The sequence below is a fragment of the Corynebacterium sp. genome (genome assembly GCF_030532325.1).
Classification (GTDB): domain Bacteria; phylum Actinomycetota; class Actinomycetes; order Mycobacteriales; family Mycobacteriaceae; genus Corynebacterium.
This window is the reverse complement of record NZ_JAUNLS010000008.1, coordinates 1-55,681: the sequence shown is the minus strand read 5'-3', so window position 1 is coordinate 55,681 and position 55,681 is coordinate 1. Positions and strand designations below refer to the sequence as shown.

Below are 55,681 nucleotides of genomic sequence, written 5' to 3'. Positions count from 1 at the left end.
CTGGGAGCACGAGCTGGCCAACGGCTGGGTCATGGGCAACTGGGAGAACCTCGTGGGCGAGCGGGTGGCCGCGCACGCCACGCCGCGCACGATCAAGGATGGCGTGGTCTACGTGGACTGCGATTCCTCCAGTTGGACCACGCAGCTGCGCTACCTGCAACGATCCATCCTGCAGAAGATTGCTGAGCGCCTCGGTCCAGACGTGATCGTGAAGTTGCACATCCAGGGACCCACGCAGCGCCGCAATTACGACGGCCGCCAGTGGGTCAAGCCGCAGGGTTCTCAAGACACCTACGGATAGCCAGACCCCGGAAATCGGGCAAATTCCGGGCTCTCACGGGTGTGCGGTGCTCTCAGGTAGGGGGACACCGTGTAAAATGGCTAAAGTCTTAGATTTAGCTCTAGCCAAAAGGAGTACAAGAATCCGTGGCTGAACAACACGCATATGATGCCGGGTCAATCACTATCCTGGAGGGCCTCGAGGCCGTCCGTAAGCGCCCGGGCATGTACATCGGTTCCACCGGTGCGCGCGGCCTCCACCACCTGATTTGGGAGATCGTCGATAACTCTGTCGATGAGGCCATGGCGGGTTACGCCGACAAGGTCATCGTCACGCTGCGCGAGGACGGCGGCGTGGAGGTCATCGATAACGGCCGTGGCATCCCCGTGGAGATGCACGCCAGCGGCGCGCCGACCGTCCAGGTGGTCATGACCCAGCTGCACGCCGGCGGCAAGTTCGACTCCGAGTCCTACGCGGTTTCCGGTGGTCTGCACGGCGTGGGTATCTCCGTGGTCAACGCGCTGTCTACCCGCGTCGAGGCGGACATCAAGCGCGACGGCAAGCACTGGTACCAGAACTTTACCAACGCGGTGCCGGACACGCTGGTGGAGGGCGATAACGCTCGCGGCACCGGCACCACCATCCGCTTCTGGCCGGATCCGGAGATCTTCGAGACGGTGGAGTTTAATTACGACACCATCGCTCGACGCCTGCAGGAGATGGCCTTCCTCAACAAGGGCCTGACCATCATCCTGCGCGACGAGCGCACGATGTCCGCCGAGCAGGCGGAGCTGGAGGCCATCGCCGAGGCCGGCGACGCCCCCGTGAGCCTGGCCAAGCTCGACGAGGACGGCGCCGAGGAGGGCCAGGAGGGCAAAAAGAAAAAGAAGGAAGTCACCTACCACTACCCGAATGGCCTGCAGGATTACGTCGAGTTCCTCAACAAGAACAAGACGGCCATCCACCCCTCGATCGTCGCTTTCGACGTCAAGGGCGAGGAACACGAGGTAGAGATCGCGCTGCAGTGGAACCAGGGCTACAAGGAGTCCGTCCACACCTTTGCTAACACGATCAACACCCACGAGGGCGGCACCCACGAGGAGGGCTTCCGCGCCGCTCTGACCACCCTGATGAACCGCTACGCCAAGGAGCACAAGCTGCTCAAGGAGAAGGACGGCAACCTCTCCGGCGATGACTGCCGCGAGGGCCTCGCGGCGGTGATTTCCGTCAAGGTGGCTGACCCGCAGTTCGAGGGCCAGACCAAGACCAAGTTGGGCAACTCCGAGATCAAGGGCTTCGTGCAGCGCGCGGTCAACGAGCACCTCAATGACTGGTTTGACGCCAATCCGGCGGAGGCCAAGGTCATCATCAACAAGGCGGTCTCCTCCGCGCACGCCCGCGTGGCCGCGCGCAAGGCCCGCGAGCTGGTGCGCCGCAAGTCTGCCGGTGATCTGGGCGGCCTGCCCGGCAAGCTGGCGGATTGCCGCTCGAAGGATCCCAAGATCTCCGAGCTCTACATCGTGGAGGGTGACTCCGCAGGTGGTTCCGCCAAGGCGGGTCGTGACTCCATGTTCCAGGCCATCTTGCCGCTGCGCGGCAAGATCCTCAACGTGGAAAAGGCCCGCATGGATAAGGTGCTTAAGAATAACGAGGTCCAGGCCATCATCACCGCCCTGGGCACGGGCATCCACGAGGAATTCGATATTTCGAAGCTGCGCTACAACAAGATCGTGCTCATGGCCGATGCCGATGTTGACGGCCAGCACATCGCCACGCTGCTGCTCACGCTGCTCTTCCGCTTCATGCCTAAGTTGGTGGAGGACGGCCACGTCTTCCTGGCTAACCCGCCGCTGTACAAGCTGAAGTGGGCTAAGGGTGATCCGGGCTTTGCCTACTCCGACGCCGAGCGCGATGCTCTGCTGGCGGAGGGTCTTGAGCAGGGCCGTAAGATCAACAAGGACAACGGCATCCAGCGCTACAAGGGTCTGGGTGAGATGAACGCCTCCGAGCTGTGGGAGACCACCCTGGATCCCACCACGCGCATCCTGCGCCGGGTGGATCTGGAGGACGCCCAGCGCGCCGACGAGCTCTTCTCCATTCTCATGGGCGATGACGTTGCGGCACGCCGCTCCTTCATCACTCGCCGCGCAAAGGACGTCCGTTTCTTGGATGTTTAACAGGGTGTCCTAGTCGAGGTCGAGGCCCTCCAGGCCGTGCAGCGTGACGGTTTCCGAAAGCGGTGCGCGGCCTGGTTCCGTTTTGTACACCGGGCTGGACTCGTCGGCGCGGCCAAAGGTGATGGCGGTGATGAGCTTCTGATCCTCGTCGATGCCGAGGAACTCGCGCACGGTCGGGGCCAGAAGGGAGATCATGCCCTGCGGAACGCCGTGGTAGCCGTGCGCCTCGAGGGAGAGCAGGAAGTTTTCCGCGTAAGTACCCTGGTCAAAAGCTGCGCGGTAGCGGTCACCGATGTTCGGGATGAACATCAGCGCGGAGTAGGCAGCGCCGAAGAAGCGGAGGTTCTCGCGGATGAACTCCACGCGCGCCTCCTTGTCCTCGCGGGCGATGCCCAGCAGGCCGTACATCTTGGCGCCCAGCTGCTGGGAGCGCTTGGTGTAGATGCCCTCGCCGTAGTCCACGGTGAAGTCCGGGTTGATGCCGTTGGTGTTGAACTCGTTGACCAGTACCTCGCCCAGCTCACGCAGCTTCTCGCCGCCGATGAGGTGGACGTTCCACGGCTGGGTGTTGGAGTTCGAGGGGGCCGATTGGGCGTCGATAAGCACCTGCTTGAGCACATCCGCCGGGATTTCCTCCGGAAGGAAGGCACGAGGGGAGTGGCGCTTGCGGATAAATTCGGAATAGTTTGCAGATGAAAGCATGGGCGCCACCATACACCCGTGATGTTAATGCTGCGAACTACATGTGTTTCTGCAGGATACGGCCCAATTTAGGAATCTGTGGTTCCACAACCTTGGATGCCTTGCCGCGCAAGGTGCTGTAGGTCTTGGACAGCGCGGCGTTGTTCACCTGCTCGGCGTTGCGGTCGGCGACCTTCATGAGGGACTCGGTCACCTCGGTGCCGCGGCCGGCAAGGAAAGCGCCGAAGTCGGTGGGTTCGGTGGCTTCGAACTCCTGCCAGTAGCTCTCGAGCTCGTTGAGGATCTCCGGCAGCATGCGGTGGAGGGCTTTGGCGATGATCTCGGCGTCGATCTTGGTGGCGGCGGCAACGGCGCCCTTGAGCGCCATTCCGGTGATGCCGGACTGGGAGCTGACGGCCTGCTCGGCCGCGACGCGCAGATCTGCGACGACGGCCGGGCGGCGAGTGGGTTCCAGGAGTTGGGAAAGACTAGACATGCTCGTTAGTGTACTTTCCCCTCACAGTCCGGGCGTGTTACTGCGCCGGGGCAGGTGCGCTTGAGCCGGCCTTGAGCGCGGCGAGCTGATCGGCGATCTCCGGGAAGCCGTTGGTGCGGGCCAGGCGCTCGAGGTCGAAGTCTAGCCCGCCGCCGTAGAGGCGGTTGGCCTCGGAGGAGCCGGAGACGTCCTGCAGGCCCAACTGGGCGGCGAGCTGATCCACCTGCGCGCGCAGGGCGGGGACGTTATCGGTGATGAGCTTGAGCAGGGCCAGCGAGCCCAGTACGGAGGCGGAGATGACCAAGCCGGTGTCCAACGGGGAGGAGCCGGTGCCGGTGGAGCCGGCCTCCCCCTGCTCGAAGTCGGGGTTGGTCTTATCCGGCTCCCAGCCTTCGGGTGCGGTGGGGCCGGAGGAGGGGTCGGAGGAGGCGGCGCTGGCTGCGGGGACGGCGGCGGTGCTCAGGGTGGTGGCCACCAGGCCAGCGGCGAGCAGCTTCTTGAGGGACATGGAGGGGTTCCTTTCGCTCAGGGAGTTCTAGGGAATCTTAACAGCTTTAACTTACATAACTTCCGTTACGGAGAGGTAGACCCGGGCGCAGAATACCGCGAATTCCTCATTTCTTGCGCTCAATGCTTTCACGCCGCGCAGCACCTGGGCCAGCGCGCGGGCGGCCTGGCGCGGGGAGTCATGTACCGGGATGCCCTCAAAGCTCGCGGTGCTGGCGGCGGCCGCCGCGGCGAGTGCGGAGAAATTGGTGACGCGCACCTGGTAGCGCGCGCAGAACTCACGGGCGATGAGGAGAAGCTGCTCCGCGGTCACTGCCGTGACCTGCGGATTTCTGCCTCCAGCTGGGCGCGGCCGGGTAGGAGGTGGCGCGCGGTGTCCTGCACGGTGGCGTCGCTAAGCCGGCGCGCGGCCGCGGCGACAATCGCGCGCACCGCCGCCTCGTGCTTGGAGGTGCCCTGCGCGGCGGCGAGCAGGGTGAGCGCGTGATCCTGTTCCGGGCTGAGTCTCAAGGTCATGGCCATGCCGGAAATGGTATCACCGTGATACCGTCTGCGCGGGGGATCCGGCCGCAGAGGGCCACAGAAGGTAGAATTCGGCCCTATGAGTGACAACAACGGCGATCTCTTTGATCGCATCCAACCCATCGACATCAACGAGGAGATGGAGTCGAGCTACATCGACTACGCCATGTCCGTCATCGTTGGCCGCGCCCTGCCGGAGGTGCGCGACGGCCTCAAGCCGGTCCACCGCCGCATCCTCTACGCCATGTATGACTCTGGCTACCGCCCGGACCGGGGCTACGTGAAGTCCGCCCGCCCTGTCTCGGACACCATGGGTCAGTTCCACCCGCACGGCGATACCGCCATTTATGACACCCTGGTGCGCCTGGCCCAGCCGTGGAACATGCGCTACCCGCTGGTGGACGGCCAGGGTAACTTCGGCTCCCGCGGTAATGACGGCCCCGCCGCCATGCGTTACACCGAGTGCCGCATGACCCCGCTGGCCATGGAGATGGTCCGCGATATCCGCGAGAACACGGTGGACTTCGCCCCCAACTACGACGGCAAGACCCAAGAGCCGGTCATCCTGCCCTCACGCGTGCCCAACCTGCTCATGAACGGCTCCGGCGGCATCGCCGTGGGCATGGCCACCAACATCCCGCCGCACAACCTCAACGAGCTGGCGGAGGCCATCTACTGGCTGCTTGATCACCCCGAGGCCAGCGATGAGGAAGCGCTGGAGGCCTGCATGCAGTACGTCAAGGGCCCAGATTTCCCCACCGCCGGCCTCATCGTGGGCGACCAGGGGATCAAGGACGCCTACACCACCGGCCGCGGTTCCATCCGCATGCGCGGTGTGACCTCCATCGAGGAGGCGGGCTCCCGCCAGACCATCGTGATCACCGAGCTGCCCTACCAGGTCAACCCGGACAACATGATCTCCAACATCGCGGAGTCCGTTGCCAACGGCAAGATCGCGGGCATCGCCAAGATCGAGGACGAGTCTTCGGACCGCGTCGGCATGCGCATCGTGGTCACCCTCAAGCGCGACGCCGTGGCCCGCGTGGTGCTCAACAACCTCTACAAGCACTCGCAGCTGCAGACCTCCTTCGGCGCCAACATGCTCTCCATCGTCGACGGTGTCCCGCGCACCCTGCGCCTGGACCAGATGCTGCGCTACTACGTGGCTCACCAGATCGAGGTCATCGTCCGCCGCACCCAGTTCCGCCTCGATGAGGCCGAAAAGCGCGCCCATATCCTGCGCGGCCTGGTTAAGGCGCTGGACATGCTCGATGAGGTCATCGCGCTGATCCGCCGTTCCCCCACGGTGGATGAGGCGCGCGAGGGCCTGATGCAGCTTCTCGACGTCGACGAGGTCCAGGCCGACGCCATCCTCGCCATGCAGCTGCGCCGCCTGGCCGCCCTGGAGCGCCAGAAGATCGTCGACGAGCTGGCAGAAATCGAGCGCGAGATCGCCGACCTCAAGGACATCCTGGCCCGCGACGAGCGCCAGCGCGCCATCGTCCACGACGAGCTCGCGGAGATCGTGGAGCGCTACGGCGACGAGCGCCGCACCCAGATCGTGGCCGCCAGCGGCGACGTCAGCGATGAGGACCTCATCGCCCGCGAAAACGTCGTGGTCACCATCACCTCCACCGGCTACGCCAAGCGCACCAAGGTGGATGCCTACAAGGCGCAGAAGCGCGGCGGCAAGGGCGTGCGCGGCGCCGAGCTGAAGCAGGACGACGTGGTGAAGAACTTCTTTGTCTGCTCCACCCACGATTGGATCCTCTTCTTCACCAACTTCGGCCGCGTCTACCGCCTCAAGGCCTATGAGCTGCCGGAGGCAGGCCGCACCGCCCGCGGCCAGCACGTGGCCAACCTGCTGGAGTTCCAGCCGGAGGAGAAGATCGCCCAGGTCATCCAGATCCAGTCCTACGAGGACGCTCCTTACCTGGTGCTGGCCACCCAGCAGGGCCGCGTGAAGAAGTCCCGCCTCACCGATTACGAGTCCGCGCGCTCCGCGGGGCTCATCGCCATCAACCTCAACGAGGGCGATGCACTCATCGGCGCGCAGCTTGTCGACGAAGGCGATGACATCCTGCTCACCTCCGAGCAGGGCCAAGCCATCCGCTTCACCGCCGACGATGACCAGCTGCGCCCCATGGGCCGCGCCACCGCCGGCGTGAAGGGCATGCGCTTCCGCGGCGATGACCAACTGCTGTCGATGTCCGTGGTCAACGACGGCCAGTTCCTGCTCGTGGCCACCTCCGGCGGCTACGGCAAGCGCACCGCCATCGAGGAGTACACCCGCCAGGGCCGCGGCGGCCTGGGTGTGATGACCTTCAAGTACACCCCGAAGCGCGGCAAGCTCATCTCCGCCATCGCCGTGGACGAGGACGACGAGATCTTCGCCATCACCTCCGCCGGCGGCGTGGTGCGCACCGAGGTCAACCAGATCCGCCCGAGCTCGCGCGCCACCATGGGCGTGCGCCTGGTCAACCTGGCCGAGGACGTCGAGCTGCTTGCCATCGACCGCAACGTCGAGGACGATGGTGAGGAAAACGCCGAGGCCGTGGCCAAGGGCGAGAAGACCATCGAGGACGTCAAGCAGGAACACCACAAGGGTGGCAAGGCTGACGGCGATGGTGCCGAAAAGAAGGATGAGAAGAAGGACGAGGAGTAATTCATGGTCGGACGAGAACTAACCCTCGCGCGGATTTCGCCGATGTCGGCCTTCCGCGTGGGCTTGGCGATGTCCCTCGTCGGCCTCGTTGCGTGGATCCTGGCGGTGTGCTTGCTGTACGTCGGCTTGGACCAGGTGGGCATTTGGGATTCTCTCAATAGCCTGGTCGGCGGGGTTGGCGGTGGCTTCCAGGTCACCTTCGGTGTGGTGCTGTCCATGGCGGCGCTCATCGGCGCCATCATGGCGGTGCTCATGACGCTGCTCTCGCCGCTGCTGGCGGTGATCTACAACGCCATCGTGGAGCTCTTCGGCGGCTTCAAGATTCGCCTGAGCGACGCCCAGTAGCTCGCACGCGAAGGCTCGTACCTCAACCCAGCGCGCCCGGTGACCCCGGGCGCGTTTGGCGTTTTTGGCCAAGTTCTGGCCGTCTCAGGACAACTCGCGTCGCGCAATCCAGTTCACAATAAGGAGTCAGAAGAGATACAACTCATATTCTGCGAGAGAGGACTGAAGAGTGATGAATTCTCCCCACGTCATTGTCATTGGAGCCGGATTCTCCGGGCTGGTTGCCGCCCGTGAGCTACAGACCGCCGGGATCAGCTGCGAAATCGTCGAGGCGCGCGACCGCATTGGAGGGCGCGCGTGGACCGATGACCGCATGGGCCTGCCGCTGGAAATGGGTGCGACGTGGGTGCACTGGTTCCAGCCCTACATCTGGAGCGAGGTCACGCGCTACAACCAGGGCATTCACACCAGCCCGGCGGATAACCAGGCCTATTGGGTGACCCAGGGCGAGGTGCACACGGCGCCGGAAGCCGAGGCCGATGAGAAGATGATGCCGGCGCTGGACATCATCTACAAGCACTCCGATGAGTTCTTCCCCAACCCGCACGATCCGCTGGCCATCCTGCGCGAGGAGTTCGGCGCGGATCCCGCCCAGGTGGAGGAGTTCAAGGCCTTCGACCACAAGTCCGTCATGGACATTCTGGAGGAGGCCGGCGTGGAGCAGGAGCTGCAGGACATGGTGGAGGGCTTCTGGGCGGCGGCCTACATTGGCGAGCCGCGCGCGGGCTCCTCGCTCATGGCCAAGCAGTGGGCTGCACTCTCGGATCACAGCCACAAGCTGGTCGACGAAATCAACCTGCGCTACAAGCTGGACAACGGTATGCGCGGCATCTACGAGGCCATCCGCGAGGATCTACGCTGCCCCGTCCACCTGGAGACCCCCGTGACCAAGGTCGAGCACGGTGACTCGGGCGTGCGCGTGACCCTCGAATCCGGGGAGGTCAAGGAAGCCAGCGCGGTGATCTGTACGGTGCCGCTGGGCGCGCTGGGCAACATCGAGTTCGACCCGGCCCTGCCGGAGGAGCAGCAGCGCGTTATCGACGCCCGCTGGAACTCGGAGGGCGCCAAGATCTGGATCAAGATCAAGGGCCACCACCGCATCATCGGCTACGCCGGCTCCGATAAGCCCATGTCCCTCATCCGCTCCGAGTACTTCCTGGAGGATGACAACGGGGAAAAGACCACCGTGCTGGTGGGCTTCGGTGCCAACCACAACAACGTGGACATCAATGACGTTGCCGATGCCCAGCGCATCATGGACACCTGGGACCTGGATGTTGAGGCAGTGGACTGCACCGGCCACGACTGGGTGAAGGATAAGTGGACCCAGCAAGCCTGGGCCACCCTGCGCAAGGGCCAGTTCATTGACGGGTGGAGCCACTTCATCAACTCCGATTCCGCCCTGCACTTCGCCGGCGCGGACTTTGCCCCGGGCTGGCGCGGCGTGGTGGTCGACGGCGCACTGCAATCCGGCATCATGACTGCCCGCCGCGTCATCAACCGGCTGCGTGCAGCCAAGGCCCTGCCGAAGGCGGCCTAATCTCACACTCTACCTGGGGGAGTAGGGAGTGAAGATCGATGCTCTTTTCCTGATATTCCCGCGAAGCAGAGTTAAGATTTGCTGTGAAACTACAGGTTAACGCTGTACTTCACCAAGCTAGCCCTGTGTTTCATCATTTTCTGTCTCGCTCCCTCACTCTTTCCCAGGAGAATCCATGTCTTCCTTTGCGCGCCGCTTCCTCGCCCCCGTCGCCGCCTCGGCACTGATCGTGGCCGGCATGCCGGCCATTGCCCAGGCGGCCCCGGATCCCACCACCGGCGTTGAGCTCAACGTTGAGAGCGATCAGTTCGTGGGCGGCACCTACATCTACAACCCCTCCAACGGCACGATTGAGGGCGCGAAGGCCCTCAAGGAGCTGCGCGGCTACATGTGGGACGTCAACCCGCCGTTCAAGGGCTACAGTTTTGACCCCTACAACGGCACGCTGCAGGATGCCGCCCGCCAGGAAGGCATCACCACCAAGGAGCAGTACCAGGACATCAAGATCGACCAAGATCTCAACTGGATCGCAGTGCAGCGTGCGGTGGAGATCACCGGGGTGTGGGGCCACGTCCGCCCGGACGGCTCCGAGACGGCAAGCGCCACCCGCGGCGATCGCGCTCCGGAGGTGGAGTCTCTGGCTATGGGCAATACGCTCACCATGCGCACCGCCATCATGGATAGCTGGGGCAAGGGCGAGCTCAAGGCGCTGCAGCAGGCCAACGGTGAGTGGTCGACTGCGAACGGCCACCTCGTCCACCTTCTGCATCCGAGGCACACGGTCTGGGGTTTTGGTGGCGTGCACACCCCGGGCAAGGGCTATGAGCACTTCTTCGCGGCCGTGAATGGCTCGGAACTTGTCACCCAGGGTTCCACCAAGAACCTCTGGTACAAGCAGACCCTCTACCGCGCCCCGAAGGATGGCGAGCGCGCCACCGGCCTGCTGGAGCCGAAGCCGGGTGAGAGCGAGCCGCTTGCCGGCAAGCCGGACCTGGGTTACGGCAAGGGCGGCATCAGCATCGGCCTGAGCAGCGACAACCCGGAGGCCGTCAAGGGCATCAACATCGCCCTGGGGGTCATCTCGGCGATCATCGCGCTGGTCGGCCTGGCTAATCAGATCGGTGCGCTCGACCTGTCTGGCCTTCTGTCGCGCTTCCTGCCGCGTTAATTAGGGCTAATTAGGCAGGCTGGATTTCATCCTCCACGACCCACTTGTGGTTCTTCCACTGCGTGCCGTCGGCCTCGTAGTCAACCACGTACACAGTTTGGTCGGTGGAGGAATCAATGGTGGCCGTGGCCCCCTCCATGCCCGGCATGTGGTCGGTGTTGAGGGTAACGGTGGAGCCAACCGGGAAGGCGGGGTCAGCCGCCGGCTGCATCCCGGCGGGGACGGGGCCGCCGTCGGTGGGGTGCTCCATTCCCTCGTGTCCGGAGTGGCTGGAGCCCTGGTCATGGCCCTCGGCCGCAGTACTCGTGCTCCCCTCACTGGCGGCGGTCTCCTGGGCAGAGGTGCCGGGGGAGGGGTTCTCGTTGGGCGGGGTGCAGGCGCTAAGGCCTGCGGCGAGGACGGCTGCGGCTGCGGTGGCGACGAAAGGCTTGGTCATTGCTCACTCCTTAAACGTTGTTGAATACTCGTTGTTTTGGCTTCGCTGAATTTGTATCGGACATAGTCGTGGGCGATCGGGAGACCGCCGCGCGAGTCCGACTATACCCCTATGGGGTATAAAGGCCTGTGCTGAACCGTAGAGCGAGCTGTGTGCCGGTGTGGTGAAGCAACTGGTGGTGGACAATCATCCGGCCGCGCGCAGCCGGTACGCCCGCGGGCTGAGCCCGAACTCGGACTTGAAGGAGCGCGACATGTAGCTGGCGTCGGTCACCCCGTGTGATTCCGCGATGTCCATGATGGAAAGGTGCTGAAAGCTCGGGTTGGCTAGGTCGCGCCGAATCATGTGTAAGCGGCGGGAGCGGATAAATCTGGTCACGGTGAGATTATGATCCGCGAAGTGCTTTTGCAGGTTGCGCAGTGAGACAAATAGGGCGTCGGCCACGGTTTTGGGGCTGAGTTCCGGATCGCCCAGGTTGAGGTCGATGTGCTCGGTGGCCTTGACAAAGAGCTGGTCCCCGATGCGCTCGTGCTGGGAGAGCTGCTGCTGGGCGACGGCCAGCACGACCCCCTCCAGGAGATGCTCCAGGGCCTGCGCGGAGAGGGCGTCGGCAGACAGCTCAGGCGCGCTACCCAAAGCGCGCAGCGCCGGGATGAGCACGGCGCCCATACCCTCGGAATCCTTGATAACCGTGGTGGAAATCCTTTCCATCAGCTCCACCGTGGCGGTGACGAGGGAGGCCGGGAACTTGATCAGCAGCCCCGTCTGCGATTGGGGGAAGCGCACGACGTAGGGCTGGTGGGTAACAAAAATGGTGAGCTCTCCCGGCCGCAAGGAACAGGAGCGCGGTCCCTGCTCCACGATGCTCGTCCCGGTGAGCTGCAGGTAGATCTTGACGTCACGCGGCGCATCGCGGCTAATGAGCTGCGGGGAGCGCTCCAGGGTGTGTGCCTCGGTGGCGATGTCATAGATTTCGATGTTGCCCACGAGTCTGCGCTCAAAGGCGGCGCTGAAGTCTTGGGCGTTGGGTGCTTCGGCGGTACGCAAGGAGGCGAAGTTCTGCGCCAGGAAGTCTCTCCACTCTGAGAGGTTCACCGCATGCGGCAGAAAAGTCGTCATAGAACGCCTCCTATGTGTTGTGGCTAATGCTGTATCAATATAGTGCCTATCATCACATCACGCGCGTGAATCGCCGGGCGGATAGGCGTGCGCCTGCCGCCCGTGCAAACCGTATTAAAACCATGGTTGACCATGCGATTTGTGTTCTGTGGAGGGTTCTATGTAGAGTTACTACTCGTTCCGCTAGGGGCCTATAGCTCAGTCGGTTAGAGCGCATCGCTGATAACGATGAGGTCGCTGGTTCGATTCCAGCTAGGCCCACCAGGAACAATGGGGCATTAGCTCAATTGGTAGAGCATCTGCTTTGCAAGCAGAAGGTCAGGAGTTCGATTCTCCTATGCTCCACAGGAAAACACCCTCCAGTCATTCTGGCTGGAGGGTGTTCGTGTGTGCCGAATTGTCCCAGCGTCTCCGGGTTAAGAGGCCTTTTGTGTGGATTTGCGGCGTGTCATCTTAAGGGACATTTTGTGTGGATTTAGCCTTTGCCGGCCCAGCCCTTTCTGATGCCTATGCTGGGGTTCCATTCTTGGTCGATGCCGGTGTCGTAGGTTGCTGGGCGTCCGTCGGGGCTGCCGTAGCGTTGCTGTTGTTCTTGTTGCCAGGCTTGGTGTGCGGCTTGTTCTCCTAGGCGGCCGAAGTCTTGTTCTTTGGCTAGCTCGAGTGGTGGTCTTGGTGATGGGGTGTGGTGGTAGAGCCACCAGTCCATGGTGATGCGTTGGTGTTCGTCGAACATGCCGCGGTGTTTGCCGGCGAGGTCTTTGAGCTGTTTGTTGATTCCTCCTTCTAGGAGGTTTGTGGTGGACTTGAGGTCAGTGGTGGTGCCTTGGGGTGGGGTAAGGAAGACGAAGAGTTCGCCTGCTTTGAGCAGCTTTTCTAGTCGTCGTAGTGCTCTGCGGGCATTGCGGTGGGTGTACCACCATTTTTGGTTGGTGTTTACCCATGTGGGTACTTGTTCTGGGGTAAGGCAGCTGCGGTAGGTGCGTTGTTTGAGCCAGTCATTGAACGTGATTCGGGTGTGGTGGACAGTTGTGGCAACTTCGGCAAGTGTCTCGGCTCCGAGTCCAAAGAGTCATTGGATAAACAAACTTGGGAAGATTCGCCAGTTGCGTATATGTGAACGTGCCGAACTTCATGCTGCTAACGCTTTCAGTATTGAGCCGGTACTACCCACGGTTAAACCCGAAGCGCATTTACTTGGCAAGCTCGGGCCATCAATGAGCTCATCGAGTTTTATATGCCCGTAGGCTATTGTGTTATAAAACACGTGAGAGTATAACTATGATATACAGCAAAGAAAGGAGGGACTATGAGACACGCAACTCTCGAAGAGCTGCTGCTGGACGAAGCCTTTATGGGCTGCGCGCCCGCATACCGTCACTGCAAGTAACTAACTCGAGCGCCGGGAATCGCCGGCGCTCCCTTTATGATTGGGGCAGCCATGGTTGAATTTAATCCTGTCTTAAAATATCTATCGCCTAGTCGAATATGGCCTGAAGAAGGAAACGCACGGCACGCGGGTCAAGAGAAGCAAAATCTATCCTGTGGAGCGGTATTGCGCACTAAAAGAGTGGGATTGAATCACCAGAAGCGGACTGGGGGTAGGATATTTCCTCCGCAAGCGATCTATTCACGCGTTGCTGCTGTGGTTTTGGCCTCTGAACCGGAGGAAATTGAGTACGCATTTAGTCGCTTCGAGCTTTGTAAAAATGACCAGTTGGAAATACAAAAAAGTGCAGTTGCGGCATGGGTTGCTGCGGCTTCATTATTTGTGAATAGTAAACCGATTCCAAAACAAATTGGAGTTGAACGCCCCTTCCTGAATGCAACCGCGGACTTTGAAGTGGTAGAGGATCTGTCCAAGTCGCCCTCAAGAATTGTGCGATTTAGTGCCACTTCTAAAACCGGGCTCGATATGCATCAGTTGCTAAAACTATCGGTTGCTGGTGATCCTGTTAATCCTTTGGCTTTATTGCTGTTTCATGAACAGCGCGGAACCGCGCTGTCTCCTGAGCTGTTGCTCCTAAAAGCATCTTTACTACAGATCAATTCAAGGACTGTGGAAGGGTGGGATACCCTGCAATCTATAGATAGGGAGGCTCTATCTATTTCAGATCGGTTGGAATTGGACGTACTTGTCTCTACGTTTTATTCCCGATATTTTCCGACCAACTTGCAGAATTCAAAGAAGGCTCTTGACATTCTATTGCCGTGGATGTCGCAAGAACAGCAGAAGGAACTTGGGTTGGAGGACAGAACCTTTTTGCTCAATGCTGCTGCGCTAGCGGCGATGAAGGTTAAAGACGGGATGTTGGCGAAGCGCTTAGCATTGGAATCAATTGCACAAGCAAAGGGCGGACAAGAGCGGTCCCATCACTTGGTGCATCTCGAATCTGTCGCCTTGCTAAATATGGCTCGATTATTATTCCGTTCTGGAGATTTTGAGGGCTCAGTTGACTATGCATTGCAGTCGGCTAGATGTGAGTCTGACTTCTATGGTGCCCATAAGCTTGTTATAGATTGTTTTATTAAAACAGGCCAGTATGAAAAAGCTTTGGAAACTTTTGAACAAGCGAAGCTACGTTGTCAAATAGACGAAAAAGTTGTTTACGACGGTATGCGTTTGTACGGGTTGAATGGGCAATTTGATGAAGCGTTCAGTTGAATGGGCAATTTGATGAAGCGTTCAACTGTGCAAAGGTTCTAATCCCGACGTTTTTCGGTGTCCGTGGTTTTTCTAGTTTATTTGAGGAGCTGTCTAGGAAAAATGGCAGTCATTCTCGTGGATTGGAACTATTAGCAAGAGCTAAGACTCTACCCCCTTATCCATTTCACTAGTGGTGAGGTGCAATAGTTGGGTACGATTGAAAAATTAAAAACATCAGTTATCGAGGTTCGAACTCGCGTCCTTGAAACCAACTCAGGTCTCGCATGGGCTTTTCAGCTGATACGGCTTTATCCCTTCCGAGGAAGTCTGTTTGTTGTCCTGACTAGTGCCGTGGCAGTTGTTTCGATCGCCTTCTTTCCGGTCGCTGGAAGAGTGATTGACATCTTCGTAGCCACGGGAGAAGTTTCCGCTCTTGATGCAGCTCTTGTTGGGGGGATCGTCGTATGTGCCGTTGTTGGCCCGCTTCTTATTGATTATGTAGTTCAAGGGCTTCAGCTAGATCTTCAAGTGAAGGCGTTGGAACACGTGCCAATGCTTGTGGGCAGGCCTGACTACACACCTCGTGCTTTCGTTAGCGATACCCAGCAATGGTGGTTTCGTGAATGCATTGCGCTGGCTGGCGAAGTATTCAAGATGCGGCTTACTTCATTGGTTGCGTTATTCTTTTTGATCCAGTGGAATATTGTTTGTGCGATGTTGCTCGCAATGGCATTCATTGTGAATGGACATTATTTCCAGCGTTGGCTTGAAGTAGAGCCAGAGGACATATCGGCAAAGAATAGCTACGCCCAAGATCTAGTATCCCAAGCTCATGCCGGAAGAGTTGACTTTGTCCATCTGCGTGCATTTGGCTTTCTTTCGTCTCTGTTTAGAAAGCGAGCGCGCGAGGTTTCCGCGATGTCACTTCAGGTACGTCAGAAAGCGTTGATACCGCTCATCTTCAGCAACGTAGCTGAGGTAGTTGCACTTGCGATTAGTTGCTCTGTTGTTATCTCCCAGTCTTTATCAGGCACAGTTTCACTGGGATTGGTAGCGAGCACTATTCCGCTGATGCTCGCTCTTGAGGGGTTGGGGCCAACCGGTGATTCCGGAGTTGCTCTTGCAAAGTCCACGCGAGTGTTGCGGGAGATCTCCAGTGGATTGTCGTTTGTCCGAGAGGATCACCGAGAAGCTAACTCGCCGATAGCTGAGCCCGTCGGATTGACAATGAAAAACGTGACTTACAGTCGGCAGTCTGAGCCTATTCTTGTCAATGCTTCATTGGAAGTTCTGCCGGGCGAGTTAGTTGCCCTGACTGGTGCGAACGGGGCGGGAAAGTCAACAGCCTTATCTCTTTGTGCTGGTTTGCTTGTTCCGGACAGTGGTGAAGTTTGTGTGGCCGGAACGCCGGTAATGGCATTTCAGGATCCCCCACGCTTTCCATTGCCTTTGAGAGACAGCTTTTTGAAGAGCGAAACACCGCCACGAGCATTCCCACTCTGCGAGCTGGTGAACTTTGATGCTGATCCCCGCAAGGGCTTGTCTGGTGGGCAATGGCAACGTCTGCACTTGGTGCGTACTCTTCTCCATGCCGCAGAGCACGACGGTGCTGTTCTCTTAGATGAGCCGTGCCGGTCCTTGGACACTGCGGCGACGCGTGATTTCTTCGAGCATTTGAACGCGATTAGGCAGCAAAACCCGTCGCTCATTGTCGTCTTCAGTACTCACGATGCGCAAGAAACGCGGTACGCGGATCGAGTGGTGGAGATTTCGGGAGGCAGGTTCCATGCGCAAGTATCCTGATACGCCGCTGCAACGAATGGGCTTTCTCTTTGTGCAGGGGTGGAAGTTAGCGCCGAAGCACATGGCGATTTCTGCTGCTGAAATCGTTTTTAGTTTTCTCTTGGTCGTTCAGGTGTGGCTGATTGAGTGGATTACCAGGGAAATCCTAGAGAGAAGCCCTATTCAGGCATTAACTGCTGGCGTGGTATTGGCCGTATTGACCGGGATGTCTACTACTCTCGCGGCCGCGGGAACAAATGCACGCCTGTACGTGGTTGACGTTTTTAATAATCACAGTGATGCAGCGACTTTAGATTCCATGGCAGGTGCCACATCTCTAGAGGACTTTGAGAATTCCGCTCGACAGAAAAGTCTTGCACTTGTCAATCAGCGGCGTGGTGACGTTGGGAGGGGTTTGAACAGCTGGTTTGTGGCGCTTTCTAATCTGGCAAGCTTCGCGTCAATTGTTGTCGCTGCATGGGTTATTAGCCCGTGGTTGCTCATCCCAGTGGTGTTGAGCCTGGGGCAGGCGGCAATTGGGTTTGTTGCACAATCGCGGATTGAGCGAAGTGCCGATTCCGAAGCATCTAAGTTGGCTAGAGCTCATCAGTTAATAGATTGTCTAACAATGGGGAGGGGCGCCGATGAACTTCGACTACTCGGAGCACAGCAGCTGTATAGCAAGCACATTGTGAAACATGCCCGGGAGTGGGTGAATCCGCAACGCAGAGCTCTCGTTCAAAGCTTCATGTTGAGCTGTTCAGGGCTCGTTCTAGTGCTCGCCGGCCTGGGCTTAGCCGGATTCATGATGCTCCACTATGGCGCCTACGGTGTGCCTGAGATTGCCGCACTGTTGTTCCTTACGCCTCGAATCATCGGCGGTGCAGACATGGCGTTCTATACAGCAGCGTCGTTGCATTCGACTGATATGGCAGTTCGTCGTTGGGTAGATTCGCTAGTGACGCCCCACGCCATGGAGGCGGAGTTGCCACAAGAATCGAGTGGAAAGGGCTGTGAACTCGCCGCTGGTGATCGGTATGACGTTCTCATAGACGATGTGTGCTACGCATTCGCGAATGGGCACGAGCATGCTGTGAAGACGGCTTTGAGGCACGTCAGCATCCAAATCCCAGCGGGTACAACGGCTGCAATCGTGGGGCCAAATGGCTCTGGAAAAAGTACATTAGCGCAGATTATTGCAGGGGTTCGCGTGCCACAGTCTGGTGCCGTTCACGTGGCTACCGGACGCGATATCCGTTATGTTCCCCAAGACCCAAAGTTCTTTACAGGAACTCTTTCTGAGAATATCGAACTGGATAACCCTCCAGTAGTGAGCAAAGATGCTTTGGCTCTCATGGCTAGCAGGTCGATGCAGGATCTGACTGTGAAAAAGAATCTTCGGCCAAACAATGCCTCCGAACAGGACGAGTTTTCGGATTTGTCCGGAGGGCAATGGAAACGAGTTGCTTTAGCGCGGGAAACGCATCATAGCGATAGTGACGTCATTGTGGTCGACGAACCCGAGTCCGAGTTGGATACTCAGGGACTCTCCGAGCTTCGGAGGTGGCTTCTCACTACGCCCTGTGGGGAGAAGGAAATCCGGATAATCGTGACGCATTCGATGGATACTGCCCAAAAATGCGATTGGATCGTGATGCTGGACGATGGCGAAGTTCGCTACTGCGGTCCACAAGAAAAAGCTCCGCCCTTGATCCGCTAAACGGCTTCTTAGATGACAGCGGGTGCCCCCAACCGCGAATGTGGTGAAGAAATGCTTTCCGCCGAGCCCGTGCAAAGTGCCTGCTTGGGGGCGGATTGTGCCCCGTTGCTTTGCCTGTGAATATTCTTTGCAGGATTGGTGCGAAGTATTTTGCATCGCTGTCGCCTTTTCGCAATTCTTGGGAGCACCACGTACTGCAACAATGGGAGGGACAGTGGATCTCTACGAGTACCAAGCTCGAGACCTCTTCGAACAACACGGCGTGCCCACGCTGCGCGGCATCGTTGCCACCTCAGCCACGCAGGCGCAGGAGGCGGCGGCGAAGCTGGGGACCCCGGTGGTCGTCGTCAAGGCGCAGGTGAAAACCGGCGGGCGCGGCAAGGCCGGAGGAGTCAAGCTGGCGCACAGCCCGGCCGAGGCCGCTAAGAAGGCCGATGAGATTCTGGGGCTGAAGATCAAGGACCACACCGTGCGCAAGGTGATGGTGGCTGAGGGAGCGGAGATCGCCGAGGAGTATTACTTTTCCATCCTGTTGGACCGCACCAAGCGCCGCTACCTGGCGATGCTCTCCAAAGAAGGCGGCGTGGAGATTGAGAAGCTCGCCGCCGAGCGCCCCGAGGCACTCATCAAGCGCAGCTTCTCCCCGCTGGATGGGATGACCGATACGCTGGCCCGCGATATGGCCTACGAGGCCGGGTTCGATGAGGCAGACGTGGCCGCGCTGGTGCCCGTGTTCAAGAAGCTCTACCAGGTCTATACCGCAGAGGACGCCACCCTGGTGGAGGTCAACCCGCTGGTCAAGACCGCGCAAGGGGAGATGATCGCGCTCGACGGCAAGGTGAGCCTCGATGACAACGCCGCCTTCCGCCACAGCGAGCACGCTGAGCTCCAGGATCACAGCGCCACGGACCCGCTGGAGCTCAAGGCCCAGAAGATGGGGCTCAATTACGTCAAGCTCGATGGCTCCGTGGGGGTCATTGGCAACGGCGCGGGGCTGGTGATGTCCACCCTGGACGTCGTGGCCTACGCCGGAGAGGATCTGCCCAACCAGCCCAAGCCGGCGAACTTCCTGGACATCGGAGGCGGCGCCAACGCGGAGGTCATGGCCAACGGGCTCGAGGTGATCCTGGGAGATCCGCAGGTGAAGTCCGTCTTTGTCAACGTCTTCGGTGGGATCACCGCCTGCGACGAGGTGGCCAAGGGCATCGTGCAGGCCTACAAGATCCTCGCTGCAGAGGGAGTGGAGCCCAAGCCGCTGGTGGTGCGCCTCGACGGCAACAACGCGGAGCTGGGCCGGAGCATTCTTGAGCGCGCCCACCTGCCCAAGCTGGAGCAAGTACCCACCATGGACGCCGCGGCCCGTAAAGCCGCTGAGCTGGCGAATGAGGAGTAAACATGTCAATTTTTCTTAACCAGGATTCCCGCATCATCGTCCAGGGCATGACCGGCTCCGAGGGCATGAAACACACCCGCCGCATGCTGGCCGCGGGCTCCACCATCGTCGGCGGGGTCAACCCCCGCAAGGCCGGCGAGCGCGTGGAGATCGAGGGCCAGCAGATCCCCGTCTTCGGCAGCGTGCGCGAGGCCATGCAGGCCACCAGCGCCAACGTCAGCGTCATCTTCGTGCCGGCAAAATTCACCAAGGACGCCGCCGAGGAGGCCATCCGCGCGGGCATCGAGCTGGCCGTCATCATCACCGAGGGCGTGCCGGTCAAGGACACCGCGGAGCTCTACGCCCTAGCGCGTGAATCCTCCACCCGGATCATCGGCCCCAACTGCCCGGGCCTGTACACCCCGGGCCAGTCTAATGCCGGGATCATCCCGGCCGATACCGCGCCGAATCCCGGGCCCATCGGCCTGGTGTCCAAGTCCGGCACGTTGACCTATCAGATGATGTACGAGCTGTCTGACATCGGCTTTAGCACCTGCGTGGGCATCGGCGGTGATCCCATCATTGGCACCACGCACATTTCTGCCATCGAGGCCTTCCAGAATGATCCGGAGACCAAGGCCATCATCATGATCGGCGAGATCGGCGGCGACGCCGAGGAGCACGCTGCGACGTACATCAAGGAGCACGTGACCAAGCCGGTGATCGCCTACATCGCGGGCTTTACTGCCCCGGAGGGCAAGACCATGGGCCATGCCGGGGCGATTGTCTCCGGCGGCTCGGGCACGGCCGAGGGCAAGAAGGCAGCGCTGGAGGCCGCCGGGGTCAAGGTGGGCAAGACGCCGTCGCAGGCAGCGCAGTTGGTGCGGGAGGCCCTCGCTTAGGCCTGTTGGGTTCCCAGCCGCCTGAATGCTTTAGGGCTGAACCGTTCATTGCTAGAATCAACGACCATGTCCGAGAAGCAAGAACCGTGGCTCGACGAGGATGAACTTTCCGCGTTTGTCTCCCTCATGAGCGTGAGCATCCGCCTGACCAACGTCCTTGACGCCCAGCTGCGTGATGACGCCGGCCTCAGCTTCTTCGAGTACACGGTTCTCTCCCGGCTCTCCGAGGCCGAGAACCGCGAGATGCGCATGCGGGATCTCGCCCTGACCGCCAACGGCTCGCTCTCCCGGCTGAGCCAGGTGGTCAGCCGCCTGGAAAAACAAGGCTGGGTGAGCCGCCACCCCGATCCGCACGATGGCCGCACCACGATTGCGCAGCTTAGCGACGCCGGCTGGCAGAAGGTCCTCGCTACCGCCCCCGGCCACGCGGCGCAGGCACGCCGCAGCGTGGTGGATAACCTGAGCCACGAGCAGATCTGCCAGCTGCACGAGATCAACCGGCGGATCATTGAGGCCATCGAGAACGACGAGCGCTACGGCGGGCGCTACTAGCGCGGCAGGCCCCGGCGGGCAGACACGCTCTTATCAAAGGGGATCCAGAAGCGCAGGGCGGCCTCGGTGTTCTTGGAGATCCCGATGCGCGGCCCGCGCACCCACTCCGGCTCCTCATCCCTTTCCGTGAGCTGCACCGGCGTGCCGTTATCCTCCAGGGTCAGCCCGAGGGCTTTGCCCAGGTTTCCCGGCCCGCGCGCGAGGTTGAAAAAGTCCGTGTCTCCGCGCCGCGCACGGGCGGCCTCCACGCCGTCAATCACCTCGCCGCCGCGCAGCAGGCATCCTTGGCCCGTGCCCTCGGGCGCGCACACGATATTGCCGTTGCGGTGGATCCCGTACGAGGCATAGACGTAGAGCCTGCCTGGCGGGCCAAACATCGCTGCGTTGCGCGGGGTCTGGCCCCGGAAGGTGTGGGAGGCCTCGTCGGCTTTACCCAGGTAGGCCTCCACTTCCGTGATGCGCACGCTGACACCTTTGTGGTGGATTACCGCCCCGAGCAGCTGCGGGGCGACGACGTCAGCGGGCGCGGAGAAATCAATCATGGGCAACGAGGGTGACTCTAGCGGCGGTAGTACTCGGTGCCGGGCACCGGGTTGGGCACGAGGGTATCAAGGTTTACCGGCTCCAGCCCCTTGGCGCGCAGCCCGTCGATGACGCAGTCCGCTGCCTCCACGGTGGTGGGGTGGATATCGTGCATGAGGATGATGGCGCCCGGTTGCGCGCCCTCGACGGCAGCAGCGCACACGTGCTGGGAGTTGCGGTCCTGCCAGTCCACGGTGTCCACGGACCACAGGGCCTGCGCTTGGCCGTTGGCCTTGGCTGCGGCCTTCACGGTGCCGCTGGTGGCCCCGTAGGGCGGGCGCATCCAGCGCGGGTTATTGCCGGTCGCGGCCTTGATGGCGGCGGTACCCGCCTTGATCTCGGTATCCACCTCGCCGGGGGAGATCTTGGTGAGCTCTTGGTGGTTGGCGGTGTGGTTGCCCACGGTGTGGCCCTCGGCCTTCATGCGGCGCAGAAGGTCTGGGTGGGAGTTGGCGTTGGGGGCCAGCACCATGAAGCTGGCGTGGGCCTGCTTTGCCTTCAACGTATCGAGCAGCTGGTGGGTGAGGTCGCTCGGGCCGTCGTCGTAGGTGATGGCCACGCAGTTGGAGCAGGTCTCATCCGCCACGGACTGCTTATTCGGCCCTGCGGTCTGAGCGTTGCGGGGCTGCTGTGGCTTGGGCGAGGCAGGCGTGCGCGAGGAACCCGCAAACACGGGGCTGTTCTGTAGCTCCTTGGGCAGCGCGTTGTAGAAATCCTGCTGGGCGCGGTCGAAGCCTTCCTGCAGGTCCTGCTGCACGTTGGGCAGCTTCGGCGCCGGCAGGGCGGGCAGTGGTTGGGCGGTGGCTGTAGCCGGGAGTGCGGCTGCGGCGGCAAAGGCGAGTGCGGTGGCAAGAATTCTGCGCATGACAACCTTCCGGAGAAACTTTGACGGACCACTCATTGTGGCCCGCCCGCCGGAAGAAAAGCCCACGTGACACGCAACAGCAGTGAAAATTGTTAATCAATGTGAACAAGATGACATAAATCCTCGCCCCGTGCCGTCACCCCACGCTCCCACCGCCACCCAAAAGGAGGCTGATTTTTCTCCCCTCCACCGGCAGGAGTACGCTTACTATCTGTTGAGCGATGAGCTCTTGGGGCATTAGCTCAGTTGGTAGAGCGTTGCGTTCGCAATGCAAAGGTCAGGGGTTCGATTCCCCTATGCTCCACAACTTAGAACCTCCCTTTACCCGTTTAAACAGGTAAAGGGAGGTTGTGGCTTAAGTGATACATGCGCGTCTGGTGGCTGTGCCGTGCGCGTGTCTTCGCTCCGATTGGGAAGTCCTAGAAGACTGAACCTGGATAGCTGAACCTGGATAGCTGAACCTCGACGTCGCCAAGCGCGGCGAGTTCCGATGCGAAGAAAGCCACCAGCAGGTTCAGCTATCCAGGTTCAGCTTTTTGGATCCGACTCTGGGGGTTCGACTCTGTGGGATTAAGCCTCGTTCCCGTCCTCGTCAGCGTCAGAGTCAAAGCGCTTGACCAACACCACGTGGCCCTGGCTCTCGCCCACGGCGACGAAGCCCATGTGCACGTAGAGGCGGTGGGCGCGCTCGTTGGCCAGGGCCACGGACAGTGAGATGCCGGGCGCGCCCATCTCGCGGGCGAGCTCGGTGGCGGCGTCGATAAGCATGGTGCCCACGCCCTGGCCGCGGAAGCGCGGCTCCACCGCGATGGCCAGCTCCGGGATGCCCTCGGCCACGTGACCGTAGCCGTGGCTGTCCTCCGTGCCCCAGTTCAGCCACACGCCGCCGGCCGGGATGTGGCCCTCCCAGGCGATGAAACCGCCGCGCGCGGGCTCCCAGTCCCCGAGGTAGTACTCGAAGTCGATCTCAAACTGCTCGGTGAGCTCCGCGTGCTCGTCACCGAAAGTATCGGTGAGGAAGTTGATGCGCGCGAGATAGGTGCGGTCTGCTTCAGACAAGGGAGAAAGATGCATGCCCTCTAGGATAAGACCGCCAGGCTCCGCTGCTACCCGCGGGCCCACTGCGCGTAGGCAGCGGCGTAGCGCCCGCCCAGTTCCATGAGGCTGGCATGCGTGCCGTCCTCCACAATGCGCCCGTGCTCCATGACGATGATGCGATCCGCCTCCCGCGCTTGGTCCAGGCGGTGGGCCACCACCAGGCTGGTACGGCCCTGGGTTACGGCGCGGGCGGCGGCCTCCAGGGCCGCGGCGTGCTCGGAACCGGCCTCCGAGGTGGCCTCGTCCATGATGAGCACCGGCGGATCCCGCAGAATCATCCGCGCCAGCGAGATCTGCTGGGCCGCCTCGGCACCGATCTCCTCGTGACCGGCGCCGATCTTCGTGTCCAGACCCTCGGGCAGCCAGCGGGAGGACTCGTCCAGGCCCACGGTGCTGAGCGCGGACCACAGCTGCGCGTCGCTCGCCCCCGGGGCGGCCAGCAGGAGATCCTCGCGCAGGGTTCCGGAAAACAGGTGCACCTCTTGGGTGATGAGCGCGACGTGCGCGGTGAGCCAGGTGTTGGGAACTTCGGCGGTGGGGACATCGTCAAGCAGAATGCGTCCCGCGGTGGGGTACTGCAGGCCCGCCACCAGCGCGGCCAGCGTGGACTTGCCGGCTCCCGAGGTGCCCACCAGGGCGGTGGTGGTGCCCGGGGCCAGGGTGAGGGAGACTTCGGAGAGCACCTCCGCCCCGCCGGGGTAGTGGAAGCTGAGATCCTCAACGCGCACGGCGGGTGCGTGGTGCAGTGCCCGAGGTGCGGCGGCCTTCTCGCTGTCATCGATGAGCGCGAGCGCCACGGCGCGGCCCAGGGCGGTGGCTGCGTGCTGGATCTCCCCGGCGAAGAAGAGGACGTTGAACACGTGCACCTCCAGGCGCATGATGAGCAGCACCGCCGCGGCGGCCTGGCCCTGGGTGACCCAGCCCCAGGAGACCATGGGCACGGACATCGCCAGGGTGCCCAGCAGCAGCGTGCCGAAGGCCAGCGAGCCCTGACCGATAATGCGGTTGATCACCGGAATCTTGTCACCCCAGGCCTGCACGGTGTCCCAGGAGAAACGCTCCATGCGGCGGCGCGCCCAGCCGTCCAGGGCAAACACCCGCAGCGTATCCAGGGCGCGGATGGTATCGAGCAGCACGGAGTTGCGCCGCGCCTCCGCGGAGGAGACCTCGTTGGTCACCGTGGGGATATCGCGCAGTGTGACCCTGATGAAGGGGTACATCAGCGCGCCCACCAGCAGGAAGATCAGCGCGTAGGCCGGGTGGATAAACAGCACCGTCACCATGGTGATGGGCAAGATGAACACGGTGATGGCCAGGCGTTGGCCAATCATGGACACGGTGGTGGTGACGGTGTCGATGTCCTTGGACAGGCGGGTGATCACGTTGCCCGTACCCAGCTTCATGATGGAGGGCACCGGGGCGGTGAGCACGGCGTCGAGTGCCGCGCGGCGCAGATCCACCGCCAGGCGGCGGGTGTGGGCGTTGATGAGATAGCCGCCCAGCACCTGGCCGGTGACCTCCACCAGCATGGAGGCCGCGATGATCGCCACGGCGCCGATGATGGCCTCGCGGCCCGTGCCCAGCACCGGAAGCTCAATGCCGTGGATGATGTCCACCACGCGGCCCAGCACCTGGGAGGCAAGATTCATCATGACGATGGTGACCGCAAAGACCCCGGTGATGAGCCAGAGCTGCCCGCGGCGGGGCGCGGAGGGCAGAGTGGACACAAAGCGCCAGGATTCCCGCGGCGAGGCGGGGGCTAGTGCATCGGCTCGCGAGCTCACGGCACCACCACCTCCCTGGCGTGGGCGGCCCACGTGGCCGCCGAGGTGATCACCACGGTGACGCGCTCGGCGCGCAGCGCGCTGACGTGCGTGGCCACCTCCACCAGGGTCAACGCATCCAGGCCCGTGGTGGGCTCATCGAGGACGAGGACCTCCGGATCCGCGGCCAGGGCGCGGGCGAGCGCCACGCGCTGGCGCTGACCGCCGGAGAGGTTGAGGCCCGCCTCCCCGATGGGTGCTGCGGGTAGCTCGCCCTCGGGGCCGAAGCCGCCCAGGCGGGTGACGATGTCCTCGCAGCAGGCGGCCTGCAGCGCGGCGCGCACGGCCTCGGGGCTAGCAGTGCCTTCTGGGTTGATGTTGTCCGCCAACGTTCCCTCCAGCACGGAGACCCGGTGGGGCGGGCACAGCGCACCGTGTGCAGAGAGGTAGCGCGTCCAGGCCTCCGCGCGGGCGCGGGAGGCGGCGGTGTCCGGCATCCACACGTGCAGGCCTGGGCCCAGCGCCGGCGGTGCTTCGCAGCTGGCCTGGGTGGTGTCCGCGAGCTCGGCGAGCAGCTGAGCAATGCGTTCCACCGAGGCCCGCCCGCGCGCCCAATATTCGGTGAGGAAGCCCAGGGAATGCCCCAGCACCGTCAGCGCCGGGGGAACCAGCATGGTGATGGCCATGAGCTCGCCGGGTTCCATCTGCCCGGAGTAGGTGCGCCACACAGACCAGCTGAGGATGACGATGCAAAATACGGCGGGCACCATCTGGCGTAGCCAGGCCAGCACGTTCACGCGCTTGAGCTCGCGCAGTGAGGCCTCGAGGGCCTCCTCGGCGGCGGCCCCGAAGCGCTGCGCCACCACGGAGTGGGCACCGAGGCCCTTGAGCACCCGCGCGCCCTGTGCGTAGTCGGTGGCCAGCGAGAGCGCCACGTTATCCTTGGCGCGGCGCACGGCGGCGGCGCGGGTCAACGGCCCGGCGGTGAGCCAGGAGACTGCCGCGGTGGAAAGCGCGCCCACGAGCAGGCCTACGGAGACCACCCAGGAGATGGGGGCCAGGCTGATGACGGCCCCGGCCAGGTAGCCCAGCATCATGACGGGGAAGTTGAGGATCTGCTTGAGCTGGCCCACGTAGTCGGAGTCCGAGTCCATGGTGTTGAGCACGCGGCCCGGGCTGAGGCGGCCGGGAGTGGAATCCACCAGCCTGCCGAGCAAGCCTAGCCGCAAGGTGTGGGTGGTGCGGGCCTGGCTGAGATCCGTGAAGGCATCAGCGGAGGCCTCGGTGACGTAGAGGATGTAGAGAATTAGCGCGCTGAGCGCGATGGGCAGCCCCAGTGTGGCCCACGAGGGGGTGGCAAAGGCGTGCTGGGTGGCCTGACCGATGATCACGGAGAGCAGCGCGCTGAGCGGCGCGTTGATCACGCTGGAGATAATGACTCCCGCCACGCCGGTGCGCTGCGCCCCCAGCAGGCGGCCGGTGGCCGCGCGGGGCCGCGACCAGTCGGTGGTGCTGATGAGCGAGGTCTCGCCGTGCGGAGGGGAATCGGGGAGATACCACGCCCACGTTCTCATGCGGGAGGGGTGTGCCATGGCAGATTATGTTATCTGCGGGCACTTATGAGTGCAGTGGTTTTGGGGGTTTAGGCCAGGTGGTAGTTCGCAACCTCGTAGCCGTTGAAGGTGCGCTCGACGCCGGCATCGTCGACGGAGCGGAAGGTGGTGCCGTTCTCAATGGCAAAACGCAGGTTGTCAACGCGGGAAGAAGGATCGCCAGCCACTGCGCCCGCCGGGAAATAGAAAGTGTTCCCATCCTTGAGCTTGACAATGAGGGACTCGAAGCTCACTCACATTCTCCTTGTTCGCTGCAGCTATAGTTCTCAGCTGATTCAAACAGCTGCAGCGACCAAAGATCAAAGCATTGAGATCTAGGCAACGTTAGCCTTACCCCCGCAAGGGGAGCCTGGCCAGCGTTGGTAGTGGCTTCTGCGTGCTTTTTCTATTTTTCTTCCTCAGTGTGCAGGCGGTGCTTGCCCTCGTCCTCACGATCATCGGTGATGCGGGAGGTGTCCTCGGCGCGGTGCTGGGCCAGCTGCTCGTCGATGGAGTTGAGCAGTTCCTCGTCGCGCTCCACCACGCCTTCCTCGGCGAGGTCGGATTCCTTGAGGTCATCCTCGGTGGTGGAGGTGTAGACCAGCGTGGAGCCCTCGGTGGCGGAGTTGGCGCCAAAGTCCTCCACGCGCGGCGGGACCTCGGAAGGCTCCTCCTTGCGGAAGAAGAAGTAGTACACCGCGGTACCCACGGTGGCCACGAGGGCCACGATGGCGGCGATGGGCCAGAACTTACGGGACTTCTTCTTGCCGGTGGCCTTGGCCAGCTTCTTCTCCACGCGCTTGTTGATCTTCTTGGACTCCTTGCGGGCCTTCTTGCGCGCGGCCTTGGAGCGCTTGGTGGCCTCGTCCTTGGCCTCCTCGCCGTAGTTCTTGATCTCCTTGAGCGCGCGCTCCAGGCGGTCGTGTGCGGCCTTGGTGACGGCACCGGCCTCGCGGCGGGCCTCCGGGAGGACGTCGCTTTCGAAGTCGTCGACGCGATCCTCCACGCGCGCGGCGGCGGCCTCGAGGGCGTCATAAGCCTCGCGGGCCTTCTCATCGCGGAAGTCCTTGAACTTGGTCCACAGGGAGGAGGCGAGGGAGGCGGAGGTGCTCAGTAGGGCGGGGTTCATAGAACGCTCCTTTGGCGTGTGTGGGCTTGTCTTTATCGGATTCTCTCCCGCCCAGCGTAGTGGGGTGCTGCGGTCACCGCCACCACTTCGCGCAGGTCCGCGGCGGATCCTCCACCCACTAGACAGCTTGGTATGTAAATGGGGGATTTTTATTCACGTCAATTCCCTGCAACCCCGCAGTTGCCAGCCCTTTATTGGTATCACCATTGGATTTTTGCTTCCTCGCTACTAGACCGCTTGGTACATTTCCCAGCTAAGAAAAGCACTCAACCAGGGAGGAAGGCCACCATGTCACCGCGACTCTCCGCCTCCGCACCCCTCGATACCTACGAGGAGGCGCGGCCAAACGCCCCGCGCCGCACGGCGTTGTCCTTCGAGGTGATCCCGCCGCGCCACGACGCCGACGCCGCCAAGATCGACGGCCTGCTGGCTACCCTCGAGGCCTACCACCCCGATTACATTGCCGTGACCAGCTCCCAGCGCTCCGGCTGGCTGGAGGGCACCGCCCAGTTCATCAACCGCATCTCCCGGGACACGAGCATGCGCCCCCTGGCGCACCTGGCCTGCACCGCCGGCACCGAGGCCGAGCTAGCGGTGTGGATAGACAGGCTTGTCGATGCCGGCGTGCGCGGCCTGCTCGCCCTGCGCGGCGATCTGCCGGAGGCGGGCATGCCCCCTGGCCACCTGCAGCACGCCGACGCGCTGGTCAAGCTCATCCGCGCACGCGAATCCCAGCAGGTGGCACGCCTGGCCGCGGGCCGGCTGGCGGTGGGCGTGGCCTGCTATCCCAACGGGCATGCCGAGTCCCACAACTCCGACGAGGACTTCGACGTCCTGCTGGCCAAGCAGCGCCTTGGGGCGGACTTCGCCATCACCCAGCTCTTCTTTGAGGCCGAGGACTACGGCCGCTTCCTGCAGCGGGCCCGGCTGGCCGGGGTCCGCATCCCGCTCATCCCGGGCATCATGCCGATGACCAGCCAGGCCCGGGTAGAGCGAATGTGCCAGCTGTCGGGGCTGGAGGCGCCCACCCGGGTGCTGGACCAGCTTGCGGCAGCACGCTCACCGGCCGAGGAACACGAGATCGGGATGCAGCTCACCGCCGAGCTGGCCGCCGCGGTGCTGCGGGCCGGCGCCGATGGCCTCCATATCTATACACACAACAACGCCACCACCACCCAGGACCTTCTCAGCAGGGTCGGCATCACCAGAAACGGAGAAGAACAATGAGCACAACAACGAACAGAGCACAGTTTCCCACCACCACCATCGAGGGCTACCCGCGCGTTGGCGCCCACCGCGAGCTGAAGAAGGCCCTGGAATCCTATTGGTCCGGCGCCATCGACGCCGAGACCTTCGAGTCAGCAGCGCATTCCCTGCGCCTGGATACCTACGCCCGCCTGAAAGAGCTGGGCCTGAGCGAGGATTACGCCATCCCCGCCGACGTGGCCTATTACGATCACGTCCTCGAAACCGCCCTGACCGTGGGCGCGGTGGAGGGTGAGACCCTCGATGACGAGTTCCACCTCGCCCGCGGCAATCAGGACACCGCCCCGCTGGAAATGACCAAGTGGTTTGACACCAACTACCACTACATCGTCCCGGAAATCGCCGATGACCAGGCGTTCACGCCCCACCCGCAACGCGTGCTCAAGCTCATCGAGGAAGCCCGCGCCGCCGGCCACGCCATCCGTCCGGTCCTCGTGGGCCCGGTGACCCTGCTGGCGCTGTCCAAGCCGGCTGATGGCGCCAGCTCCGCGCCGCTCGATCACCTCGACGCCGCCGTGGACTCCTACCTCAGTGTTCTCGAGGCCGTGCACGAGGCGGGCGCGGAGTGGATCCAGCTCAGCGAGCCCGCGCTGGTGGCCGATCTTGCCGCGGCTGACGACGCCACACTGGCCAGAGCTCTCACCCGCGCCTACACTCGCATCCTCGCCGCGGAAAAGCGCCCGCAGATCTACCTGACCACCCCGTATGGCTCCCTGCGCGCCGGGCTCGAGGCACTCGCCTCGCTGCGCCCCGAGGCTGCCCAGGTGGATCTCTCCGTGGGCACCCTCGCGCTGGATCCCGGCTACCTCGAGCGCGTGCGCGCCCTGGGCGAGGCCGGCATCCACTTGGCCGCGGGCCTCATCGACGGCCGCAACGTGTGGGCTGCCAACCTGCGGGATCTGCGCGAGAAGCTCGAGTCCCTGCCCGCCGGCACCTCCGTGACCACCTCGGTCTCCCTGCAGCACGTGCCGCACACCGTGGCCGCGGAGACCTCCCTGCCGGTGGACGTGGCCACGTGGTTCGCCTTCGCCGATGAGAAGGTGGCCGAGGTCGTGGCCCTCAGCGCCGGCCCGCTCGACGCCCCGGAGGCCTACGCCCAGGCGGATCGCGCCGTGCGCACCCGCGCTGAGTCCTCCCGCACCCACGACGCCGCCGTGCAGGAGCGCACCGCGCAGCTGCCCACCGGCACCGTGCAACGCGAGCCCGCCTTTGCCGAGCGCTCCGCCGCCCAGAAGGAGCTGGGCCTGCCGCAGCTTCCCACCACCACCATCGGATCCTTCCCGCAGACCAAGGACATCCGCGCCGCCCGTGCCGCCCACCGCGCCGGCGAGCTTGACGATGCCTCCTACACCGAGGCCCTGCGCCGCGAAATCGCCCACGTTATCGAGCTGCAGGAACGCCTGGGCATCGACGTCCTCGTGCACGGCGAACCGGAGCGCAACGACATGGTGCAGTACTTCGCCGAGCTTCTCGAGGGCTTCGTGGTCACCGAAAACGGCTGGGTACAGTCCTATGGCTCCCGCTGCACCCGCCCGCCGATCGTCGTCGGCGACATCTCGCGCCCCACGGCCATGACCGTGGAGTGGGCCGCGTACGCGCAGTCGCTGTCGAAGAAGCACGTTAAGGGCATGCTCACCGGCCCGGTGACCATCCTGGCCTGGTCCTTCGTGCGCGATGACGTGCACCAGTCCGTCTCTGCGGATCAGCTGGGCATCGCGCTGGCCGATGAAGTCCGCGACCTCGAGGAGGCGGGCATCGACATCATCCAGATCGACGAGCCCGCGCTGCGCGAGCTGCTCCCGCTGCGCGCCGAGGACCGCGAAGCCTATCTGCAGTGGGCGGTGCGCTCCTTCCGCCTGGTCTCCCTGGGCGCCAAGCCGGCCACCCAGATCCACACGCACCTGTGTTACTCGGAGTTCGGCCAGATCATCGACGCCGTGGCCGCGCTCGACGCAGACGTAACCTCCATCGAGGCTGCGCGCTCCCGCATGGAGCTGCTCGCGGACATCGATGAGAAGTTCCACTCTGAGATTGGCCCGGGCATCTACGATATTCACTCCCCGCGCGTGCCTTCGGTGGCGGAAATCGCCGAACTCATCCGCGCCGCGCTGAAGAACGTGCCGGTGGAGCGCCTGTGGGTCAACCCGGACTGTGGCCTCAAGACCCGCGGTTACGCCGAGACCGAGGCCTCCCTGCGCAACATGGTGCTCGCCCGCGACGAGGTGCTGGCCTCCCTGCAGTGATCTGAAGGAAAGCCAGCGACGTGACTAGTGTGGTGCCATGAGTAACACCACGCACACGTCGTTCCGCAACGCCGAGGAGCGCTTTCTGCCGGATGCGCTCGCCGGCTTCATCGCCAGCCACCCGGACGCCCGGTGGCACGAGGCCGGCTTCATCGGGCAGGATAGTCCCCTCCGCACCGCCGAGGGCGAGCCCGCCGTCGCGCTCATCTCCGGCGGCGGCTCCGGCCACGAGCCCATGCACGCGGGTTTCCTGGGCGCGGGCATGCTCGCCGCGGTGTGCCCGGGCCTGCTCTTTACTTCCCCCAACGCCGTGCAGATCACCGAGGCCACGAAGTGGGCGGATCAGGGCCGCGGCGTGGTGCACATTGTGAAGAATTACACCGGCGACGTCATGAACTTCTCCGTCGCCCGCAACTCCGCGCCCGGGGTGGATACCCGCGAGGTCCTCGTGGCCGATGACGTGGCTACCGACGGCAACGAGGACGGCCCCGGCCGCCGCGGCACCGGCGCGACCATCCTGGTGGAAAAGATCGCCGGGGCCTCCGCCTACCGCGGCGACGACCTCGACACCGTGACCCGCCTGGCGCGCCGGGCCGCGGAGAATTCCCGCAGCATGTCCGTGGCCCTGCACCCTGGCTTCATGCCCACCACTGGCCGCGAGACCTTCGACCTCGACGCCGGCTCCATGGAAGTGGGCGTGGGTATTCACGGCGAGCCCGGCACCCATTCCGCCTCCGTCGAGTCCGCGGCAGACATCGTTGAGCACCTGCTGTCCAAGATCGTCTCTGCCCTTGCGCTCGAGCGCGGCGATGAGGTGGTGTGCCTGGTCAACGGCCTGGGCGGGGCCACTCCGCTGGAGCTTAGCCTGCTCTTTGGTGAGGCCTCCACCCAGCTGGCCGCCCAGGGCATCCGCGTGGTGCGCTCCCTGGTGGGTTCCTTTGTCACCTCCGTGAACATGCACGGCGCGTCCATTACCCTGCTCAAGGCGGACGCTGAAACGCTCGAGCTTCTCGACGCCCCCACCTCCGCCCCTGCCTGGCCCCGCGTCCTCGGCACCGAGAAGGCTGTGGCCAGCGCCGACATCACCTTTGAGGACGAGCTGCCCGCCGAGGGCGAGGAGAATCCCTGGCTCAGCGCCTTCGTGGCCCGCCTGCAGTCCTCCTTCGACGAGCTCACCGAGCTCGACCGCCAGGCCGGCGACGGCGACTTTGGTCAGAACATGGAGGCGGCCTTCGGTGATATCGAGCTGCCCTTGCGCGGCGAGCAGTCCGCCATCCTCCGCGGCTTGGCCAAGCGCCTGCTGGTGCGCGCGGGCGGCACCTCCGGGGCGGTCTTCGGCACGCTCTTTACTGAGCTCGCCCGCGCCGAGTCCCTGGCCGCTGGCCTGAACAACGCCGTGTGCGTCATCTCTGAGCTGGGCGGCGCCACGCTGGGGGATCGCACGATGCTGGATGCCCTCATTCCCGCCGCCGAGAAGGCCACCGAGATTGGCACCACCATCGATACTGACGAAGCACACCTCGCCGCTCTGTACGAGGCCGCCCGCGCCGGCGCCGAGTCCACCGCCGAGCTCGATGCCAAGAAGGGCCGCGCCTCCTACCTGGGCGAGCGCAGCAAGGGCGTGATTGATCCTGGTGCGCTGGTGGTGAGCTGGCTCTTCAGGGCCAACTAGGAGGGCTGACCATAAGGAAACAGCAGCTCGTCGAGTGAGCTGATATCCCCGGCGCCACCGCGGTCCAGATGAAGTGCGTGGAGTCCGGCAGCGCGGGCGCCGTGGACGTCGTTAGGCAGTGAGTCGCCCACCATGAGGGTCTCGGCGGGATCGCTGCCCAGGCTCGCGCAGGCCTCGAGGTAGGCGCGCTTATCCGGTTTGGGTGCGCTGAGATCCGCAGTGGGGAAGAGGTGTACTCCCGGCAGATCGAGCTTGCCCGCCCGCAGCTTTCCGCTTTGAAGTTCGCGGGAGCCGTTGGTGAGCACCCCCACCTTGAGGCCCGAGGATAATGCGCGGCGCAGGGCGGGAAGGGCATCGGCAAAAGCCACCCAGTTGCACTGGTAGGCGGCCAGGTAGCCGTCGTAGAGCGCGAGCGCGTGGGCCTCGTCCAGCTCCGCGCGGCCCAAGAATTCCCGGCAGCGCTGTGCGCGCTGGCCGTGGTAGGTGACCTCCCCGCGCTCGTAGGCGCGGAACCACGTGCGCTCAATCTCCGCGAATCGCTCGTGCTGGCCTTGCGCCACACCAAGCTCGCGGCACCACTCATCCAGACCCGCGGCCATGGCGGCGTGGTGGTCCATGAGGGTGTCATCGAGATCAAAAAGAACTGCGCGTATCACTCGTTACACACTACGGCAGCCGCCCCCGATCGCTCAGGGCGTGTCCCCATCCCAGCGCAGGCCGGGAAAATTCCATACAATAGTCGGCATGACTCAAAAGACCGCTACTGCAACGATGCACACCAACTACGGTGACATTGTTATCGATCTCTTCGGTAACCACGCACCGGTAACCGTGGAAAACTTCATTGGCCTGGCAAAGGGCGAGAAGGAGTACTCCACTCAGAATGCTAAGGGCGAGCAGTCCGGCCCGTTCTACGATGGCGCTATCTTCCACCGCGTCATCGATCAGTTCATGATCCAGGGCGGTGACCCCACCGGCACCGGCCGTGGCGGCCCCGGCTACCAGTTCCAGGATGAGTTCCACCCGGAGCTGCAGTTTGACCGCCCGTTCCTGCTGGCCATGGCTAACGCCGGCCCGGGCACCAACGGCTCCCAGTTCTTCATCACCGTGGCGCCGACCCCGCACCTGAACAACCACCACACCATCTTCGGTGAGGTCACCGACCCGGCTTCCCAGGAAGTCGTGTCCAAGATTGCCAAGGTGTCCACGGACCGCATGGACCGTCCGCACGAGGACGTCGTCATCGAGTCCATCGAGATCGCCTAAGAGCACTCGCTGCCTGAGCCCGCGGCCACATTGTGTGGTTGCGGGCTCCTTTGACGTTTTGGGGAGAAGAACATGCCCTCTTTTCTGAAGCAGGCCCCGGCCACGCTGTGGATAGCCATCCTGTGCACCGCCGCGTGGTTGGTGACGGCCGTACAGTCCCGCTCATTGAGCAGTTCCTACTACGGCTCGAGCCTGGCACAGCGGTGGACGCTGTGGGGCCCAGAGTTCTCTGAACACCCGCTCAGTGTGCTCAGCGCCGGGTTCATGCACCTCGACGCCGGCCACCTCGTGGTGAACATGGTGATGCTGCTCTTCGTCGGCGCTGAGATCGAACGCGCCCTGGGCACGGCGCTGTATACGGCGGCCTATGTGGTGTCCCTGCTGGGGGCCTCGGCCTCGATCCTGTGGATGGATTACAACACGCCCACGGTGGGTGGGTGCCTCCGGCGCGCTCTTCGCGCTCATGGCCCTCTTGCTGGGCGTGTACCGCAGCCGGGGCTTAAGTCTGCGCGCACCGATCTTCTTTGTCTTGGCCAACGTGGCTTATACCTTTCTGGCCAGTCACGTCTCCCTGTGGGGACACCTCGGCGGGTTGTGCACAGGGCTCATCTTGCTGCCCTTCCTCTTTGCCCGGCGGAAGTCTGTGCGCTGGGTAGGAATTGCCGTGGTGGCGGTGATCGCGGGTGTGTTGCTAAGCCTACGAGCTGGGCTTTGGGGATAACTTGGGCGTGTTATCCACCAAAACGCTTGTGCGAAAAGATTTCACAGTAGTTATCCACATTGTGGATAACTACATTTTTGTAATTTACCGAACGCATGATTCAAGTTTTGCCTGATCATGCAGGGTATCGCCGTTCGATTCTGATCTAAAACCTACTGTGGACACGGGTGAAAACACTTATCCACAGGCTGTGGACAAAGGTTGTGAAATTCGATTTTCACAGAGTTATCCCCACCCTGTGGATAACTTTCTTCCCAGGGTGTTCACAACTGTGGGCAGGCGTGAAAACGGAAAACAAAAACCGAAAAACGGGCACCGAGAAGCTCGGTACCCGTTAAGAATGCGAAACTGCGGGAATGCGGAGGATCTAGCTGCCCGCTCCGCCCAGGATCTTGGTCACCAGGTTGAGGCGGGAGGAGGCGTCATAGATGACGATGAGACGCGAGACGATCTTCTTCACACCAGATTCGGAGATGCCCAAGGCCGCGGCGATCTCCGCGTTGGAGTTGCCCTGCAGTAGCAGCTTGAGCACGTTGGTTTGATTATCACTGAGATCCCGGGAGGCGATGGCCTCCGCAACCGGATCGCGTCGCGGCTGACCGTCGATGTAGTCCACCAGCCGGTGCATGGCCACCGGGGCCACGACGGTGCCGCCGTGGACGGCTTCGCGGACTGCGTCGATGACGGATTGCGGGCGCTGATTCTTCAGGATGTAGCCCGCGCCGCCCGCGCGCAGGATTTTGAGCATGGTGTCGTCGGAATCGAAGGACGTGATGGCCAGAAAGACCGGCGGGGTGGCGGACTTCTTCAGCTCTTTGAGCAGCGTGATGCCGTCCATGTGCGGCATGTGGATATCGGCGAGCACGATGTCAGGCTTGACCGAATTCACCATGCGCAGGCACTGGGAGCCGTTCTCGGCCTCGGCGACGACGTTGATGTCCTCAGTCATGCCGAAGTAGAGGCGGAAAGAGGAACGGACTAGGGGATCATCATCAACGATAAAGACACGAATGCTCATGGCAGCGGCTTAGCGCCCGCCACACCACCAGCGCTGGGGGCTGGTGGAGCAACGGAAATTATCAGCGAAGTCCTGAGCAATCGAGGAGTAGAAGCCGAAGACAGGTTCGGCCTCTTCGGTGTCCTCTTCTTCCCCGGCCAGTTCAACGTCGATAGCGATATCCTCGGAGTACTCCGTGTATTCGGTGTACTCCACAGAGGTGATCTCCGACGCAGACGCGGTGGGTGCAAGGACCAAGCACAGGGCAGCGGTTGCTGCGGCGAGAGTAGAACGCATAATAAAGCCCTTTTAGGTTGTTAGGTGAGAGTTGTTACTGCAGGACAGCCTACTACACCTTCATGAGTGCGTCTTTTGGTAGGGAGAGTCGTGTGATCCACAGATCACCGTGCTTGCCGCTATGAAACGTGCCGCCCACGGAGTTGACGCGCTTGGTGATGTCATCCAGCCCCAACTTGGTGGTCATGTGGGCCGGGGATTGCTGCTCCGCGATCTCAGACTCGATGCGCAGTTTGAAGCCGTTGTTGATGGACTCAGCCGAGATGGTAACGGTGGAATTGCGCGGCGCATACTTGAGGATGTTGGCGCCAAGCTCAGAGAAGATGAGGTGCAGGTTCTTCGGCAGCCCGAGCTCGCCGCACTTGCCCAGGTTCACGTCCATGTCGCAGTCGAAGTTGTGGCTGCGCAAGAGGTCTTCCAGGGCCGATACCTCCGAGCACACGCTGCGCCCTGGCTTGGGCAGGTTATCGGACTTCATGACGCGCAGGAGATCCCGCACTTCACCCATGGCTTGGCGTGCGTCATCGGCGATCGCCGTGGCAGCTTCCACAAGCGCCGGATCCTTCTGCACCAGCGCGAGGGTCTCCGAGCGCATGACCACGGAGGTCAGGGTGGCGGAGACGGAATCGTGCAGCGTGGTCATGAGCGCCTCGCGCTCCTCGGCCGCGCGCTGTTTAGCGGCGAGCTGTTTCTCGCGCGAGCGCTTGAGATTGATTCCGATGGCAATTGCGGCTACATACAGGATTGATGAGAGGAGAGTGCTGAAGAAATCTGCAGCGAGGAAAAAGTGGGAATTGGGATCTACTAGTGCGAGCAAAACATAGAGTGCACTGAACAGCGCTGCGTACTCCCAGCGGCGTCGAAAAGCCACCATGCCCACGATGAGCGCGCTCCAGGCCAACATGAGGAAGGAGCGCCAGTCGGGGTGCCAGGCGGTGATAGCAAAAAACACCCCGTAGATGCCAGCTGCCCACAGGGGGCGAGTCAGAGCCAACGGGGTGATGGCCAGCGCGCAGGCCGCGAGGACCAGCGCGCCGGTGGTGAGGAAAGACCTATCCATGGCGCCGGTGAGCATCACCAAGATGATGCAGGCGACGCCCGCGAAGCGGTAAAACCTCGAGGACTCCATAAGCAGCGTCTTAGCGCCAGCCCATGGTCATGAGCAGGCCGATGATGGCCAGGCCGAAGCCAATGCCGTAGTTCCACGGGCCGAGCTCACGCATGAAACCGATGGAGTCGCCGGCCAGGTAGTTCACCACGAGCCACAGCAGGCCGATGACCATGAGGCCCAGCATGATGGCGACGTACCACTTCGGGGTGCCCTCAGAATTGATCTTGACCGGAGTGCGGTTATTCGCAGAGCTCGAGGACTGCGGAAGGGAGGAACTCGGCGTGATCTTGGACTTTGGCATGAGATGTACCTTCGTGGTTGTGGGGGTTACAGGGTGATTTATCAGTGGTTACCTTAGCAGGCGCTACTGCGGGGGCAGAAGAGCTGAGGTGGTGAACTCCCAGTACCGGACGTCGATCGTCTGATCCTTGCGGATGAGATCGCCCTGGTTAGCCGAGGCCCAGCCGATACGCCCGTTATCGATGAGCGCGCCAGTGGGGATCGGGTCACCGGTGTTGAGGGAGCCGGACCAGCCGGCATCGCGAAGCGCACGCGTGGCCTCAGCCTGGGTGGAGTGCACCAGCGCGGGGACCTCAATGAGCAGGCCGTTGGAGACCTCCAGGGTGAGGGTCTCACCCTTGGCCACGCGGGAGCCCTCGTTGGAGACACCCACCACGCGGTTTTCGGGTTGGTTGGAATCCACCACGCGCACGTTGACCTTGAAGCCGATGGCCTCGAGCATGTCGATGGCGCGGTCGCGCTCCAGGCCACTGACGTTGGGGACCTCGGCCTCCTCGGCGCCCTTGGACACGGTGACGCGCACCTTGGTGCCCTTGGACACCTGGGTGCCGCCCGACGGGTTCTGGGAGATGATCTCGCCGGCCGGGGCCTTATCGTTGCTCTCCTCGACGTCGTTGTTGAGCTCCAGGCCTGCGTCCTTGAGCGCCTTGGTGGCGTCCTCTAGCTTCATACCGCTGAGATCCGGCACCTCGGTGATCTCCTTGCCGGAGGAGACCGTGAGCGTGACCGAAGAATTCTTCTGCAGCTCGGAGCCCTCCGCCGGGTTGATGCGGATGACCTTGTCGCGCGGCACCGTAGGGCTGGGCTCCTCGTTGACCGTAACCATGAGGCCCAGATCCTCCAGCTCGGCCACGACCTCCCCGCGCGGGCGGTTGGCCACCTTGGGCACCACCACCATGTTGGCCTTGCGGGCGCGCTCCTGCTGCTCCTGTTGCTGCTGGCGCTCGTCCTCGCGATAGCCATTCCAGAAGTCCCAGCCGAAGTAGCCGATGATGAGCACCAGCGCCGCGGACAGGCCGATGGCCACCCACTTCAGGCCCTTGCCTTCCTCTTCTGTACCTGTGCCTGTGGCCGTGCCCGGGCGGGTGGAGGCAATCGGCGCGCGGTGCTGCGGCACCATGGCCGTGGGGTGCTCGTCCTCGTTGACGTGGGCGCGGGCGGCCTCGGTGAGCTGGCCGGCGCCCAGGCGCTTGAGATCCTCGCCGAACTCCCATGCGGACTGGTAACGATCCGCTGGGTGCTTGGCCATCGCGGTGAGCACGACGGCATCCAGGTTGAGGCGCTCGTTCTCCGAGAGATCCCCGGGGACATACTCGGAGGGCGGAACCGGATCCTCCTGGACATGCTGGTAGGCCACCGCGAAGGGGGTCTCGCCCTCAAACGGGGTGCGCCCGGTGACGGCCTCGTACATGACGCAGCCCAGGGCGTAGACGTCGGAGCGGGCGTCGGCAGGCTTGCCCCGGGCCTGCTCCGGGGAGAGGTACTGGGCGGTGCCGATCACCGCGGAGGTCTGGGTCATCGCCGAGGTGGAATCATCCAGCGCGCGGGCGATGCCGAAGTCCATCACCTTCACCTGGCCGGTGTTGGTGAGCATGATGTTGGCCGGCTTGATGTCTCGGTGGATGATGCCGGCCTCGTGGGAGGCCTGGAGGGCGTCGGCCACCGGGGTGAGGATCTGCGCGGCCTCCGCCACGGGCAGCGGGCCCTCCTCGCGGACGATGTCGCGCAGCGTGCGCCCGTGTACGCGCTCCATGACGATGTAGGGCAGCATGAGCCCGTCGACGTCCTTCTCACCGGTGTCGAAGACCGCGACGATGTTGGGGTGGTTGAGCTTGCCGGCGTTCTGGGCCTCGCGGCGGAAGCGCTCGCGGAAGTTCACGTCCCGCGCCATGTCAGGGCGCAGCATCTTGATGGCAACAGTGCGCCCCAAGACGGTGTCTTCGGCATCAAAAACCTCAGACATGCCGCCAGCTCCAATTTCCTGGCGAAGATGGTAGCGGTCACTGACCATGGTGCTTACTGCCCTCCCTGGTTTAAGAGTTCATCGAGGGGATCGAAGGTGGCGGGTTGCGAGTCTACGTCGGTCTCCGGGGCCGGTGTCTCCACAGCGGGTGGCTCCGGGGTGGCCTGCGTGGGCTGCTCCTCCTGAGTTGGCGCCTGGTTATCCGAGGTCACCGGCTCGCTGGGCACGGGCGACGGGTGAACAGAGCGCGTCGTCGTCACCGTAACCTCCGAGGGAGATTCGGGCGTGTCCTCTTCCTCCTCCTGCGTGGGCGTGTGCGTGGTGACGGGCGCCTGCGTTGTGGTGGTGGGATCCCGGTATTCGGTGACAATGACCTCCGACGGCTGGGCGGGTTTCTCCTCGCCGTCGTTGAAGAGTTTGTAGGATACCAGACCCACGACGACCAGCGCAGCGAGAGCCCCCGCGATGATGAGCCCGGTGCCGAAGCCGCGGCTCTTTTCCTCCGGGGCAACCGCCGGGGTGGTGGTCGTGGGCTGGGCCATGTTGGCCAGCATCTCCGTCGACGCCGAGGGCGAGGGCTCCTGGGCCAGGGGCGCGAGTGCCGCGGACTTCGGCTGCGGCGGGCGCTTGCCTGCGCGCACGGCGGAGACGGCGTTGGTCAGCTCGTTGCCGTCGGCGAAACGGGTCTGCGGATCCTTGCGCAGGGTGATGCCGATGAGCTCGCGGGTCTGCGCGCTGATCGACGTCGAGAGCGCCTCCGGGGCCTGGCTGATGTGCGCCAGCGCCACGGACACCGAGGAATCGCCGCTGAAGGGGCGGCGGCCGGCCAGCATCTCGTAGCCGACGACGCCGAGGGAATAGACGTCGGAGGCCGGCGTGACCTCCATGCCCTGCGCCTGCTCCGGGGAGACGTACTGCGCGGTGCCCACTACCATGCCGGTGCGGGTCAGCGGCACCGCGGCGGCAGCCTTGGCGATGCCGAAGTCGGTGATTTTGACCTGCCCGTTCTGGGTGATCATGAGGTTGCCCGGCTTGATATCGCGGTGCACCAGACCCATGTGGTGGATGGCGGAGAGGCCGTGCGCGGCCTGCTCCATGACGTCGAGGGCCAGCGTTTCCGGCAGCGAGTTCTCGCGCGCCAGCAGATCCGCCAGGGACTCGCCGCGGACGTACTCCAAGGCCATGAAGCAGAACATCCGGCCGTTATCCTCGAGCTCGCGGTAATCGTAGGTGGCCACGACGTTCTCGGAGTGAATCGACTCGGCGGACTCCGCCTCGTTGCGGAAGCGGCTGAGGAACTCGTTGTTATCGGAGAACTCCGGGCGCAGCACCTTGATGGCCACTTCGCGGTCATTGCGAACGTCATCGGCCAGCCACACGGTGGACATGCCACCATGGCCGATGATCCACTGCAGCTGGTAGTCCTCCCCGATGAGGGCCTGCAGGTGATCCTTGTTATCTGCACTGCTCATTACTGCTCACCTCCGTACGCGCGCAAGATTGCTCGGCCAATGGGGCCAGAGACCTGGCCGCCGGTGGCACCCTCCCCGAGGTGCCCGCCGTCCTTGACCACCACCGCCACTGCGATATCGCGATCAGGATCGAAGGCCACGTACCACACGTGCGGCGGCAGGCCATCGCCGTGCTCGGCGGTGCCCGTCTTGGAGGCGAAACCGTTGCCGTCGTAGCCAAAGGTCGAGCGCTCCGAGGCAAACATCAAATCTTTGATCGTCGCCGCGGTCTCCTCCGTTACCGCCTCGGCCTCCTGGTGCGGCTTGGTGGAGCGCAGCTCCTTCATCTGGGCGTCGGTGATGCGATCCACCAGGTAGGGGCGCATGCGCTTGCCGTCGTTGGCGATGGTGCCGGCCATCACCGCGGCCTGCAGGGCGGACATGGTGACGTCGCGCTGGCCGATGGCGGATTGGGCGACCTGGGCGCCGTCGCCAAGCTCGCCCACGTTACCGGGCGAGGTGTTCACGCCGAGGTCATAGCCCTGGCCCACGCCGAAGGCCTCCGCGTACTTGCGCAGCTCCTCGGCGCCGATGCCCTCGGACATCTGCACGAAGGCGGTGTTGCAGGACAGTGCGAAGGCCGTGCGCAGGGTCACCGAGTCGGAGCCGCCGCACTTCTGGTTGCCGTAGTTGGTCAGCTCCGTGGTGGCATCCGGCAAGGTGATGGAGTTCGCGCCGGTGAGGGTGGAATCCGGGTTAAAGCCGTTGTTCAGGCCCGCCGCCGTGGTGATGATCTTGAAGATCGACCCGGGCGGCAGCGTGTCCTGAGTGGCGTGGTTGATGAGCGGCGTGCCGGGCTGCTCCTGCAGGCCGGCCCACGTCTCCTCGGCGGAATCCCCCATGAGATCCGAGACGTTGTAGCTGGGCGAGGACGCCATGGCCAGAATTTTGCCCGAGGAGGGCTGGATGGCCACCGCCGCGCCGTTGTAGCCCGGCCCGGCCAGCTGATCGTAGGCTGCCTGCTGCAGAGCCGGATCGATGGTCACCTCCACGTTGGCGCCGTTCTTAGGCTTGCCGGCCAAGGTGTCCAGCCAGTTCTGGGTCAGCAGTGAGGCATCCTTGCCGTTGAGGATGTCATTCTGCGAGGCCTCCAGCTGCGAGGCGCCAAACTGAGTGGAAAGATAACCGGTGACGTTGGCAAAGGCCGGCGAGTTGGTGGGGTAGGAGCGCGAGTAGTTGCCTTCGGCGTCGGCGGTGGACTGCGCCAGCACCGTGCCGCCGGCGTAAATCTGCCCGCGCGGGGTGGTCTGCACATCGTAGAAGCTGCGCATGTTCCGCGGATTCTGGGCGTACTTATCCTCAGAAAAGGCCTGCACCACGGTGAGGTTGATCAGCAGCACCGCGGTCATGAGCAGGGAGAACAGCGCGACGAGGCGGATCGACTTATTCATCGGGTGGCCTCCTGCACAACCGGGAACAGGGAGGTATCGCTCGGCGCATTCGAGGTGGTCTCGCGCGCCGGGCGGCGCGCAGAGTTCGAGATGCGCAGCATGATGGCCAGCAGCATGTAGTTAGCCATGAGCGAGGAACCGCCCGCGGACATGAACGGGGTGGTCAGGCCGGTCATCGGCAGCAATGCGGAAATGCCGCCGGTGACCACGAAGACCTGAACGGCCAGGGTCAGCGCCAACCCGGAGGCCACCAGCTTGCCGTAGGAATCGCGGCACTTCAGCGCGGCGTTGAAGCCGCGGGCCGCCAGCATGGCAAAGAGGATGAGCACCGCCGCCAGGCCGATGAGGCCAAACTCCTCGCCGATGCCAGCCAGGATGAAGTCGGAGTGCGCCACCGGCACGACCTCCGGGTAGCCCTGGCCCAGGCCGGTGCCGGTGATGCCGCCGTAGGACATGCCAAACAGCGCCTGGGAGAGCTGGTAGCCGCCGCTATCGATGTTGCCCACCGGGTCCAGGAAGTTGGAGAAGCGGGTCTGGATCTTCTCGGAGATCTGCCAGATGCCGTAGCCGCCGATGCCCACCAGCAGCACGCCGATGAACAGCCAGCTCACCCGGTTGGTGGCCATGAAGAGCATGCCCAGCACGGTGCTAAACAGCAGCAGCGCGGGGCCGAAGTCGTTGGAGATGCCCATGATGACAATCGCGATGCCCCAAATCACCAGAATCGGCGCGAGATCGCGCAGGCGCGGCAGGGAGAGCCCCAAGAAGCGGTAGCCGGCCACGGTAAACAGCGCGCGCTTCTGGGAGAGCAGCATGGCAAAGAACAGGATGAGCAGGATCTTGGAGAACTCACCCGGCTGCACCGAGAACGGACCCAGCCACAGCCAGATGCGCGCGTCCACTCCCGGCGGCTGCGGCCACACCAGAGGAAGCGCGAGCAGGATAAGCCCCAGCGCGCCCAGGATGTAGGAGTAGCGCGTCAGCGAGCGGTGATCCCGCAGCACCACGAGCACCAGGGCAAAGAGGATGAGACCGACGATGGTCCACAGAATCTGGCGCACGGCCAGGCCGCCATCGTTGGCGAGGTCAAGGCGCTGCAGCATGATGAGGCCCGTGCCGTTGAGCACGGCGACGATGGGCAGCATGAACTGATCCGAGTAGGGCGCCAGGAAGCACAGCACGAGGTGCGCCACGGCAAAGACGCCGATGAACCCACCGATGAGGTAGAGCACGTCCATGGTGAGCACGTTGCCCTGCGAAAGCTCCAGGCTGATGAGCGTGATGGCAAAGACCACCGTGGCGAGCAAGAGCAGGCCGAGCTCGACGCCGCGGAAAACAAAGCTCCTCATTTAGCGCACCTCCCGGCAGTTGACTCCTAGTTTCGTGCTCTTGTCAGTACCCTTTTCAGCGTCCTTGTCGCTGTCCTTGCCGCCGTCCTTGGTGGGGCACGCCTTCAGGGCCTTGTCCGAGAGCCCGGAGAGCTGCGTTTGCACCTCGTCGTAGCTGCCGGTGGGCAGGTTGGCCACCGCGGAGCGCTCCGAATCGGGCAGGTCCTCCACCGTGAAGGGCGCGTAATCACCCTCGCATTCGCCGGTGCTCAGGCGCAGGGCGTTGTCCTTGTTGAGGCAGGCCTGCTGGTACGTGGAGTGCAGCGGCCGGCCAAAGAGCTCAAAGTCCGCGCCCTGCTGGATGGTCATCACGCCCTCGGCGTCGGTGGCCACGTAGTACGTCTCAGCCAGGTAATTCTTGGCCCACAGGCGCCCGCCGAGGACGAGCACGAGCACCACGACGAGCGCCGCGATGACCTTCCACCCACCGCCGCGGCGGCGGGGCTTGTCGGTGGCCGCGGGTTCAGCCTCAGGCTCGGCTTCAGCCTCAGCGGCCTGGTCTTTTGGGTTGGCCACCAACTTCGCGGCGCGGCTGGCCGCCGAATCCGGATGGGTGGGCTCAGGTACAACGCCCTGCACCGCGCCGACGGACAGTGGTGCTGCCTCCTCCGCGGCCTCGCCCTCGACGATCTCCGCCAGCACGATGGTGACGTTATCCGGCCCGCCGGAGCGCAGGGCGAGATCGCGCAGCGCGGTCGCTGCCTCCTCCAGGGACTCGTGGGCCAGCGCCAGCTCGATGGTGGAGGCGGTGACGGGATCGGACAAGCCGTCGGAGCACAGCAGGATGCGGTCGCCGACCTGCACGTCCAGCATGAAGAGCGTGGGCTCCACGGGGCGGCCCGTGTAGGCCTTGAGAATCAGGGACTTCTGCGGGTGGGAGGAGACATCCTCCGGGTCCAGCTGCCCCTGATCCACCAGGGACTGCACGTAGGTGTCATCCTTGGTGATCTGCTCGAGCTTGCCGTCGCGCAAGCGGTAGCCGCGGGAGTCGCCCACGTGGCACACGCCGAACTCCTCGCCGTTGAAGAGCAGGGCGGTCAGCGTGGTGCCCATGCCCTCGGTCTCGGGGTTGGCCTCCACATGGTGCTGAATGGCGGCGTTGGCGTCCTCGGCCGCGGCGCCGAGCAGCGCCAGCATGTCGTTGTCCTCCGGATCGCGCTCCAGCGTTTGCAGGTGTTCGATCATTAGGGTGGAGGCCACCTCGCCGGCGGCGTGGCCACCCATGCCGTCGGCCAGCGCCAGCAGGTGGGGCCCGGCAAAGGCGGAGTCCTCGTTGTTGCCGCGGACCAAACCTCGGTCCGTCAGCGCGGTAAATTTAATGCTCAGTGTCTTGGTCATGGTTATGCCATCAACCTCACGGTCGTGCGGCCGAGCTTGATGTCGGAGCCCACTCCGACCCGCTCAGGCTGGTCAATGCGCGCGCCACCCACGAAGGTGCCGTTGCGCGATTCAAGGTCTTCCACGAACCATTCGCTTCCGCGCCGGAACAGCCGGGCGTGATGGCCAGAAGAAAAATCGTCCCCAGTGACAAAATCGCAGTCCTGCGCGCGGCCCATGGTGCATTCCTCGAGCGTGCCGAGCTGCATGTGGGAACCGCGCAGCGGGCCATCCACAATGGCAATTTCCCGCGGTGCTTCACGACGCCGCGGTGAGGACTTCGTGTGCGTCGAGGTCTGGTACACGCCCGCCGCCTTGTTGGCATCGCGGCGCATGGCGTTCAAGGCCACCAGGATGAACAGCCACAACAGCGCCAACAGGCCGATGCGCAGCGATAGCAGCACAATAGAATCCACAGCGACCTCCCTTCCTCTTTATCTGTGCTTAGTAGCTCTGCTTATCGACGCCCGTGATGCGGACCTCGATGTGGGAATGGCCCATGGTGATCACGTCGCCGTCGGCAAGCAGCCAGTTCTCAATCGGGCTGTCGTTGACCGTGGTGCCGTTGGTGGACTGCAGATCGACGAGCACGGCGTCGCGACCGTCCCAGGTGATCTCGGCGTGCTGGCGGGAAACGCCGGTATCGGGCAGGCGCAGATCGGCGTCGTTGCTGCGGCCGATGATGTTCGAGCCCTCGTGCACGTGGTACACACGGGACGAGCCGTCCTGCAGCATGAGGTTCACCGCGGGGCCCTGGGTGGTCTCCGGCTGCTGCGGGGTCTGGGCAATGAACGCGGTGGTTGCCGCTTCATCGGCGTTATGGGGGTGAGTCATCTGGTCCTCCTGACCGTCATCATCGTGGAAAATCGCATCAAAGCCGGTTTCTTCTTCGGGCTCGTGGTCAATGAAGGACGAGACGCGAAGCTGGCCGGTACGCAGGCCCGATTCCTCTGCGATGCGCACGATGACCGGCCCGGCGAGGGACCACCCATGGTTGCGCATGAATCGGGTGAGTTGATCGGCGAAGTCCGTGGGAACATCGCGGTCCTGGGACAAATTCTCAATGTCCTTGGAGGACACGCCAACGGTAAAGACGTTCGGGCAGTAGAGGAGCCCATCCTCCCCGCGGGCGAGATTGTCGTGGGCCTCCTGCTTGAGAAGCTCTTCAATCTCGGCGGGGACGACTTTGCCTCCAAAGACAAACGCCATTCCGTTGTCCAGTCCGCGCTGCATGGCGGAATCCAGCTTCGCAAGCTTGTCCAACAGAGCCACGAGCTGTCCTCCTTCCGTGCAGTCTTTCCATACGTGCTTTCCATACGTGGGCGATTCTGGGATAGCAGCGCTAATTATAGGGTGCCTACCCCTTTTAAACGTAGACGCGCTCGCTCAAGTTCCCGGTATTCGTAACGTGATTCTTTGCAAAAATTTGTGTTTGCCTGCGGATTTGCCGTTGGAGGTAGATCTCGTGCTACTGTTAGCAAGTCGCCAAAGACATCGATACCCTGCCCGGGTGGCGGAATTGGCAGACGCGCTGGCTTCAGGTGCCAGTGTCCTTCACGGACGTGCGGGTTCAAGTCCCGCCCCGGGCACAAAGAGCAGTTGAACAAACTGCGACACCGGAGGTAACAAACTCGAAAGGGGTTGTGACCTCCGGTTTCTTTCTTTTTCCGTAGTCCTGATCTGGCAGCCTTGTTTAGAGTCTTCGGCTTGATGTGTAGGCAGTCGAGGGTTAAGGGTCAAAAGTGTGTCTGGCTCGGCGTGTCGTGGATCCCGGTATTCACTGTGATTAGAGACTGCTGAGCTGCTGCAGTCCTTCCCTGGGGCACCAGGCGGCAAGGGCGTCTAATACTGCTTCCTGGAGGCGGTCTCCATAGGAGAGGGCCCACTTATTCGCCCAAACACCAGCGTTGAACTGCGGCTTAGCTAGTAGGTTCCCCGCGCCTGGTCGAGTCAGGAAAGCGACATTGTCAACTGCTCTTGCGTCTTACACCTCGCAAAAGCAGCGCTAGCACAACAAAGCACTTCTGCCGGTATTTCCTGCAAAGTTGCTCGATATATGCCTGGCGAGCATGTATTTCTACAGGAAGCCCAGGTTAGACCCTGGAAATCCCTGATCCCAGACACACTTTCTGACCCTTAACCCAGGATTGCAAGTGTGGAGATTTACATCCTAAATCCCGTTTTCGCCGCTCGGCACGTCTTTTGAATTTTGTTTTCGAAGGGTTCGGCCAATCTCCTTGCTTGGTGCCGTGATTTTTCGTCCTTGTTTTGTGTCTGCGGCTTTCTGTGTAGGCGGTCAATCCAGGCTCGATGGTTGTATTGAATGTTTGGCAGCGTCTAAAGGTCAAGAGTCATATTGCATGCAAGTAGTTGCGGCCGGATCGCGCCTAGGAAGTGATTATGGGACCTGACCCCCATTTGGTGGATGCCTGATATCCAGCCCAGTTGGGCTGGGAAGAAAGGTAATCTACCACCATTTCCAAGTACTCCGAAGAGTTTCAACGCGATGCCGTGGCCCTTTATGAACACCGTCGAGACCGTCCGCGTCAGCAAGCAAGGCTTGTACAATCTTGCCCAATGCCTGCTGTCCCGACGACAATCCATCATGTCAATTTTTCACCCACGCCAACGCGGGCACAGAGTCAATATGACTTTCAATATGGAAACCATCCGACGGCAACACCACGCCCACCACTTTCTGTATAGATAAGGCCTAAATCCCACTATCCATGTGTAAAACAATGGCAGAAAATGACTTATTTCACGTGTAACTTACTGACATAAATACACGTAACAATAGGGTGTAACGTTTTTCACAAGTCTGCCTCGTTAATTTCAAAACTATGATATTTAACATAGGAATTAACCTATGTATCCAGGTGTAAAGCGCGCTACCCTAAAAGTGCTGGAAACAGCGACATCATCGTTCCCCAAGGAGTGCAAAATGCATAAAGTAGCGAAAGGCCTAGCTGCAGCTTTTATTGCTGTATCTATGTCGACAGCTCAAACACCAGCGATGGCAGTCCAAGCCCCACCATCACAAACGTTCACAGAAACACGTGCAGTAAGTCAAAATCCTGCCGAAACTCCCGCTTTCCTCGGCGGCGAGCTTCATGGACTCACAACTCAAACACTGTCAGTTGATGAATACGGTGAAGTTACCGCAACCATCAATAATGACACTGGAGAAGTGACTACTACTTACCCTGACGGTTCAACCAAAACAATCACCGCAGAGGAAAGCGCACAAGCACTTCGAGCTCGTCTTAATGAAGCAAGCCCAGAACAGATCGCCGGCCTACAGGCTTCCATGGAAGAGCGCATCTCCAAAGAACAGGTATGCCCTTACGTTGTTGGCCTAGTCGGTGCAGGACATGCTGCAGCTTGGGGCAAAGTACTAGCTCTAGCAGGTGTCAACCCCGTGATTGCTGGCCTAGCACTTGCAGGCGAAACCGTATTCTGGACATGGGTATCTACCCACTGCTAAAAGGAGAACCTCATGCCACTGTGGATCATCGCAATTGTAGTTTTTGCTGGGGGCAGCATTGGCTATGCCCTTGGTCTAAAAAAGCGAATGGAAAATAATCCAAAGCTCCAAGGCAAAGGCCTTCGAGTTTTGTTTGCAAAAAAGTAGAATAGTACATTCGCTCCGGTTCGTCACTCATCCAAGTTGACGAACCGGATTTTTATCAGACTTAACACGTTAAATAGAGGGCTTCTGTCTCCAGCACGTGGGCAGCTATAGGTAACCGAATTATGGTTAGCCTCACAAGGTGTTAAAGCCAGTGCCGGGTTTAACCCCACCACCCAAGGCACCATCATCAGCACAGTCAACAGTAATAACCGCGCGGAATTCTTCACCGCACACGACGGTGAATTGCTTTTTTCATTTCCTTTACCAATCACCCTGACCCACCGGCCCGCAGGAGGCCAAATCAACATCGGCTATGTGCAAGGCCACTGGCACCGCCAGCCACCGCAGATCAAACCCGAGCTTTCCCGGCCACGCCCATCACGCAAAAAGCGAGGCTAACCCAACAGCACTAGAAACAGTCCAAAAAGTCACTGGACTCCGAGTCCAATATGTTCATGGACATAACATTATTGAGCTAGAGTCGCTGCTAGTCCTGCTTTCACCGTCGGCCACTCATGTCGCAAAATTGAGTAAACACACGTGTCACGCCATGTCCCATTATCGAGTAAGCGGTGACGGCGAAGAATTCCATCAAGATGAGCGCCGAGACTTTCGATTGCTGCTCTGGATTTCCTATTCATATGGTGCGTGCGGAGTTCGACGCGTTCGCACTGCAAAGTCTCAAATGCGTGACGGAGCATGAGGAATTTCATTTCCTTGTTGACTTTCGTGCCTTGTGCTGCTGCGGATATCCAGGTGGAACCGATTTCGATGTGCTGATTAGCTGTGTCGGGGTTGAGAAACGTGGTCATTCCGATAGGTGTCGCCGTCGATACAGTGAGCACTGTATAAGCGGCAATGAGTCCGTCCTCTTGCTTCTGTAAACGCGTACGGATTTCCCTCTGCATTTCTTCTGGCCGAGGTATCGACGTGTACCACAATGAGTAAAGCTCTCCATCACGGACGGCTTCTGCCAAGCCATCGGCATGGTTAAGGGAGAGCGGTTCTAATGTGACGTGATCGCCAGATAGATGTACAGGAGTGGTGTAGCCAGAATTAATGATCGACCCCTTACCATGTTTCGGATCTTATATTGCAGTAGGCGAAGGCTTTTCAAGTGCTAACTATTGTCTCTGCAGCCTTACACGCATTCTGCCAAATCAGGGTAGTGAGTGACCACGCCCGCGGAATTCACCGTCAGAAGCACGTTGACTCCTCTGGTGCAGGATTCGTAGCGAACGGAGTGGGTATCGTGCGAGGCATAGTACTGATCGCTGGCAATGACATGCAGTGAGGGCACGTCGATCCACGCCATGATGAGCTTGGTCCGTGGTACTTCTTTCTCCAGCAGTCCCAGCCGGCGAATGGGCATCGTGTTGGTCATTGGGCAGCGGCCAAGATCAATATCGCGAGCATCGAGTAGCTCCCGTGCATCGTCGAAGCCCGGCTGGGCAAGCTCCTGGGGTTGGGTACCGGACAGCGCCGTATCGCAGTGCCACCGCCCGGATTCTGAGCGTTCAAGGTCCAGACGGCGGGCCCATCCATCGCCCTCGACCGTGGCGCTAAAGCGGCGCGTCGTCCACGCCTCAGGAGCTTTGAGGCTCCAGTGCAGGCGGTAGGATCTGGTTGTCTGCACTCCCGTCGCTGTGAGGCCCTGGTCATAGAAGGTGATGGTGGCCTCGTCGCTCTGGTCGTTATCGATGAGACTGTGCCATGTGTAACGGTCCATGTCTGGCGATTGTAGGCAAGAACGCTTACCAAATCTCTAAAGTAGAGCAGAGAAGCTCCAGCTCAACCCCCGAACGGAGAATCCCATGGAGATTGCCCCCTACGCCGCCAGCCGTGGACCGCAGGTGATGTCCGCGGACAAGCTCGTCGCCCTCATTGGCGCCTCGGCCGTGCTCGTGGGCGTCGGTTCTTTCTTCGGCATTGGGGCGATGATTGACACCCCCGAGAAAGCAGACTTTGCCATCGAGGCCGCGGAGAGCACGGTGGCGGTGGACATCATCGACCCGGACGATGTGCTCAGCCCCGAGGACGAGGCGCGCATGCTTCGCGACGCCCCCCGCATCACCGCCCCGGCCGTCGTCACCGAACTGCACTACATGGTCTTTGCCCGCAACGACGACAACGTCAACGACACCGTGGAGAACTACCTGCGCGACCACCTGCCCGAGACCATCGGTGACGATACTTTCGCCGACGGCCAGGCCTTCGTGGGCGTGGGCCTCGACCCCCGCCAGGCCTTCGTCTTCGCTGGTGAGGACGTCGCGGATGCCCTGCAACTTCGCAAGGGCGACGCGCACCTGAGCGAGGCCATCGAGGCCATCAAGCCCGGCGTGCGGGATAACAACATCCCGGGCGGTCTCTTTGCCGGGGCGCGGGAGGCGTTGGACGTCGACAAGGCGCAGGAAGCACGCTTCAACGCCGCCCAGGGGGACCGGGTGGGCGCGATGGTCGGCGGCGGCATCGGCCTGGGCGTGGCGGCAGGCGGCGTGGCCGGTGGCATCGGCGGCGCGCGCCGCAGCCGGCAGAAGAAGATCCTCACCGCCCGGAAGGATTGGGATTACGTCACGCAGAAGTACACGGACGTCGCCCAGCGCCTGCAGGCCATTGACGTCCGCGCGCATTCGCTGGAATCGGAGCTCGTGGACAGTCACCTGCGCCACGAATGGGAGAGCCTGCGCGATGAGTTCCTCGCCCTGGATAGCACGCTGAGCCCGGCGCTGCGGCTGAAGGCGGATTCCCCCGACGCAGAGTTCCTGCAGCAGGCGGATCTGCTCGCCACGTCGAAGTCCACCTGCCAGCGGGTGGTGACGGCGGAAGGCAACATCGACAAGCTTTTCGGCGTGGAGCACGCCGACCCCAAGGCCCGCGACTACGAGCTCTACCGGCTGCGCAAGGATCTTCTCGACGCCGCCCAAGAGCACCCCTTCATCCGCCCCGACGCCGAGGCCCTCGCGGAGCGTACCAGGCGCCTCGACGTGCAGGCCCCCGACTTCATGGAGCAGTACCTGGAGCTGCTCGATCGCAGCTCCTTCCTCTTCGATCAGGTGCAGGCGAAGCTGGCCGGGCAGAACAAGGCCACCGATCGCCCCGCCCGCCCGCGTATCGACGATCCCGCCTTCTACACCGGCGTGGGCTACCACGGCTTTGTGCCCTACGCCGTGGTGAGCAGCTGGAATTCCTCCGCCATGCAGGCCTCCGCCAGCGCGGGCAGCGTCAACAGCGGCTTTAGCTCGGGATTCTCTGGAGCGGGCGGCTCCTCGAGTTTCTAAGTACCGCGAGCTTGACCAGCGCCAGCCCGGAGAGGATGCCCGCCGCGGTGATCGCCAGCGCGGACCCCCAGAATCCCGTGGTGGACCAGGACTGATTGATCAGCCACGTCACCGCCAGGCTCATCGCTGCGATGATCCCCGTGGCGGTCAGCGTCAGCGCGCAGGCCTCCCGCAGCTGCACCCGGGCGATCATCGTGGGCACCGCACCCGCCAGCTTCAACCCGTGGCTATCGGAGGAGATGCGGCGGCGCATGAGAAGGGACGTCGTCAAGGCAAGGGCCAGGCAGGGCGCCAGGGTGGGGGAGAGCACCACCACGAACATCTGCCAGGAGGAGACGGTCTGGCCCTCCTCGGCGGCCAGGAGGGCGCGCAGCCCGGAGCCCACGGCGACGATGAGCCCGCCGCCGAGCACCCAGGGCAGGATCTGCGGGGAGCTAAAACGCCTGCGCACGCGGACGTTGGCGCCGGCGATCCCCAGCACGCGGGTCCACTGATCGAGCAGCGGGAGCACCCAAGGCGTCATCAGCGCCACCACCAGCACCAGCCCCATGCAGCCGCCGAGGCGGTCATCGGGATCCGGGATCTGCGCCACACCGAAGACCGTGCCGCCGATGGCCGCCACCCCCAGCAGGGCCTTGAGGGCCACCCACCGCGGGCTGGACTGCGTAAAGACCCGACGCAGGGCAAAGAGCGTGCCGAGCAGCGAGGAGCACACGCACACCAGCACAGCACTCAGCCACACCCCGGTGCTCAGCGTGAGCTCCCCGGTGGGGATGCGCTCCGCGCCCAGCGTGCGGCCCACCCAGTCAAAGGAGAAGTGGGACACCCAGGCGCCGGCGGCGCTGCCGGCTGCCGAGACCACTGCCGCCTGCCCCAGCACGAGGGCCACGACCAGCCAGCCGGGCATGCCCACCATCCGCCAGCTGCGGTAGACCTCGCTGTGCTCCTCCACCACTAAGCGCATCTGGCTCCACGTCACCAGCACCACCGCGAAGATGGCCATGCCCAGGATGGTGCCGCCCACCGCCCCGGCGTCGCTAGTGCTGGTGAGCAACACGAGTGCCTCGGCGAAGCCAGCAGCGGAGACAACGCAGGTCAGCCCCAGCGCGAGCCAGGACAGCCAGTTCTCTGCGAGATCACTAAGCCACACGGACACGCTGGGCCTCCAGGGTGATGATGCGGTCAGCCTGCTGAGCCGCGGCCATCGAGTGCGTCACCATGACCACCGTGCCCGGGATGCGCCGCAGGTGCTCCATGACCAGCGCGGCCGTGGACTCGTCGAGGGCGCCCGTGGGCTCGTCGGCGAAGACGAAGGGCGCGCGGGCGAGCAGGGCCCTGGCCACCGCCACGCGCTGCTGCTGCCCGCCGGAGAGCTGGGCGGGCAGGCGGTTGTCAAGGCCGGCTAGCCCGAGGGAGTCGAAGACCTCGCTGACCTGCCGGCGGGTGCACGGCCGGCGCGAGAACGTGGCGGTGAGCTCCGCGTTGCGCCGCGCGCTGAGGGATTCCAACAGGTTGTAGTCCTGGAACACGAAGGCCCGCTGGGTGCGCGTCGGCGCGTTCACCCGGCCAGAGGTGGGCTTATCCAGCCCGGAGAGGATGCCCAGGAGCGTGGACTTTCCGCTTCCCGAGGGCCCCATGATGGCCACGAACTCCCCGGGCTCAATCTCCAGGGAGAGGTCCTTGAACACGGTGTTCCTGCCGTACTTCTTGCTGAGCTTTTCCGCTGTCAACGTTGTCAACGTCATGGTGTCTGTCATGGCTCTCAGTACACGCCGGGTGAGGTCTTCCCACCATGGAGCCCGCTGGCCGGAATTTAGGGGAGCTGCCTCCACTGTGCCGGCCAGGAGGGGACGATACAGTTGAGCCTTATGAAATCGGTGCTGTGGAGTCTGGCGTTGGGCGTGCTCTTCCTGCCCGCGCTACTGATCTCCGTAGTCATGCTGCCGTGGATTCCCCTGGTGGCGGCGGGCGCGGACCACGTCGCCCGCTTCGGCGCGCGCTGGCTGGGCACCCCCATTGCGCCGCGGCGGCCTCACCGCTGGTTCGATTGGCAGCAGTTCTACCACCTGATTCTGCAACTGCTCATCGGCTGCGCCGCCTTCGCGGTGTGGCTCTTTCTGGGCTTTATCATCGTGGTGCTGTTCGTCTCGCCCTTCGCCGGCGGCGAGCTGCGCCTGGGAAGCTACGTGACCAGCGATTTCTGGATCATCCTGGGCTCCACGTGGACGCTGGCCTTCCTCGGCCTCGGCCTGCTCTATGGCCTAGGCAGGCTCTTGTCCTTCCTCTCGGTGTCCACGGCCCGCCTGGCCTTGAGCCCCAACGCGGAGGAGTCCCGCGCCGTGCTCATCGACTCCTTCTCTGGCGAGCGCCGCCGCATCGAACGCGAGCTTCACGACGGCCCCCAGCAGTACCTCACCGCACTCAAACTCAACCTTGCCGCGGCGCGCCGGGGCAACGAGGAGGCGCTCGACGCGGCGGATCACAACGCCAGCCTCGCCCTCGCCTCCCTGCGCGACACCGTGCGCGGCATTGCCCCGCAGGTCCTCTTTGACCGAGGTCTGGTGGCAGCCTTGGAGGAGCTGCTGGTGCACTCCGGCCTGAAGACCACCCTGCGCTGCCACGGGGCCCGCGCCCTCGACGAAACCCCGGCGCTGCTGGCCTATCACTGCGTGGCCGAGGGGTTGACCAACGCTGTCAAGCACGGCCAGGCCACGCGGGTGGAAGTGGACGTCGACCTGCGTTCCGGGGTGAAGGTGAGCGTCACCGATGACGGCCGCGGGCCGCAGTCCGGCTCCGGCACCGGACTCGCCGGCCTCAGCGAGCGGGCGGCTGCGCTGGGAGGAACCGTCACTCTGGAGGCCGCCGGCCAGGGTGCGTGCCTGAGATTGGAGTTGCCATGAAGATTCTGCTGGCTGAGGATTCCGCGCTGCTGCGCGCGGCCATCGAGCAGCTCTTGCTCTCGCTGGGGCACGAGGTCTCCACCGTGAGCGACGCCGACGAGCTGCGCGCGGCGCCGGCGGGCTTCGACGTGATCGTCACGGACGTGCGCATGCCCCCGCAGATGGCTGACGACGGCCTCCGCGCCGTCCACGAGATCCGCAGCACGCGCCCCCAGCAGCCGGTGGTGGTGTTGAGCCAGTACGTGGCGGCGAGCTACCTGGATTCCCTCATCGAGCACGGCGGCTTTGGCTACCTGCTCAAGGAGCGCGTGGCCGACGTCGACGAGTTCATCCGCGCCCTCGACATCGTCGCGGCCGGCGGGACCGTGGTGGACCGGTTGCGTCCGTTAGCGTGGTGTATCTGTGACCCGGGGTTGTGCTCATGTCGGT

Annotated in this window: 52 protein-coding genes, 4 tRNA genes and 2 pseudogenes (1 of these 58 cut by a window edge); 27 read left to right on the top strand and 31 right to left on the bottom strand. The window is 62.7% G+C overall.

The window, feature by feature from the left end:
* A protein-coding gene (locus Q4E25_RS06055; protein ID WP_303155148.1) for a DciA family protein crosses the window boundary here: on the top strand, positions 1–301 show its 3' portion. It extends 269 nt beyond the left edge of the window; only the last 301 of its 570 coding nucleotides appear in the window; the start codon falls outside the window, past its left edge; the stop codon is at positions 299–301.
* 125 nt (positions 302–426) lie between these two features.
* Positions 427–2,457, top strand: coding sequence for a DNA topoisomerase (ATP-hydrolyzing) subunit B (gene gyrB / locus Q4E25_RS06050; RefSeq protein WP_303155147.1), 2,031 nt, complete (start codon positions 427–429; stop codon positions 2,455–2,457).
* Between the two features lie 9 nt (positions 2,458–2,466).
* Here gyrB and Q4E25_RS06045 read toward each other — a convergent pair whose 3' ends face one another.
* From Q4E25_RS06045 to Q4E25_RS06025, 5 genes are read right to left on the bottom strand one after another with little or no spacing between them, the layout of a single operon-like run.
* Entirely contained in the window at positions 2,467–3,159 is a 693-nt protein-coding gene (locus tag Q4E25_RS06045; protein ID WP_303155146.1) for a nitroreductase, read from the bottom strand.
* A 37-nt stretch (positions 3,160–3,196) separates the two neighbouring features.
* Complete coding sequence (locus Q4E25_RS06040) at positions 3,197–3,634, bottom strand: hypothetical protein (RefSeq protein WP_303155145.1); 438 nt, start codon at positions 3,632–3,634, stop codon at positions 3,197–3,199.
* 37 nt (positions 3,635–3,671) lie between these two features.
* Positions 3,672–4,142: a hypothetical protein gene (locus tag Q4E25_RS06035; RefSeq protein WP_303155143.1), complete on the bottom strand. Its 471-nt coding sequence runs from the start codon at positions 4,140–4,142 to the stop codon at positions 3,672–3,674.
* Positions 4,143–4,193: 51 nt separating this feature from the next.
* Complete coding sequence (locus Q4E25_RS06030; protein ID WP_303155141.1) at positions 4,194–4,454, bottom strand: cell filamentation protein Fic; 261 nt, start codon at positions 4,452–4,454, stop codon at positions 4,194–4,196.
* On the bottom strand, positions 4,451–4,663 hold the full coding sequence (locus Q4E25_RS06025) for a CopG family transcriptional regulator (RefSeq protein ID WP_303155140.1): 213 nt from the start codon (positions 4,661–4,663) through the stop codon (positions 4,451–4,453). Before Q4E25_RS06025 ends, Q4E25_RS06030 begins: the two co-directional genes overlap by 4 nt.
* Positions 4,664–4,742: 79 nt before the next feature.
* Between Q4E25_RS06025 and gyrA the strand changes: the two genes are divergently transcribed.
* From gyrA to Q4E25_RS06005, 4 genes are all read left to right on the top strand, one after another.
* Complete coding sequence (gene gyrA, locus Q4E25_RS06020; protein ID WP_303155139.1) at positions 4,743–7,328, top strand: DNA gyrase subunit A; 2,586 nt, start codon at positions 4,743–4,745, stop codon at positions 7,326–7,328.
* Positions 7,329–7,331: 3 nt separating this feature from the next.
* Positions 7,332–7,673, top strand: coding sequence for a DUF3566 domain-containing protein (locus tag Q4E25_RS06015; protein WP_303155137.1), 342 nt, complete (start codon positions 7,332–7,334; stop codon positions 7,671–7,673).
* A 172-nt stretch (positions 7,674–7,845) separates the two neighbouring features.
* A complete protein-coding gene (locus Q4E25_RS06010) occupies positions 7,846–9,213 on the top strand; it encodes an NAD(P)/FAD-dependent oxidoreductase (protein WP_303155136.1) in 1,368 nt (455 codons plus the stop codon).
* Positions 9,214–9,388: 175 nt separating this feature from the next.
* Positions 9,389–10,381 carry a hypothetical protein gene (locus Q4E25_RS06005; RefSeq protein ID WP_303155135.1) on the top strand — a complete coding sequence of 331 codons (993 nt, stop codon included), beginning with the start codon at positions 9,389–9,391 and terminating at the stop codon, positions 10,379–10,381.
* A gap of 10 nt (positions 10,382–10,391) precedes the next feature.
* On the opposite strand, the gene Q4E25_RS06000 is transcribed toward Q4E25_RS06005, so the two are convergent.
* Entirely contained in the window at positions 10,392–10,817 is a 426-nt protein-coding gene (locus tag Q4E25_RS06000; RefSeq protein ID WP_303155134.1) for a YdhK family protein, read from the bottom strand.
* 186 nt (positions 10,818–11,003) lie between these two features.
* Positions 11,004–11,936: a helix-turn-helix domain-containing protein gene (locus Q4E25_RS05995; RefSeq protein ID WP_303155117.1), complete on the bottom strand. Its 933-nt coding sequence runs from the start codon at positions 11,934–11,936 to the stop codon at positions 11,004–11,006.
* A 187-nt stretch (positions 11,937–12,123) separates the two neighbouring features.
* On the opposite strand from Q4E25_RS05995, the gene Q4E25_RS05990 reads away from it, so the two are divergent.
* Positions 12,124–12,200, top strand: a tRNA-Ile gene (locus Q4E25_RS05990).
* An 8-nt stretch (positions 12,201–12,208) separates the two neighbouring features.
* Positions 12,209–12,281 (top strand) — tRNA-Ala (locus Q4E25_RS05985).
* Positions 12,282–12,411: 130 nt separating this feature from the next.
* Here the strand turns inward: Q4E25_RS05985 and Q4E25_RS05980 are convergent.
* Positions 12,412–12,960, bottom strand: a pseudogene (locus Q4E25_RS05980) (IS256 family transposase); the annotation flags it as partial.
* 414 nt (positions 12,961–13,374) lie between these two features.
* Here Q4E25_RS05980 and Q4E25_RS05975 point away from each other — a divergent pair.
* The 6 genes from Q4E25_RS05975 (at position 13,375) to Q4E25_RS05950 (ending at position 20,908) form a co-directional block, all read left to right on the top strand.
* Entirely contained in the window at positions 13,375–14,598 is a 1,224-nt protein-coding gene (locus tag Q4E25_RS05975; protein ID WP_303155114.1) for a tetratricopeptide repeat protein, read from the top strand.
* Positions 14,599–14,787: 189 nt separating this feature from the next.
* On the top strand, positions 14,788–16,383 hold the full coding sequence (locus Q4E25_RS05970; protein ID WP_303155113.1) for an ATP-binding cassette domain-containing protein: 1,596 nt from the start codon (positions 14,788–14,790) through the stop codon (positions 16,381–16,383).
* Positions 16,310–18,082 carry an ATP-binding cassette domain-containing protein gene (locus tag Q4E25_RS05965; RefSeq protein ID WP_303155111.1) on the top strand — a complete coding sequence of 591 codons (1,773 nt, stop codon included), beginning with the start codon at positions 16,310–16,312 and terminating at the stop codon, positions 18,080–18,082. The genes Q4E25_RS05970 and Q4E25_RS05965 overlap by 74 nt, the downstream gene beginning before the upstream one ends.
* Positions 18,083–18,296: 214 nt before the next feature.
* Positions 18,297–19,475 carry an ADP-forming succinate--CoA ligase subunit beta gene (gene sucC / locus Q4E25_RS05960; protein WP_303155109.1) on the top strand — a complete coding sequence of 393 codons (1,179 nt, stop codon included), beginning with the start codon at positions 18,297–18,299 and terminating at the stop codon, positions 19,473–19,475.
* A gap of 2 nt (positions 19,476–19,477) precedes the next feature.
* On the top strand, positions 19,478–20,356 hold the full coding sequence (sucD, locus tag Q4E25_RS05955) for a succinate--CoA ligase subunit alpha (protein ID WP_303155106.1): 879 nt from the start codon (positions 19,478–19,480) through the stop codon (positions 20,354–20,356).
* Between the two features lie 66 nt (positions 20,357–20,422).
* Positions 20,423–20,908 carry a MarR family winged helix-turn-helix transcriptional regulator gene (locus tag Q4E25_RS05950; RefSeq protein WP_303155103.1) on the top strand — a complete coding sequence of 162 codons (486 nt, stop codon included), beginning with the start codon at positions 20,423–20,425 and terminating at the stop codon, positions 20,906–20,908.
* On the opposite strand, the gene Q4E25_RS05945 is transcribed toward Q4E25_RS05950, so the two are convergent.
* Positions 20,905–21,450, bottom strand: coding sequence for a DNA-3-methyladenine glycosylase (locus Q4E25_RS05945; RefSeq protein ID WP_303155100.1), 546 nt, complete (start codon positions 21,448–21,450; stop codon positions 20,905–20,907). The two genes, Q4E25_RS05950 and Q4E25_RS05945, sit on opposite strands and share 4 nt — an antisense overlap.
* Before the next feature lie 17 nt (positions 21,451–21,467).
* Positions 21,468–22,355: a polysaccharide deacetylase family protein gene (locus tag Q4E25_RS05940; protein WP_303155098.1), complete on the bottom strand. Its 888-nt coding sequence runs from the start codon at positions 22,353–22,355 to the stop codon at positions 21,468–21,470.
* Between the two features lie 231 nt (positions 22,356–22,586).
* Here Q4E25_RS05940 and Q4E25_RS05935 point away from each other — a divergent pair.
* Positions 22,587–22,659, top strand: a tRNA-Ala gene (locus Q4E25_RS05935).
* 266 nt (positions 22,660–22,925) lie between these two features.
* Here Q4E25_RS05935 and Q4E25_RS05930 read toward each other — a convergent pair.
* The 5 genes from Q4E25_RS05930 to Q4E25_RS05910 form a co-directional block, all read right to left on the bottom strand.
* Complete coding sequence (locus tag Q4E25_RS05930) at positions 22,926–23,429, bottom strand: N-acetyltransferase (RefSeq protein WP_303155096.1); 504 nt, start codon at positions 23,427–23,429, stop codon at positions 22,926–22,928.
* A 32-nt stretch (positions 23,430–23,461) separates the two neighbouring features.
* Positions 23,462–25,237 carry an ABC transporter ATP-binding protein gene (locus tag Q4E25_RS05925; protein ID WP_303155093.1) on the bottom strand — a complete coding sequence of 592 codons (1,776 nt, stop codon included), beginning with the start codon at positions 25,235–25,237 and terminating at the stop codon, positions 23,462–23,464.
* Positions 25,234–26,808 carry an ABC transporter ATP-binding protein gene (locus Q4E25_RS05920; protein ID WP_303155091.1) on the bottom strand — a complete coding sequence of 525 codons (1,575 nt, stop codon included), beginning with the start codon at positions 26,806–26,808 and terminating at the stop codon, positions 25,234–25,236. The genes Q4E25_RS05925 and Q4E25_RS05920 overlap by 4 nt, the downstream gene beginning before the upstream one ends.
* A gap of 50 nt (positions 26,809–26,858) precedes the next feature.
* Positions 26,859–27,062 (bottom strand): hypothetical protein, encoded by a 204-nt coding sequence (locus Q4E25_RS05915; protein ID WP_303155088.1) that lies wholly within the window; start codon positions 27,060–27,062, stop codon positions 26,859–26,861.
* A gap of 152 nt (positions 27,063–27,214) precedes the next feature.
* Positions 27,215–27,937 (bottom strand): hypothetical protein, encoded by a 723-nt coding sequence (locus Q4E25_RS05910; RefSeq protein ID WP_303155087.1) that lies wholly within the window; start codon positions 27,935–27,937, stop codon positions 27,215–27,217.
* Positions 27,938–28,225: 288 nt separating this feature from the next.
* Here Q4E25_RS05910 and Q4E25_RS05905 point away from each other — a divergent pair, with 288 nt between their 5' ends.
* The 3 genes from Q4E25_RS05905 to Q4E25_RS05895 are packed head-to-tail and all read left to right on the top strand — an operon-like array spanning position 28,226 to position 33,118.
* Positions 28,226–29,164, top strand: a complete 939-nt coding sequence (locus tag Q4E25_RS05905; RefSeq protein ID WP_303155085.1) for a methylenetetrahydrofolate reductase — start codon at positions 28,226–28,228, stop codon at positions 29,162–29,164.
* On the top strand, positions 29,161–31,446 hold the full coding sequence (metE, locus tag Q4E25_RS05900) for a 5-methyltetrahydropteroyltriglutamate--homocysteine S-methyltransferase (RefSeq protein ID WP_303155082.1): 2,286 nt from the start codon (positions 29,161–29,163) through the stop codon (positions 31,444–31,446). Before Q4E25_RS05905 ends, metE begins: the two co-directional genes overlap by 4 nt.
* A gap of 37 nt (positions 31,447–31,483) precedes the next feature.
* On the top strand, positions 31,484–33,118 hold the full coding sequence (locus tag Q4E25_RS05895; protein WP_303155079.1) for a dihydroxyacetone kinase family protein: 1,635 nt from the start codon (positions 31,484–31,486) through the stop codon (positions 33,116–33,118).
* Here Q4E25_RS05895 and Q4E25_RS05890 read toward each other — a convergent pair.
* Positions 33,115–33,774, bottom strand: coding sequence for an HAD family hydrolase (locus Q4E25_RS05890; RefSeq protein WP_303155076.1), 660 nt, complete (start codon positions 33,772–33,774; stop codon positions 33,115–33,117). The two genes, Q4E25_RS05895 and Q4E25_RS05890, sit on opposite strands and share 4 nt — an antisense overlap.
* Before the next feature lie 88 nt (positions 33,775–33,862).
* Between Q4E25_RS05890 and Q4E25_RS05885 the strand changes: the two genes are divergently transcribed.
* The 3 genes and pseudogenes from Q4E25_RS05885 to Q4E25_RS11430 all read left to right on the top strand — a co-directional run bounded on the left by Q4E25_RS05885 (position 33,863) and on the right by Q4E25_RS11430 (position 35,105).
* Positions 33,863–34,384, top strand: a complete 522-nt coding sequence (locus Q4E25_RS05885) for a peptidylprolyl isomerase (protein ID WP_303155073.1) — start codon at positions 33,863–33,865, stop codon at positions 34,382–34,384.
* A gap of 72 nt (positions 34,385–34,456) precedes the next feature.
* Positions 34,457–34,759 (top strand): annotated as a pseudogene (locus tag Q4E25_RS11435) (rhomboid family intramembrane serine protease); the annotation flags it as partial.
* Positions 34,752–35,105, top strand: coding sequence for a rhomboid family intramembrane serine protease (locus Q4E25_RS11430; protein WP_368502612.1), 354 nt, complete (start codon positions 34,752–34,754; stop codon positions 35,103–35,105). The pseudogene Q4E25_RS11435 and the gene Q4E25_RS11430, both read left to right, overlap by 8 nt.
* A 367-nt stretch (positions 35,106–35,472) precedes the next feature.
* Here Q4E25_RS11430 and Q4E25_RS05875 read toward each other — a convergent pair whose 3' ends face one another.
* From Q4E25_RS05875 to Q4E25_RS05825, 11 genes are all read right to left on the bottom strand, one after another.
* Positions 35,473–36,123, bottom strand: coding sequence for a response regulator transcription factor (locus tag Q4E25_RS05875; protein WP_303155070.1), 651 nt, complete (start codon positions 36,121–36,123; stop codon positions 35,473–35,475).
* Between the two features lie 9 nt (positions 36,124–36,132).
* On the bottom strand, positions 36,133–36,399 hold the full coding sequence (locus Q4E25_RS05870; protein ID WP_303155068.1) for a hypothetical protein: 267 nt from the start codon (positions 36,397–36,399) through the stop codon (positions 36,133–36,135).
* A 52-nt stretch (positions 36,400–36,451) separates the two neighbouring features.
* A complete protein-coding gene (locus tag Q4E25_RS05865; protein ID WP_303155066.1) occupies positions 36,452–37,528 on the bottom strand; it encodes a sensor histidine kinase in 1,077 nt (358 codons plus the stop codon).
* Between the two features lie 10 nt (positions 37,529–37,538).
* Positions 37,539–37,811: a cell division protein CrgA gene (gene crgA / locus Q4E25_RS05860; protein ID WP_303155065.1), complete on the bottom strand. Its 273-nt coding sequence runs from the start codon at positions 37,809–37,811 to the stop codon at positions 37,539–37,541.
* A 63-nt stretch (positions 37,812–37,874) separates the two neighbouring features.
* Positions 37,875–39,821 carry a Stk1 family PASTA domain-containing Ser/Thr kinase gene (pknB, locus tag Q4E25_RS05855; RefSeq protein ID WP_303155062.1) on the bottom strand — a complete coding sequence of 649 codons (1,947 nt, stop codon included), beginning with the start codon at positions 39,819–39,821 and terminating at the stop codon, positions 37,875–37,877.
* A 5-nt stretch (positions 39,822–39,826) separates the two neighbouring features.
* A complete protein-coding gene (locus Q4E25_RS05850; protein ID WP_303155059.1) occupies positions 39,827–41,245 on the bottom strand; it encodes a serine/threonine-protein kinase in 1,419 nt (472 codons plus the stop codon).
* Entirely contained in the window at positions 41,245–42,675 is a 1,431-nt protein-coding gene (locus tag Q4E25_RS05845; RefSeq protein WP_303155057.1) for a penicillin-binding protein 2, read from the bottom strand. Before Q4E25_RS05845 ends, Q4E25_RS05850 begins: the two co-directional genes overlap by 1 nt.
* The gene (locus Q4E25_RS05840) at positions 42,672–44,024 is read right to left on the bottom strand and encodes an FtsW/RodA/SpoVE family cell cycle protein (RefSeq protein ID WP_303155054.1); all 1,353 of its coding nucleotides are present in this window, start codon (positions 44,022–44,024) and stop codon (positions 42,672–42,674) included. The genes Q4E25_RS05845 and Q4E25_RS05840 overlap by 4 nt, the downstream gene beginning before the upstream one ends.
* Positions 44,025–45,401, bottom strand: a complete 1,377-nt coding sequence (locus tag Q4E25_RS05835) for a PP2C family serine/threonine-protein phosphatase (protein WP_303155052.1) — start codon at positions 45,399–45,401, stop codon at positions 44,025–44,027.
* Between the two features lie 2 nt (positions 45,402–45,403).
* Complete coding sequence (locus Q4E25_RS05830; protein WP_303155050.1) at positions 45,404–45,856, bottom strand: FHA domain-containing protein; 453 nt, start codon at positions 45,854–45,856, stop codon at positions 45,404–45,406.
* A gap of 28 nt (positions 45,857–45,884) precedes the next feature.
* Positions 45,885–46,712, bottom strand: coding sequence for a DUF3662 and FHA domain-containing protein (locus Q4E25_RS05825; protein ID WP_303155048.1), 828 nt, complete (start codon positions 46,710–46,712; stop codon positions 45,885–45,887).
* A 232-nt stretch (positions 46,713–46,944) separates the two neighbouring features.
* On the opposite strand from Q4E25_RS05825, the gene Q4E25_RS05820 reads away from it, so the two are divergent.
* The 3 genes from Q4E25_RS05820 (at position 46,945) to Q4E25_RS05810 (ending at position 49,074) form a co-directional block, all read left to right on the top strand.
* Positions 46,945–47,029: transfer RNA gene (locus Q4E25_RS05820), tRNA-Leu, on the top strand.
* Positions 47,030–48,309: 1,280 nt separating this feature from the next.
* On the top strand, positions 48,310–48,927 hold the full coding sequence (locus tag Q4E25_RS05815) for a hypothetical protein (RefSeq protein WP_303155045.1): 618 nt from the start codon (positions 48,310–48,312) through the stop codon (positions 48,925–48,927).
* Positions 48,928–48,939: 12 nt separating this feature from the next.
* Positions 48,940–49,074 (top strand): hypothetical protein, encoded by a 135-nt coding sequence (locus tag Q4E25_RS05810; RefSeq protein ID WP_303155043.1) that lies wholly within the window; start codon positions 48,940–48,942, stop codon positions 49,072–49,074.
* Between the two features lie 467 nt (positions 49,075–49,541).
* Here the strand turns inward: Q4E25_RS05810 and Q4E25_RS05805 are convergent, their stop codons facing one another.
* Together Q4E25_RS05805 and Q4E25_RS05800 are read right to left on the bottom strand one after the other, a co-directional pair.
* Complete coding sequence (locus tag Q4E25_RS05805) at positions 49,542–50,135, bottom strand: GNAT family N-acetyltransferase (RefSeq protein WP_303155250.1); 594 nt, start codon at positions 50,133–50,135, stop codon at positions 49,542–49,544.
* Positions 50,136–50,215: 80 nt separating this feature from the next.
* Positions 50,216–50,803, bottom strand: coding sequence for a putative glycolipid-binding domain-containing protein (locus Q4E25_RS05800; RefSeq protein WP_303155039.1), 588 nt, complete (start codon positions 50,801–50,803; stop codon positions 50,216–50,218).
* 85 nt (positions 50,804–50,888) lie between these two features.
* Here Q4E25_RS05800 and Q4E25_RS05795 point away from each other — a divergent pair, with 85 nt between their 5' ends.
* On the top strand, positions 50,889–52,352 hold the full coding sequence (locus Q4E25_RS05795) for a hypothetical protein (protein WP_303155035.1): 1,464 nt from the start codon (positions 50,889–50,891) through the stop codon (positions 52,350–52,352).
* Here the strand turns inward: Q4E25_RS05795 and Q4E25_RS05790 are convergent.
* Together Q4E25_RS05790 and Q4E25_RS05785 are read right to left on the bottom strand one after the other, a co-directional pair.
* Positions 52,309–53,508, bottom strand: a complete 1,200-nt coding sequence (locus Q4E25_RS05790) for an FtsX-like permease family protein (protein ID WP_303155033.1) — start codon at positions 53,506–53,508, stop codon at positions 52,309–52,311. The genes Q4E25_RS05795 and Q4E25_RS05790 overlap by 44 nt on opposite strands.
* Positions 53,492–54,109: an ABC transporter ATP-binding protein gene (locus Q4E25_RS05785; RefSeq protein ID WP_303155031.1), complete on the bottom strand. Its 618-nt coding sequence runs from the start codon at positions 54,107–54,109 to the stop codon at positions 53,492–53,494. Before Q4E25_RS05785 ends, Q4E25_RS05790 begins: the two co-directional genes overlap by 17 nt.
* A gap of 111 nt (positions 54,110–54,220) precedes the next feature.
* Here Q4E25_RS05785 and Q4E25_RS05780 point away from each other — a divergent pair, with 111 nt between their 5' ends.
* Positions 54,221–55,252, top strand: a complete 1,032-nt coding sequence (locus tag Q4E25_RS05780) for a sensor histidine kinase (RefSeq protein WP_303155029.1) — start codon at positions 54,221–54,223, stop codon at positions 55,250–55,252.
* A partial coding sequence (locus Q4E25_RS05775) for a response regulator transcription factor (RefSeq protein WP_303155026.1) occupies positions 55,249–55,681 on the top strand: 433 nt, incomplete at its 3' end. The genes Q4E25_RS05780 and Q4E25_RS05775, both read left to right, overlap by 4 nt.

Bases quoted from the DNA above. Each gene is read 5' to 3' on its own strand.
- Q4E25_RS05940 (WP_303155098.1), bottom strand. From the start codon at position 22,355: ATGCGCAGAATTCTTGCCACCGCACTCGCCTTTGCCGCCGCAGCCGCA.
- Q4E25_RS05850 (WP_303155059.1), bottom strand. From the start codon at position 41,245: ATGAGCAGTGCAGATAACAAGGATCACCTGCAGGCCCTCATCGGGGAG.
- metE (WP_303155082.1), top strand. From the start codon at position 29,161: ATGAGCACAACAACGAACAGAGCACAGTTTCCCACCACCACCATCGAG.
- Q4E25_RS06010 (WP_303155136.1), top strand. From the start codon at position 7,846: ATGAATTCTCCCCACGTCATTGTCATTGGAGCCGGATTCTCCGGGCTG.
- Q4E25_RS05780 (WP_303155029.1), top strand. From the start codon at position 54,221: ATGAAATCGGTGCTGTGGAGTCTGGCGTTGGGCGTGCTCTTCCTGCCC.
- Q4E25_RS05950 (WP_303155103.1), top strand. From the start codon at position 20,423: ATGTCCGAGAAGCAAGAACCGTGGCTCGACGAGGATGAACTTTCCGCG.
- Q4E25_RS05945 (WP_303155100.1), bottom strand. From the start codon at position 21,450: ATGATTGATTTCTCCGCGCCCGCTGACGTCGTCGCCCCGCAGCTGCTC.
- Q4E25_RS05840 (WP_303155054.1), bottom strand. From the start codon at position 44,024: ATGAGGAGCTTTGTTTTCCGCGGCGTCGAGCTCGGCCTGCTCTTGCTC.
- Q4E25_RS05875 (WP_303155070.1), bottom strand. From the start codon at position 36,123: ATGAGCATTCGTGTCTTTATCGTTGATGATGATCCCCTAGTCCGTTCC.
- Q4E25_RS05910 (WP_303155087.1), bottom strand. From the start codon at position 27,937: ATGAACCCCGCCCTACTGAGCACCTCCGCCTCCCTCGCCTCCTCCCTG.
- Q4E25_RS05995 (WP_303155117.1), bottom strand. From the start codon at position 11,936: ATGACGACTTTTCTGCCGCATGCGGTGAACCTCTCAGAGTGGAGAGAC.
- Q4E25_RS05815 (WP_303155045.1), top strand. From the start codon at position 48,310: ATGTATCCAGGTGTAAAGCGCGCTACCCTAAAAGTGCTGGAAACAGCG.
- Q4E25_RS11430 (WP_368502612.1), top strand. From the start codon at position 34,752: ATGTGGTGTCCCTGCTGGGGGCCTCGGCCTCGATCCTGTGGATGGATT.
- Q4E25_RS05865 (WP_303155066.1), bottom strand. From the start codon at position 37,528: ATGGAGTCCTCGAGGTTTTACCGCTTCGCGGGCGTCGCCTGCATCATC.
- gyrA (WP_303155139.1), top strand. From the start codon at position 4,743: ATGAGTGACAACAACGGCGATCTCTTTGATCGCATCCAACCCATCGAC.
- sucD (WP_303155106.1), top strand. From the start codon at position 19,478: ATGTCAATTTTTCTTAACCAGGATTCCCGCATCATCGTCCAGGGCATG.
- Q4E25_RS05785 (WP_303155031.1), bottom strand. From the start codon at position 54,109: ATGACAGACACCATGACGTTGACAACGTTGACAGCGGAAAAGCTCAGC.
- Q4E25_RS05920 (WP_303155091.1), bottom strand. From the start codon at position 26,808: ATGGCACACCCCTCCCGCATGAGAACGTGGGCGTGGTATCTCCCCGAT.
- crgA (WP_303155065.1), bottom strand. From the start codon at position 37,811: ATGCCAAAGTCCAAGATCACGCCGAGTTCCTCCCTTCCGCAGTCCTCG.
- Q4E25_RS05965 (WP_303155111.1), top strand. From the start codon at position 16,310: ATGCGCAAGAAACGCGGTACGCGGATCGAGTGGTGGAGATTTCGGGAG.
- Q4E25_RS06015 (WP_303155137.1), top strand. From the start codon at position 7,332: ATGGTCGGACGAGAACTAACCCTCGCGCGGATTTCGCCGATGTCGGCC.
- Q4E25_RS06035 (WP_303155143.1), bottom strand. From the start codon at position 4,142: ATGTCCCTCAAGAAGCTGCTCGCCGCTGGCCTGGTGGCCACCACCCTG.
- Q4E25_RS05895 (WP_303155079.1), top strand. From the start codon at position 31,484: ATGAGTAACACCACGCACACGTCGTTCCGCAACGCCGAGGAGCGCTTT.
- Q4E25_RS05845 (WP_303155057.1), bottom strand. From the start codon at position 42,675: ATGAATAAGTCGATCCGCCTCGTCGCGCTGTTCTCCCTGCTCATGACC.
- Q4E25_RS05800 (WP_303155039.1), bottom strand. From the start codon at position 50,803: ATGGACCGTTACACATGGCACAGTCTCATCGATAACGACCAGAGCGAC.
- Q4E25_RS05810 (WP_303155043.1), top strand. From the start codon at position 48,940: ATGCCACTGTGGATCATCGCAATTGTAGTTTTTGCTGGGGGCAGCATT.
- Q4E25_RS05975 (WP_303155114.1), top strand. From the start codon at position 13,375: ATGGTTGAATTTAATCCTGTCTTAAAATATCTATCGCCTAGTCGAATA.
- pknB (WP_303155062.1), bottom strand. From the start codon at position 39,821: ATGGTCAGTGACCGCTACCATCTTCGCCAGGAAATTGGAGCTGGCGGC.
- Q4E25_RS05905 (WP_303155085.1), top strand. From the start codon at position 28,226: ATGTCACCGCGACTCTCCGCCTCCGCACCCCTCGATACCTACGAGGAG.
- Q4E25_RS05885 (WP_303155073.1), top strand. From the start codon at position 33,863: ATGACTCAAAAGACCGCTACTGCAACGATGCACACCAACTACGGTGAC.
- Q4E25_RS06000 (WP_303155134.1), bottom strand. From the start codon at position 10,817: ATGACCAAGCCTTTCGTCGCCACCGCAGCCGCAGCCGTCCTCGCCGCA.
- Q4E25_RS06025 (WP_303155140.1), bottom strand. From the start codon at position 4,663: ATGGCCATGACCTTGAGACTCAGCCCGGAACAGGATCACGCGCTCACC.
- Q4E25_RS06040 (WP_303155145.1), bottom strand. From the start codon at position 3,634: ATGTCTAGTCTTTCCCAACTCCTGGAACCCACTCGCCGCCCGGCCGTC.
- Q4E25_RS05870 (WP_303155068.1), bottom strand. From the start codon at position 36,399: ATGCGTTCTACTCTCGCCGCAGCAACCGCTGCCCTGTGCTTGGTCCTT.
- Q4E25_RS05835 (WP_303155052.1), bottom strand. From the start codon at position 45,401: ATGACCAAGACACTGAGCATTAAATTTACCGCGCTGACGGACCGAGGT.
- Q4E25_RS06045 (WP_303155146.1), bottom strand. From the start codon at position 3,159: ATGCTTTCATCTGCAAACTATTCCGAATTTATCCGCAAGCGCCACTCC.
- Q4E25_RS06005 (WP_303155135.1), top strand. From the start codon at position 9,389: ATGTCTTCCTTTGCGCGCCGCTTCCTCGCCCCCGTCGCCGCCTCGGCA.
- Q4E25_RS05795 (WP_303155035.1), top strand. From the start codon at position 50,889: ATGGAGATTGCCCCCTACGCCGCCAGCCGTGGACCGCAGGTGATGTCC.
- Q4E25_RS05930 (WP_303155096.1), bottom strand. From the start codon at position 23,429: ATGCATCTTTCTCCCTTGTCTGAAGCAGACCGCACCTATCTCGCGCGC.